We start from the raw sequence: 48849 nt of genomic DNA on the forward strand, positions 1-48849 counted from the left end.
CGGCATGGGCGAGGACGGCCACACCGCGTCGATCTTCGCGGACGCGCCAGAATGGGATCACGCGATCACCACCGCCGAGCGCTTCGTCGCCGTGCATCCGGGCAGCGCGCCGCATGCGCGCGTGAGCTGGTCGCTCTCCGCGCTCAAAGAAGTGAAGCATCTGTTTTTGCTGATCGCAGGACCGCGCAAGATGGACGTGCTCAATGCAGCCGCCGCTTCGCTACAAAAAAATGCCATCTCGCAGTTGGCAAACGACAAGGGAGTGAGACTCGATGTCTACTGGTGTGCAAACTAAGGCTGTACCCGGCGCGGGCCAGCACGCCGATGGACCGAGACTGTTGGCCGACATCGGCGGCACCAATGCGCGCTTCGCGCTGGAGACCGGTCCGGGCGAAATCGGCTCGGTGCAGGTCTATCCGTGCGCGGACTATCCGGGCGTCGCCGACGTCATCAAGAAGTATCTGAAGGACACCAGGATCGGCCGCGTGAATCATGCGGCGATCGCGATTGCGAACCCGGTCGACGGCGATCAGGTGAGCATGACGAATCACGACTGGAGCTTCTCGATCGAAGCGACGCGCCGCGCGCTCGGCTTCGACACCCTGCTGGTAGTGAACGACTTCACCGCGCTGGCGATGGCGCTGCCGGGCCTCACCGACGCACAGCGCGTGCAGGTGGGCGGCGGCGCGCGCCGGCCGAACAGCGTGATCGGCCTGCTCGGTCCCGGCACCGGCATGGGCGTGTCCGGCCTGATCCCCGCCGACGACCGCTGGATCGCGCTCGGCAGCGAAGGCGGCCACGCCACTTTCGCGCCGGCCGACGAACGTGAAGACATCGTGCTGCAATACGCGCGCAAGAAGTGGTCGCACGTGTCGTTCGAACGCGTGGCCGCGGGCCCCGGCATCGAAGTGATTTACCGCGCGCTCGCGGGCCGCGACAAGAAGCGCGTGGCTGCCAACGTCGACACGATCGAGATCGTCAAGCGCGCGCTGGAAGGCGAGCCGCTCGCGGCCGAGTCCGTCGACGTGTTCTGCGGCATTCTCGGCACCTTCGCGGGCAACATCGCGGTGACGTTGGGCGCGCTCGGGGGTATCTACATCGGCGGCGGCGTCGTGCCGCGTCTCGGCGAGTTCTTCGCGCGCTCGTCGTTTCGCAAGCGCTTCGAGGCGAAGGGCCGCTTCGAGGCCTATCTGCAAAGCGTGCCGACATATGTGATTACCGCTGAGTATCCCGCCTTCCTCGGCGTCTCCGCAATTCTCGCCGAGCAGTTGTCGAATCGCGCGGGCGGCAGTTCGTCGGCGGTGTTCGAACGGATTCGCCAGATGCGCGATGCGTTGACGCCGGCCGAGCGCCGCGTCGCCGACCTCGCGCTGAACCATCCGCGCTCGATCATCAACGATCCGATCGTCGACATCGCGCGCAAGGCCGACGTGAGCCAGCCGACGGTGATCCGCTTCTGCCGTTCGCTCGGCTGCCAGGGTCTGTCGGATTTCAAGCTGAAGCTCGCGACCGGTTTGACCGGCACGATTCCGGTGAGCCACAGCCAGGTGCATCTCGGCGACACGGCCACGGACTTCGGCGCGAAGGTGCTGGACAACACCGTGTCGGCGATTTTGCAGTTGCGCGAGCATCTGAACTTCGATCAGGTCGAGCGCGCGATCGATCTGCTGAACGGCGCGCGCCGCATCGAGTTCTACGGGCTCGGCAATTCGAATATCGTCGCGCAGGACGCGCACTACAAGTTCTTCCGCTTCGGCATTCCGACCATTGCGTACGGTGATCTGTACATGCAGGCGGCCTCCGCTGCGCTGCTCGGCAAGGGCGATGTGATCGTGGCCGTCTCGAAGTCGGGCCGCGCGCCCGAGCTGCTGCGCGTGCTGGATGTCGCGATGCAGGCCGGCGCGAAGGTGATTGCGATCACGTCGAGCAATACGCCGCTCGCCAAGCGTGCCACGGTCGCGCTGGAAACCGATCACATCGAGATTCGGGAGTCGCAATTGTCGATGATTTCGCGGATCCTGCATCTGGTGATGATCGACATACTCGCGGTCGGCGTGGCGATTCGCCGCGCGGTGCCTGCCGCGGATGTCGCGGAGACGGTCGCCAAAGCGCGCGAAGGCGCCGATGACGACGCCACCGCCGTGCTCGACTGGCTGAGTCACGGCGCGGCTTCGTCGCCGCGCGAATAAGCGGGTGAACGGGCCTGCGCCGCGCGTATCGAATGCGATGCGCGCGGCGTGGGCCTTATCCGGCTTTGCAAGCTGGTGGCGTATCGAACCACGCATCATGCGCCGCGCACCGCGTGATACGCAGCCATGAATCAGCGCTGCGCGCGCGCACTTCCAGGGCGCCGCCGCCCGGGCAACAGGCGATAATAGCCGCTCCATCGCTCGACGCCTGTGTCCCACTCCAATGATCATCCGCCCGCATCTCCATTGGTTCCGCATGCTGCTCGCGTGGCGGGGCTCCGTTCTGCCGCAGTTGCTGCCGCGGCTCTCGCTGATCTTCTGCATCTCGATCGTCGCGCTGGCCGCGCACGACCACCTGCTGCCGATCTCGCTGAACCTCAACACCACCGCGCCCTTCTCGCTGATCGGCATCGCGCTCGCGGTGTTCCTCGGCTTTCGCAATAACGCCAGCTATGACCGTTGGTGGGAAGCGCGCAAGCTGTGGGGTCAACTGCTGAACGAGTCGCGCTCGCTCACGCGCCAAGCCCTCACGTTGCCTGCGCGGCCATTGCCGAAAGAAGAAGTCGAAGCATTTCTCGCCGCGCTCGGCGCACTGCCTCACGCGCTGCGTCATCAGCTGCGCAGGAGCGATCCGCGTGACGACCTCGAAGCGCGTTTGCCCACCGCGCTGTTCGAGCGCGTGATGGCGTCGCGCTACCGGTCGGCCACCTTGCTGCTCTTCCTCGGCGAATGGGTGCGGCGTCACACGCAGACAGGTGCGTTCGATCCGATGGCGGTGCTCGCCTTCGACCGGAATCTGAATGGGCTGTCGGATGTGATCGGCGGATGCGAGCGCATCGTCTCGACGCCGCTGCCGTTCGCGTACTCGGTGATGATTCACCGCACGGTGTATTTCTTCTGCGCGTCGCTGCCGTTCGGACTGGTGGACAGCATCGGCATCTTCACGCCGGTGTTCTCGGTGTTCGTCGCGTACACGTTCATGGCGCACGAGGCGATCGCCTCGCAACTCGAAGAACCCTTCGGCACCGACGACAACGACCTCGCGCTCAACACGATGTCCGCGATGATCGAGGACGCGCTACGCGATCTGCGCGGCGAACCGGCGGTGACGCTACCCAGCCAGCAAGCGGAGAACTACCTGTTCGATTGAGCGGGGCGTCGCGCGCCTCAGGTGTCTCACGTGTCCCACTCGACGCGCGCGCTCAGCCCGCGCTCAGTCGTTACCGACCGTTTCCGACAAGCGCTTGAGCGTCGCCACCCGCGCACCGATGATGTCGATGCGCCCACGCTCGTCGACCACGGGTGTGGTGGCGGTCAGATACGCATTCCACGCTCTTTGCGCACGCACCAGCGTCGGACGCGAGTGCGCCGGCATCTTCGATTGCAAGCGACGGTAGTAGCGGTTCAGATCGAACATCGCATGTTCGCATTGCGCGTCCGCGCGGCAGGCCCGCGGGCGGCGCGGCGGCGGACTGCCGGCCTGAGCCATCGCGGCGCGCAGCGCCAGCGCGCGGTCGCGCACCGGCTGCAACTGCATGTCGGCTTCGGCCAGCACGTACATCGAGCCGCGCGTCGTCGCAAACACCGCCGCCAGCAACTGCTTCTCGGCCTCGCGCGAGGCCAGCCAGCTCGTCTGGCTCTTTTCCCACAGCTTGCGCCGCGCGGCCGGCAGCTTCGGTTGAAGCTGCTGCCACGCGCTGTCCAACGCGGCCTTCCAGGCAATCCGCGCGTTGTCCATGCACTGCACCTGCCCGACCGTCGTCGACATGTCGCTGCGCGCGAGACACGAGCGCATCGACGCGTCGATCGGATCGGCAGCCGCGACTTCCGCATGCGCGGGCGGCGACAGCACGCCGACGAGCGCCGCCGACGCCACCGCCAGCGCGCCGGCGACGCGCCGCCAGCTAGCGACGCCCGGCCAGGACTTCAGCCGACGCATCGTCAGATGCGAACGCAATCGACGAAATATTCGATGCGCCCGTTGATCATTTCGCCGACCAGCCCGTGGATGTCCGTGTGGAAACCCGGGAAGCGCTCGTTGAACTCGCGCGCGAAACGCAGATAGTTGACGATGGTCTTGTTGAAGCGCTCGCCCGGAATCAGCAACGGAATGCCCGGCGGATACGGCGTCAACAGGATCGACGTGACGCGGCCTTCGAGTTCGTCGATCGGTACCCGGTCGATCTCGCGGTGCGCGAGCTTGGCGAACGCGTCGGACGGCTTCATCGCCGGTTCCATGCTCGACAGGTACATCTCGGTCGTCAGACGCGCGATATCGTTCGCGCGGTAGACGCTATGGATCTGCTCGCACAGATCGCGCAGGCCGACGCGCTCGTACATCGGATGATGCGAGACGAACTCGGGCAGCACGCGCCACAGTGGCTGGTTGTTGTCGTAGTCGTCCTTGAACTGCTGGAGTTCGGTGACCATCGAGTTCCAGCGGCCCTTGGTGATGCCGATCGTGAACATGATGAAGAACGAATACAACCCGGTCTTCTCGACAATGATGCCGTGCTCGGCCAGATACTTCGTGACGATCGCGGCCGGAATGCCGGACTCGCCGAAGCCGCCATCCATGTCCAGACCCGGCGTGACGATGGTCGCCTTGATCGGGTCGAGCATGTTGAAGCCTTCGGCGAGCGGGCCGAAGCCGTGCCACGAATCGTTCGGGCGCAGCATCCAGTCTTCGCGCGACCCGATGCCTTCCTCGGCGAACTCGTCCGGGCCCCACACCTTGAAGAACCAGTCGTCGCCGTACTCGGCGTCGACCTTGCTCATCGCGCGGCGGAAGTCGAGCGCCTCGGCGATCGACTCCTCGACCAGTGCCGTGCCGCCCGGCGCTTCCATCATCGCCGCGGCCACGTCGCACGATGCGATGATCGCGTACTGCGGGCTCGTCGACGTGTGCATCAGATACGCTTCGTTGAAGCGATGCTTGTCGAAGCGGCTGTTCTTCGAATCCTGCACGACGATCTGCGACGCCTGCGAAATGCCGGCCAGCAGCTTGTGCGTGGAGTGCGTCGCGAACACCAGCGCGCCGATGCGCGGACGGCCCGCGCCGATCGCGTGCATGTCCTGATAGAACTCGTGGAATTCCGCGTGCGGCAGCCAGGCTTCGTCGAAGTGCAGCGTGTCGAGCCAGTCGCCGAGCATCTCCTTGATCATCTCGACGTTGTAGATCACACCGTCGTACGTGCTTTGCGTGATCGTCAGAATGCGCGGCTTGAGGTCCGGGTTCTTCGCGAGCGCTTCGCGCGCGAACGGATTCGCCTCGATCTTCTTGCGGATGTTTTCCGGCTCGAACTCGCTACGCGGAATCGGGCCGATGATGCCGAAGTTGTTGCGCGTCGGCGTGAGAAACACCGGAATCGCGCCGGTCATCGTGATCGCGTGCAGGATCGACTTGTGGCAGTTGCGGTCCACCAGCACGATGTCGCCAGGAGCGACCGTGCCGTGCCAGACGATCTTGTTCGACGTCGACGTGCCGTTGGTCACGAAGAACACGTGGTCGGCGCTGAAGATGCGCGCGGCGTTGCGTTCGGAGGCCGCGACCGGGCCCGTGTGGTCGAGCAGCTGGCCGAGTTCGTCGACCGCGTTGCAGACGTCGGCGCGCAGCATGTTCTCGCCGAAGAACTGGTGGAACATCTGGCCGAGCGGGCTCTTCAGGAACGCGACGCCGCCCGAGTGGCCGGGGCAGTGCCACGAGTACGAACCTTCTTCCGCGTACTGCACCAGCTCCTTGAAGAACGGCGGCGCGAGCGAATCCAGATACACCTTGGTCTCGCGGATGATGTGGCGCGCGACGAACTCCGGCGTGTCCTCGAACATGTGGATGAAGCCGTGCAGTTCGCGCAGGATGTCGTTCGGCAGGTGGCGCGACGTGCGCGTTTCGCCGTAGAGGAAAATCGGAATGTCCGCGTTGCGGCGGCGCACTTCCGTCACGAACGCGCGCAACGCGACGATCGCGGCGGCCAGCTCCGGCGTCTCGCCTTCGACGACCACGTTATCGACGTACGGCAGCAGTTCATCGTCGTCGATCGACAGGATGAAGCACGACGCGCGGCTCGACTGCTGAGCAAACGAGGTCAGGTCGCCATAGCTCGTCAACCCGAGCACTTCCGCGCCTTCTTTCTCGATAGCTTCGGCCAGAGCCCGGATGCCGGAACCCGAGATGTTCTCGGAGCGGAAATCTTCGTCGATGATGACGACGGGAAAACGAAACTTCATGGGCGATTCTCCAAAAAGAACGACCGCTGCATTCTGAAAATTGCAGCGGTCACCCGAATAGCTGGTGGGTCAGTGCGCTGCCGACGTCACGTCTTCGGCAACGTGACGCCGTGCTGACCTTGATATTTGCCGCCGCGATCCGCGTACGACGTTTCGCAAATTTCGTCGCTCTCGAAAAACAGCACTTGGGCGACGCCTTCGTTCGCGTAGATCTTCGCAGGCAACGGTGTCGTATTCGAGAATTCGAGCGTGACGTGCCCTTCCCATTCCGGCTCGAACGGCGTCACGTTGACGATGATCCCGCAACGCGCATACGTGGATTTTCCGAGGCACACGGTCAGCACGCTGCGCGGAATGCGGAAGTACTCGACCGTGCGCGCGAGCGCGAACGAATTCGGCGGAATGATGCAGACGTCGCCCTTGAAATCGACGAACGACTTCTCGTCGAAGTTTTTCGGATCGACGATGGTCGAGTTGATGTTCGTGAAGATCTTGAATTCGTCGGCGCAGCGGATGTCGTAGCCGTAGCTCGACGTGCCGTAGCTGACAATCTTCCGGCCGTCTTCCGAGACGCGAACCTGATCGGGCGCAAACGGCTCGATCATCTTGTGCGACTCGGCCATGCGCCGGATCCACTTGTCGGATTTGATAGTCATAGGTGAACGCTGCTCGACGTGAATGACAGGGGTGTGTCGGATAACAACCCGGCGGGGCCGGGCAACTTTCGGATCATGGGGCGCTGGCTTTGCGGGGGCTTCGAAGTCCGCGCGACGCATCGCTGAAACGGGCCGTGACGCGGCCTCGGGCCGGGCGTTCGAAGCGGCTTCCCGCCGGGCGCCCCCCAACGGAAGGCGCTCATTTTACGCGATCACGAGGATGGTGCCGTGAGCGATGTCCGCGGGGCTCGCCGGCCGTGCGGAACACGCATCGCAAAGCCGCGCGCCGCTCACTGGCGGATCACGCCGCAGGCAATGGCGGAACCCGCGCCATGCGGCGGATAGGCGTACGGATCGGCCGCGTCGTGATGCAGCAGCACCGCGCGCTGCAACACCGAGCGGATGCCGTCGAGCGAAACATCCGGCGCGACGATGAAGCCGGTGGCCACGCCGTTCGCATCCGCATGAATGTTGGCGAGATCGCCCTCGACGCGGGCGCCCGCTTTCAGACGCTCGGCCGCCGGCGAGAAGACCGGGCCCGCACTGGAGCCGTCGGCGGCATTGCAGTCGCCGCGTTCGTGGACTTGCAGCGCGTGGTCGCTATTGGGCGGCAAGCCCGCGAGATTGTAGGTGACCTGCACGCCGTCCGAGCGCTCGATAAACGTCACGAGGCCGCGCGCCTGATTGCCCACGGTGGGCAGCAACTGCGCGTCGGCGCGCTTTTCCTGTGGTCTCAGGAACGCGCTGCAGCCGCTCAACAGCACACAGCTGGCAGTCAGGACGATGAACATATGCACCGCCTGCCCGTCGATTCGTTTTCCCATGCGATCCTCTTGCCGGCCTGGCGCCCGCCCCTGCGGGCGCCAGGCCGAACCTGTGAAGTCGACATGATACCGCGAGACCAGGCGCAAATAGACGCCCTGGCCCCTTGTCCGAACGGCTGCTCAGGTGTTCTGCACGACGATGTTCGGAAACTTCGAGGTCATGTCGCGAGCCCGCTCGGCGATATGGATCGCGACCTTGCGCGCGATCGACCGGTAGATCTCCGCGATGCGCCCGTTCGGGTCCGCTACGACAGTGGGTTTGCCCGAGTCGGCCTGCTCGCGGATCGCAATGTCGAGGGGCAGGCTGCCGAGCACGTCGACGCCGTATTCCTTGCCCATCCGCTCGCCGCCGCCGGCGCCGAAGATGTGCTCTTCGTGCCCGCAGTTCGAGCAGATATGCATGCCCATGTTCTCGACGATGCCGAGGATCGGAATGCCGACCTTCTCGAACATCTTGAGGCCCTTCTTCGCGTCGAGCAACGCGATGTCCTGCGGCGTCGTGACGATCACCGCGCCCGTCACCGGCACGCGCTGCGACAGCGTCAACTGGATGTCGCCGGTGCCCGGCGGCATGTCGACGATCAGGTAGTCGAGGTCGTGCCAGTTGGTCTGGCGCAGCAGTTGTTCGAGCGCCGACGTGGCCATCGGGCCGCGCCACACCATCGGGTTGTCCTGCTCGATCAGGAAGCCGATCGAGTTCGCTTGCAGGCCGTGGCCGGTCATCGGGTTCATCGACTTGTCGTCGGGCGACTCGGGACGACCGACGATGCCGAGCATCATCGGCAGCGACGGGCCGTAGATGTCCGCGTCGAGCACGCCGACCGACGCGCCTTCGCTCGCCAGCGCCAGCGCGAGATTCACCGCAGTCGTGCTCTTGCCGACGCCGCCCTTGCCGGACGCCACCGCGACGATGTTCTTGACGTTCGGCAGGAGCTTCACGCCGCGTTGCACGGTATGCGCGGCGATTTGCTGGGACACCTCGACGCGCACATTGGCGACGCCCGGCACCGCGCGCAGCGCGTCGGCGAACTGGGCGCGAATCGCTTCGAACTGACGCATGGCCGGATAGCCGAGCACCACCTGAAGGCTGACGGCGTCACCCTCCACGGCCACGTTCTTGATGTTCCTGGCGGCCGCGTAAGGCGCGCCGGTGTTGGGGTCAGTGACGGCTGCGATAGCAGCGTCGACCAAAGCCCGATCGATACTCATTGACACTCCGTGGGGGATTACGCACGGCGCGGTGGGACGGAAGTTTCGGCCCCGCGCCGGAATTTGAAAGAAATTGTTAGGCAGGATTGCGAAATCCGGACGGCCCGGGCACCCTTCCGGGCAAGCGGGGAACGCCATAGGGTCGCATCACTGCGTGACTTCAGCCATTATTGTAGTGTCTGACGGTGTGCCCTGCCGGAAGACCCTTCTCCACTGTCGGACCGGCGTGCAGGAAGGGTAGGATTTCCATATTCGGAATGCTCTGCTGTATTGCCGTAACGTTGATTGATTACATTGAACGCTACCCGGTGGTTTGTTCGCTTCACTCAAGAGGAATCGAAAATGAATGCAAAAATCATGACTCGCCTGGCCGTTTTCGCCGTTGCCGGCTCCGTGTTGGCAGGCTGCGCCACCCAACAGGGCACTAACACGGCCGTCGGCACGGGCGTGGGCGCCGGTACCGGCGCGGCACTGGGCGCGATCTTCGGCGGCGGCAAGGGCGCGGCGATCGGCGCGGGCGTCGGCGCGGCGGTGGGCGGTGTCACCGGCTACAACTGGCAAAACATTCGCAACCGCATGACGGGCGCGACCAAGGGCACCGGCACCGAGATCACCGAGCAGCCGGACGGCTCGCTCAAGCTGAACATCCCGAGTTCGGTCACGTTCGACACCAGCAGCTACGCGATCAAGCCGTCGTTCGCACCGGTGCTCGACCAGCTCGCGCAAACCATGCAGCAGAATCCGGAGATCGTTGCCTCGGTCGTCGGTCATACCGACAGCACCGGCTCGGCGCAATACAACCAGACGCTGTCGGTCAATCGCGCGCAAAGCGTGACCGGCTACCTCGGCCAGCGCGGCGTCGCGCCGCAACGCCTGTCCGCAACCGGCATGGGCTCGAGCCAGCCGATCGCCGACAACAACACCGAAGCCGGCCGTGCCGCCAACCGTCGCGTGGAAATCTACCTGCGCGCCACGGCACAGCACGCACCGCAATAAGGACAAGGCTTCAGGGGAATGACGCGGCCGGGCGCCGGGGCTTCGCAAGCGGCGCCCGGCCCGGCGTAAAAAGCCGGGCAAAGAAAATCTCGCACGACGACGAAAAAAATTTCGAACTCTGCAGAAAATCCGCGGTCTGTCTTTACGGTACGTGGCTGGCGAAGCCGCCGCGTCACCATTCTCCTCTTGTCGTTGTTGCTCCGGGGTTTAATCACCCCGGTTTTTTTTGGGCGCCCGGTTTACACGCCTTGGCGCACTTTCAGGTCGCGCCCCACGCCGCCCCGTACCGCTGCGCCCGGCCGAGCGGCCCATCCCGCGCCGCTAGCCCGCCCTGCTAGAATCAACGTTTCGTCCCACCGCAGGCTCCCACCATCCTTATGTCAGCACCCGCCACCGAACTCTCCGTAGGCGCGCCGTCCGGCCGTCGCCAGATTCTCGTCACGTCGGCCCTTCCGTATGCGAACGGGCAAATCCATATCGGCCACCTGGTCGAATATATCCAGACGGACATCTGGGTCCGGACGCTGCGAATGCACGGGCACGAGGTCTACTACGTGGGCGCCGACGACACGCACGGCACGCCGGTCATGCTGCGCGCGGAGAAAGAAGGGCTCACGCCGAAGCAGCTGATCGAGCGCGTCTGGCAGGAACACAAACGCGACTTCGACAGCTTCGGCATCTCGTTCGACAACTACTACTCGACCGATTCCGAAGAGAACCGCGTTCTCAGCGAAAACGTCTATCTGGCGCTCAAGGAAGCGGGCCTGATCGACGCGCGCGACATCGAACAGGCGTACGACCCGGTCAAGGAAATGTTCCTGCCGGACCGTTTCATCAAGGGCGAATGCCCGAAATGCGGCGCGAAAGACCAGTACGGCGACAGCTGCGAAGTCTGCGGCTCGACTTACCAGCCCACCGAACTCGTCAATCCGTACTCGGTCGTCTCGGGCGCCACGCCGATCCGCAAGACGTCGACGCACTACTTCTTCCGCCTGTCCGACCCGCGCTGCGAGAATTTCCTGCGCGCATGGGTGGGCGGTCTGGCGCAGCCGGAAGCCACCAACAAGATGCGCGAGTGGCTCGGCGACGCCGGCGAAGCCAAGCTCGCCGACTGGGACATCTCGCGCGACGCGCCCTACTTCGGCTTCGAAATCCCGGGCGCGCCGGGCAAGTATTTCTACGTGTGGCTGGACGCGCCGGTTGGCTACTACGCGAGCTTCAAGAACCTCGCCGAAAAGCGCGGCCTCGACTTCGACGCGTGGGTGCGCAAAGGCTCGAAGGCCGAGCAGTACCACTTCATCGGCAAAGACATTCTGTATTTCCACACCCTGTTCTGGCCGGCCATGCTGGAGTTCTCGGGCCACCGTACGCCGACCAACGTGTTCGCGCACGGCTTCCTGACCGTCGACGGCGCGAAGATGTCGAAGTCGCGCGGCACCTTCATCACCGCGCAAAGCGTGATCGACACGGGCCTGAATCCGGAATGGCTGCGCTACTACTTCGCGGCCAAGCTGAACAGCACGATGGAAGACCTCGACCTGAACCTCGACGACTTCCAGGCGCGCGTGAACAGCGATCTGGTCGGCAAGTACGTGAACATCGCGAGCCGCGCGGCCGGCTTCCTGATCAAGCGCTTCGACGGTCGCGTGCAGGACAGCGCGATGCAGCACCCGCTGCTCGCCACGCTGCGCGCCGCCGTGCCGCAGATCGCCGCGAACTACGAAGCGCGCGAGTACAACCGCGCGCTGCGTCAGACCATGGAACTGGCCGACGCGGTCAACGCCTACGTCGACACCGCCAAGCCGTGGGATCAGGCGAAAGACCCGGCGAACGCGGTCGCGCTGCATGAAACCTGCAGCGTCAGCATCGAGGCGTTCCGCCTGTTGTCGCTCGCGCTGAAGCCGGTGCTGCCGAAGCTCGCCGAAGCGGTCGAAGCCTTCCTCGGCATCGAGCCGCTGGTGTGGGCCGACGCCAACGTGCCGCTGAGTTCCGCGCGCCCGATCAATGCGTACAAGCATCTGATGACGCGCGTCGATCCGAAGCAGATCGAAGCGTTGCTCGCGGCCAATCGCGACTCGCTGCAAGCGACGCCAGAAGCCGCGGCATCGGCCGACGCGAAGGGCAAGTCGAAGGCCAAAGCCGAAGCGAAAGCCGCCGCGAGTAGCGACGAAACGCCCGGCGTGATCTCGATCGACGACTTCGCGAAGATCGACCTCCGCATCGCGAAGATCGTCGACTGCAAGGCGGTGGAAGGCTCGGACAAGCTGCTGCAACTCACGCTCGACGTCGGCGAGGAGAAAACGCGCAACGTGTTCTCCGGCATCAAGTCGGCCTATCAGCCGGAGCAGCTGGTCGGCAAGCTGACCGTGATGGTCGCGAACCTCGCGCCGCGCAAGATGAAGTTCGGCCTGTCCGAAGGGATGGTGCTGGCGGCATCGGCAACGGACGAGAAAGCCGAACCGGGCCTGTATGTGCTCGAACCGGATAGCGGCGCGAAGCCGGGCATGCGCGTGAAGTAAGCGCGCGGGGTCGCTCGCGGCATTCCGCGCGGCGACGCTCCGGATGAAAAAACGGCACGCATGCCAGATGTGTGCCGTTTTTTTTTGCGCTTTACCGGATGGCGATGCGAGCGAGCGTATCCGGCGGTATCACCAAAGACATCACCACAGCGACTTGAACCGGTCGAAGCGCCGCGTGTACAGCACGTCGGCCCCGTAGAACGTGCCGCCGTACGCCACCACCGACCAGTAGCGCGTCAGGTTGATAGTCGCTTTGATCGCATTGCTCGCCGATTGCAGCCCTTGCTCGTAGCCGATCACGAGCCACTCGTTGATCGCCTTCGACACCATCACCACCTGCGGATCGGTCAGCCCGACATCGCTTCGGCCGATCGAAAACTCGTCTAGTCCGACCGTCTCCGCGATCCGCTTGCCGGTCGTGCTGCCGAGCAGCGCGAGCGCCGTCGTCATCGTGCTTTGCTGGCCGAGGTTGTTGCCCTGATCGGTGCCGTGGCCGAACAGCAGCCACGAGAGCTTTTCGTTATCCGGCACGCTCGGCTCCGAGACCAGCCGCGCCACGGGCAACTGCGCGGTGCCCGTCACCTGTACGCCCGCCTCGACCTGCTGATTGCGGCGCATTGCCAGAATGTTGATGCCGGGATTCGTCACCGGACCATTGAACGTGAAGAAGCCGTTCTCGATGGTCAGCTTGCGGCCAAAGGCGGTGTAGGTCGAACCCTGCGTGACGCGCACGTTGCCGACCGCGCGCAGCGGCATGTTCGGCGCGCTCATCGCGGTGATCGTGCCGGTCAGGCCGAGATCGGCGCCCTGTGCGCGGAAGCGGAAGTTATCGCCCAGACTGATGTCGATATTGGCGCGCGGCGCGAACGGGCCGATCGGCTCGGTGCCGCCCGCCACCGGCCGTGGCCGCCCGCCCGACGTGGTGCCATCCGGACGCACGATCACGACGTCGTCGCCGAGTCGCGGCGCGGCCTGCTCCGGCAGATCGAACAGCGCGTGATCGACGACGAACTTGCCGTTGATCGCCATGCCGCGTTGCGCGCCGCCGTTGGCGATGCTCGCGCTGCCCGACAGCGACAGATTGCGATCCGGCGACGCGAACAGTTCGAGCTTGTCCGCGACGATGCTCGCGGTCAGATCCGGCTCCGCACCGTCCAGACGCACGCGGCCGGTGGCGCGCAGCGTGCCGCTCGCGCCGCGGAACTCGACCTGCTGAAAGTCCACCAGATTCTGCGACAGCGCGATGCGCACCACGCCGTCCTTCAACTGCACGCCCTGGCTGACGACCGTCGCGGACAGGCCATCGCCGACCAGCGCGCCGGTCAGGTTCGGTTTGGCCACCGTGCCGCCGAGCGCGAGCTTCAGCGCGAGATGCCCGTCGAGCAGATAGCTCGGACCAAGCAGGCCGCCAGTCGTTTTGAGCGACGGCACGTTCGCGTTCACGTTGCCGGACAGCGTGCCTTCCGGGTTGAAGGTCAGCAGGCCGTTGCGCATCACCAGCGTGGTGTGCGCGTCGGCGTCGATCACGCCGAGCCGGCTCGCCTGCGCATGCAGCGTCGCGTTCAGGCGGTTGCCGCCGGTGAATTCGGCGCGCGCGCTGATATCGGTAATCCCCGTCGACGCGAGCCCACGGCCGATTTCGACCGTCACGTCGCCGCTGCGCCGCCGCAGCTGGATGTGGCCGCTCGCGGTGGCGCCGAGCGAGAAGTCCCAGTCGCCGTCGAACACCAGATCGGTCCGGACCGGCGGCGGCTCGCCGGTGATTTCGTGGCGCAGCTCCTGCAAACGCGTGAGCGAAATATCGGTCAGGCTGCCCGCTGACTGGATCTTGCCGTGATCGAACGCGAACGATTTCAGGCTCAGCACCGAGCCTTCGAGCGTCAGCCGCGTCGCGCCAAGCGTGAGGCGGCTCGGCGCCGCGCTCACCGCGAGCGGCGATTCGAGATTCAACGCAGGCGTGCCACGGTTCTGCAGACGCGTCACGGTGCCGTCCCAACGCGTGCCGTCGCGCGCTTCGGTCAGCTTGCCGTTGGCCGCGAGCGTCAGATCGAGTGGACGGTCCTGCAGCTTGCCGGTGGCCGCGGCTTCGAGCGTGTGATGCGCGCGCGTGCCGGACAGGCGCGCGGTGAGCGTGGCGAGATCGACGCCGCCCGCGCTCAGATTGCGCGCGTCGGTACTGAAGGCGAGCGCGCCGTTCGCGCCGTCGCGCAGTTCGGCGTGCCCTTCCGCATGGCCCACGCGATTGCTGCCGAACACGACGCTGTCGGCCTTGTAGTTCAGTACCACGTTCGGGTGCGCGAACGAACCGGTGACGTCGCCGTCGGCGGCGATCAGGCCGGCGAGGCCGAAACCCAGCCGCTCGAGCTGCGGCGCGTCGACACGGAACCGCAGCCGGTCGCCGCTCGCACCGAAGCTGCCTTGCAAGTCGACCTGATTGCCCGCCACCGAAAGATTCGCGCGGCTCGGCAGAATCCGCGAGCCGGCCAGCTGGATCGTGCCGCCGCCGGTCAGCGGCAGGTTGTCGTAGACGCTCGGGCCCAGCTTGAATTCGGCCTTGGTGGTGAACACCGGGCCCAGCATGCCGGCCGCGGTCAGCGTGCCGTTCACGCGCGCTTCGATCTTGCGCGCGGGAGGCGCGTTGCGGGGTGGCGCGGGCGTTCTGCGTTCGATCACCTCGGTTTGCACCGCGGCTTTGGCGGTGTTCTTCGCGATCGCGGCTGCCTGGTCGCCGGGCGCCGCGCTCTTTGCGCCGGCAGTGCTGCCGGCTTGCGCCACGGCCTGCGCAGCCGGCGCGGTGCGCGTGCGCGTGCGTTGGGCGCCGCTCGCGGCGTGCGCGGGCGCCGGCCCGGTGGCAGGCGTGCGCGACGGCATCTGCGACGCCAGCGTCAGCGGATCAAAATCGGTCAGTTGCGCTTTGAGGTTGTAGGTGGAGTTCGCGTCGTGCTTGAGTGCGCCGGACAGGTCGATGCGACCGCGCCCCGACGTGATGCGCACGTCGTTGAAGCTCATCCGGGCGGGATCGAACGTGACCTTGCCTTGCGCGCGCAGCGCCGCGCGCGGGTCGGCGAGATCGAGCGTCACGCTCTGGATGTCGTCGTTCAGACGGATGCCGATGGTGCCGGCCAGTTGCGTCGGCCGCACTGTCGCTTGCAGCGCGTTCAGGTCGAGTCCGGCGACGCGCAGATCGAACTGCCCGCGCCGCCCGGTCAACGCGCCGCCGCCGGTGATTGTCGCGTTCCGGACGATCCGCACGTTCAGGTTCGAAATGCGTTGCGCCTGGGCATCGAGCCGCACGTCGGCGTTGGCGTCGATCAGCGGCAGCAGGTTCTGGTCGATCGCGCCGGGTTTGGCATTCACGATCGACACATGTCCGCCGACCGTGAAGTTGGCTGCACTGGCTGGCGCCCCGTCGTGCTTGCCGTGGCCGGCGGCGTTGTTCGCAGTGGCACTGCCGTTGGGAGCGACAGCGCTGGCCGGATGACGTGTGCCCGCCTGTGCCGCTGCGCCGCTGGCTGCACCCGCCGCCGCACCGCTAGCGGCATCCGTCTTGCCATTCGCACGGCTCGCGACCGTCGCGCTCACGGCACTCGCCGCAACGACGCCGCTCTCGCCCGGCGCAACTTCGCCTGCCCCTTCCTGCCCCACCGGCTGCAACTCCGCGCGCACTGCGAGATCGGCCAGCGGCGCACCGGGCGCGAAGGCTTGCGGATTGATGTGGTCGAAGCTCAGCGTCGCGCGTTGCAAAGGCACGGCGGCGAACGGCGTGGCCTCGACCCGCGCATGGCCGGCGAGCTTCATCCCGGTCGCATCAAGTTCGGCGACGAGCTGTTCGAGCGTCCCGCTCAGATGGCCGCCCACGGCCACCGCCTCGTTATTGACCTTGCCCGAATAGCCGACGTCGCCGGCAAGCGGAAACGGCCGCACGCCGTCGAGCTTCGCCGACGCCGTCACCGCGCCGAACGGCGTATCGAGCCGCTCGACCGCGGCCTCGTGATGGCGTCCGTCGCTGCGGCCGTGAAAAGCGAAGTGCGACAGCTCGGTGGTCGACGCGCCTTGATGCAGCAGCAGCCTGTCGACCTGCACGTCGCGGATGTCGAGTTGCATCGGCAAACGCAAGTCCTGCGGCAGCTTCAACGGTTCGCTGCTGGTCGACGACGAGGAGCCGATGCGCGCGTCGATCGTGCCGACGTGCAGATAGTCGATCGTGAAGCGCCACGGTTCGCGCGCGAGCGCCCAGCGGCCCGCCGCGCGATCGATCTGGATATCGGTGCCGCTGCCGTCGAGACTGCGCCAACGCACCTCGCGCAGCTGCACGCCGTGCGCGAGCGTGCCGCCCTCCAGCGTGCCGCCGAGCTTGCCGCCCAACAGCCGGACCGCCGCCTGCCACGCATACGCGGTACCGCGCTCGGTGGTCAGCGCGCCGTACAACAGGCCGATCGCCAGCGCGAGCAGCAACACCAGCACGAGTACCGTCGAGACGAGCGTTTTCAGCAGCACGCGACCCAGCCGGTGCTTGCGCGGCGGCGGTTCCGGCGGCTGCTGTCCGGGCGGCGTGGCGCCGGGCGGCTGCGCGGAAGACGGGTCGGCGGCGTCGTTGGTCATGCGCGAATCATGTGAAGGCAGGTTGTCATCAGAAGGCGATGCCCAGCGTCAGATAAGGCCGCACGCGGCTGTCGCGGATGCCATAAGCGATATCGACGTTCACCGGACCGACCGGGCTGCGCCAGCGCGCCCCGATGCCGACGCCCGGATAAAAGACCTTTTCGCCCCAGGTGTCAGTGGCGGTGCCGATGTCGAAGAACGCGGCCGCGCCCCAATCGTGCGAGAACCAGTGCTGGTATTCGGCGGCGCCCGTTACGAGATATTTGGTCGGCAGCACCGACCCGGCGACGTTGTTGCCGATGCTCTGGAAGCTGTAGCCGCGCACCGAGTTCGAGCCGCCCGCGCGGAACAGCAACGACGCCGGAATGCCGCTCGATGGGCCGCTCGTGAACACGCCGCCGAGCTCGGCGCGGATCAGCACGATGTCGTCCCGGCCGATCGGCAGGTATTGCTGGCCGCGCGCGTAACCGCGGACGAAAGTCTGGTCGGTCAGTACGCCCTTGATCGCGAAGCCCGCCTCGACGTGGATCAGGTTGCCCTTGCGCGGGAACAGCGGGTCGTCGGTGTCGCGGCGGGTCCATGACCACGCGGGCACCAGCGCGCGGGCCGTGGTCGGCGGGGCCGAGTTCTGGTCGAGCCGGTCCTGGTAGTACAGCAGCGAGTAGTTGTAGTCGAGGAACTGCGAGGTGCGCGAACGCTGCACGCCGCCGCGAATACTGTAGATGCGTGTGTCGGAAACGTCGGTGGTCGTGTAGGACGCCAGCACGCTATTGGTCCACGCGCGCGGCCCCGGCGGCATCGACAGCATGATTTGTCCGTACTGCTGGGTCTTGTCCGCGCGTCCTTCGACGGTGAACGGCCATGCCTTGCCGAACGTGTTCAGATACGTGTAAGAGCCCTGCACCAGCGGGCCGTTGTCGGTCGAATAGCCGACCCCGCCGCGGAAGCCGTGGAACGGAAACTCCGAGACCTTCACGTGAACCGGCGTGTCGAGCGGCTTGGTCGGATCGTTGTCGAGATCGATCGCGACGCTCGCGAAGTACGGGGTGTTCTGCAACTGCCGCTGCAATTCGGCGACGCGCCGGGTGTCGTAGATGTCGCCGGGCGAAATCGGGTTGACGTTGTGGACGATCCGTTCCGGATAACGCCGCGTGCCCGATACATCGATCTCGCCCATCGTGAAGGTCGGCCCGCTGTCGTAGGTGACCGACAGTTTCGCCTCATGCGTGCGCGGATCGACGAGCGCCTCGGAGTGATAGATCTTCGCGGCCAGATAGCGGCGCGATTGCAGGACCCGCAGCGACGCGTTCTTCGCGTCGTCCCAGCCGTCCTGCGAGAACGGCTGGCCCTCCTGCAACGAAAACGCGAAGCGCGTGGCGTTTTCCTGGGCGGGGTCTTCGGTGAGCACCGCGCCTTGAAACGTCAGCGACACCGACTTGACGATGGTCTGCGGCCCCGGATCGACGCTCACCGTGACGCGCCGCGTGTTGTCGACGGTACGCACATCGGTGCGCACGACCGGTGTGAAATAGCCCTGCGTCGCGGCCAGATCGCGCACCTGCTGCGGCGTGGCGGTAATCAGGAAGGCGAACTGGTCGTCGCTGACGTCGGGGCGTTTGGCGAAGCGGGCAATATCCAGATGCTGTTCGAGCAGTTTGCGCAGCGAACGCGGCGTGGCCACGACGTCGACCTTGTAGCTCGCCGACGCGCGCGCGGCGTGTGCGTCGCCGGCCGCCAGCGTCAGCAGAACGATGCCGAAGGCCAGCCACGCGTGCAGCCAGCACAGCACGGGCGCCAGACGCCCGCGCTCCAGGCCGGCCTTGCCGCGCGGCAGACGCGGCGTGTCGATCGCACATCCCGCCAAACAGGACCTCCCAGCCATGATGAATGAATTCTTCTGCCCGGCCGCGCGGCGGCGGCCGAGGCATGCTATTTGACCACATCGGCGGGGGCCGCGAGATCCCAAAAAGCGCCTCTGTCGGCGTTTTTCGACCGCGCGCGGCGCATGCGGTAAAATTCGGGAACAACGGCGCAGCGCCCCATGCTTTCTGCCGGGCAGCCGCCAAATCACCCACCCACGGACGTCGAGCCATGTATCAATCGGACATCACCCAGTTCCTGAACCAGCTCAAGCAACAGAAGCCCAATCTGGAAGCCGAGCAGCGTCGCGGCCGCGCGCTGCTGTGGGACAAACAGCCGATCGATCTGGACGAACGCGCAGAGCAGAGAGCATCGCGCGTGGAACAGACGCCTTACTCGTACTATCAGAACTTCTAAGCGCCCCGTCGCCCCGATGACCCACGCCGACGAGGTACACGGCCCCGCGCCGGCCCCCGCCGACGCGGCGCTGTCCGCGCCCGCCACCGATTCGACGCCCGACACCGTCGACGGTATCGCGTTCGCCCGGCTGTACGGCGAGCCGCTCTTCAAGCTGCCGACCGACCTGTACATCCCGCCGGACGCGCTCGAAGTGTTTCTCGAAACGTTCGAGGGACCGCTGGATCTGTTGCTGTACCTGATCCGCAAGCAGAACTTCAACGTGCTCGACATCCCGATGGCGGACGTCACGGTGCAATACCTCGGGTACGTCGACCAGTTGCGCCAGACCAATCTCGAACTCGCGTCCGAATATCTGCTGATGGCCGCGATGCTGATCGAGATCAAGTCGCGCATGCTGCTGCCGGTCAGGAAGGCCGACAGCGGCGAGGAAGCCGAAGATCCCCGTGCGGAACTGGTGCGGCGCCTGCTCGAATACGAGCAGATGAAGCTCGCCGCGCAGCGCCTCGACCAGTTGCCGCAACTCGGGCGCGACTTCCTGCGCGCCGAGGTCTACATCGAGCAGAGCATCACGCCGCGCTTTCCGGACGTGAACAGCGAAGACCTGCGCGCCGCGTGGGCCGATGTGATCAAGCGCGCGAAGCTCGTCCAGCATCACAAGATTTCGCGCGAGGAACTGTCGGTGCGCGAGCATATGAGTTCGATCCTGCGGCAACTGCAGAACGCGCGCTTCGTCGAGTTCTCCGACCTGTTCGACACGACGAGAGGCGTGCCGGTCGTGGTGGTGAACTTCATCGCCGTGCTCGAACTGTGCCGCGAGTCGCTCGTCGAAATCACCCAGGCCGAGCCGTTCGCGCCGATCTATGTGCGGCTCGCCTATTTGCCGGCCTGAGGGCGTCGATGCCGCGCGCGCCGTGGACGCTTGCGCCGGCGCGGCAAGCAATGCTGCGTGGGAAGGCTTCGCGGGATTGCCTCGTTTCGGTGCGCCCGCCTCACAAATCCACTACAATCCCGCGCTTCAAACCCGTCATTGCTAATGAGACGGCGGCCCGCGCGATTCCCTGACGTCTTGCGCCAACCGAGTCGCGCGCCGCGCGAGGAACTCCCTGTCCGATCATGAAAGTCATCAGCTCGATCCATGAATTGCGCGACCAGTTGCGCGGCCAGAACCGCACGGCCTTTGTGCCGACCATGGGCAATCTGCATGAGGGGCATCTGTCGCTGATGCGCCTCGCGCGCCAGCACGGCGACCCGGTCGTGGCGAGCATTTTCGTCAACCGGCTGCAGTTCGGTCCGAACGAAGATTTCGACAAGTATCCGCGCACGATGGAAGCCGATATCGAAAAGCTGCAGAAGGAAGGCGTCTACGTGCTGTTCGCGCCGACCGAGCGGGATCTGTATCCGGAGCCGCAGGAGTACCGTGTGCATCCGCCGCACGATCTGGGCGACATCCTCGAAGGCGAATTCCGGCCGGGGTTCTTTCAGGGCGTGTGCACCGTGGTGATGAAGCTGATGTCGTGCGTGCAGCCGCGCGTCGCGGTGTTCGGCAAGAAGGATTACCAGCAGCTGATGATCGTGCGCCGCATGTGCCACCAGTTCGCGCTGCCGACCGACATCATCGCCGCCGAAACCGTGCGCGACGCCGACGGCCTCGCACTCAGCTCGCGCAACCGCTATCTGCAAGCCGCCGAGCGCGCCGAGGCGCCGGTGCTGGCCGCCGAATTGAATCGCGTGCGCGACGCGGTGCTGTCCGGCGAGCGCAACTTCGCGAAGCTCGAACAGGCGGCGATGGCCGCTCTCGCCGCGCGCGGCTGGCAGCCGGACTACATCGCGGTGCGCAAGCGCTCGGACCTGCTGCCGCCGGGCGCACAGGACGCGAACGCGGAACTGGTCGTGCTGGCCGCGGCCAAGCTCGGCGCGACCCGTCTCATCGACAACCTCGAAATCTGAAGCCGCAACCGAAGTCGCAACTGAAGTCGCCATTCAAGCCACACAGGATTTGGTCATGCAACGCAACATGCTGAAGTCGAAGATCCACCGCGTCGCAGTCACGCACTGCGAGCTGCACTACGAAGGCTCGTGCGCGATCGACGAGAATTTGCTGGAAGCGGCGAACATCGTCGAAAACGAACGGATCGACATCTGGAACATCAACAACGGCGAGCGTTTCTCGACCTACGCGATCAAGGGCGAACGCGGCAGCGGCATGATTTCGCTGAACGGCTCGGCCGCGCGGCGCGCGCAACTCGGCGATCTGGTGATCATCGCGGCATTCGCGGTGGTCGACGAAGCGGAGTTGAAGGCGGGCTGGAAGCCGGACCTCGTGTTCGTCGACGAGAACAACAGAATCAAGGGCAGCCGCGATCACGTGCCGACGCAAAGCTGGACCTGAGCGGGCGTCTGACTCGCGCGTAGTTGCTTCACCCCGCCGCGCGCGTCGCGTGCCGCTCCGACCACCGCCGCGCAAGGCACACGCGCCCGGCTAACGGGCGGCCCCGGCCGCCGGCCGGCGCCCCCTCAAGCCTTCCTGCCTGCCCCGTTCGTCCATTCGACGATCGGCTGCCACTGCTCCAGGTCCTTCTCCACGCGGCTTTTCGCGACGTCCCACAGGGTCAGCCCGTGGGCCGCCAGTTGCACGTAGTTCTGCGTGTCGCGCAGATAGCCGAGCACCGGCAGCTTCAATCCCTCGACAAAGCGGTGCAGTTGCTCCGCCGAGCGCGTGCGCGCATCGACGCGCATGCCGACCACGCCGATTTCGATCGCGCCTTTCCTGACCGCTTTTTCCTTGGCCAGCCGTTCGAGAAATTCCTGGGTGGCGAGAATATCGAACATCGACGGCTGCAGTGGCACGATCACCTTGTCGGCCAGCTCCAGCGCGAGGCTCAGCCGATTGCCATGGAGCCCGGCCGGCGTGTCGATGACCGCGTGCTCCAGACCCTTCGGCGGCTTGATGGGCGTGTCCGGGTTGACTTCCCAGGTTTCGATGGCCGGCAGCGTGTCCGGCCGCAACGCCAGCCACGCGTGCGCGGACTGCTGCTTGTCCAGGTCGGCCAGCGCGACCCATTCGCCGGCCGCCGCGAAATAGCCGGCCAGATTGGTCGACAGCGTGCTTTTACCCACGCCGCCCTTTGGATTCGCCACCACGATCACCGTCATGAATTCTCCCGGACAGAAGGCTGGGCGCCGCCAGCCGGTTTGCCGCGCTATTGCTGTGACTTGCGCCGGCGGGATCCGATCCGTACCGTTTTCGGGTTCGCCCGCCGATCCAGCCGTTGATAATATCGACAAATGCCCTGCGGCGAAGCCCCCCGATGGTCAAATCGGGCCAATCGACCGCGCCACCCTGCCGTTTTTTTTCATCCAAAGGACCCGAATCTCATGAGCAAACTCCGCCCGGAATACACCGTCGAACGCCTGCACGAGCGCCAGCAGGGCAGGCTGCCAGGCTTGCTGGGCGTGCGTGTGCAGTCGCTGGAAGAAGGCGTTCTGACTGCGGAATTGACCGTGCGCGCCGAATTGCTCGCGCCGAACGGCTTCCTGCACGCGGCCACAGTGATCGGCCTCGCCGACACCGCGTGCGGCTACGCATGCCTTGCGCACCTGCCGGAGACGGCGCGCAATTTCACGACCATCGAACTGAAGAGCAATTTCCTCGGGACGGCGACCGAGGGGACGATCCGCGCGGTCGCCAAAGCCGTGCATCTGGGGCGCAGCACGCAAGTGTGGGACGCGACCGTCACCGATTCGAACGGCAAGACGATGGCGCTGTTTCGCTGCACGCAGATCGTGTTGTACTGAGTGACGGGGCATGGCGCGGGCTCCTAGGAGCCTGGGCCCAGCGCCCACGCGGCGGACAAGGAAGCACGCGGCCTTGCTGAGAGCGCGTGCTTCACGTCTGATCCACCTCAACCCACCGCCGCAAACAACTTCGCCAGATCGAGATGCTCGGCGAGCGTATCGGCCAGCCGGTCCAGCGAGGCCTCGCGCAGCGCCGGGTAGTCGATTTTCTCCGCGTCGCTCAGACCCGCCCACGCGAGCAACGCGACGCACGCGGCCGGCGTGTCGAACAGGCCGTGAACATAGGTGGCGAGAATCTGGCCGTCGGCGGATAGCGCACCGTCGGGACGCGTCCCCTCGGCGGATTGCGTGTTTTGCAGGTGCAGCGCGGGCGTGTCCAGCGCCGGGCCGCGCGTCTCGCCCATATGAATTTCGTAGCCCCCCGCCTCGGGCGAGCCGGGCAGCGCGAGCCGCCCGGTCACGTTCTGCAACGTCTTATCGCGCGTGAGAATCGTCGAGTAATCGAGCCAGCCGAGCCCCGCCGATGTTCCCGGCGCGCCCTCCACGCCGTGCGGGTCGGCGACTTCGCGTCCCAGCATCTGCATGCCGCCGCAAATGCCGATCACGCGTCCGCCGTAACGCAGATGCCGTTGCAGCACCGCGTCCCAGCCTTGCGCGCGCAGAAATGCCAGGTCGCCGCGCACATTTTTCGACCCCGGCAGGATGATCAGATCGGCCGGCGGCGGCGGCGTGCCGCTGCGCACGTAATGAAAGTCGACTTGGGGGTGCGCGCGCAACGCGTCGAAGTCGGTGTGATTGCTGATGTGCGGCAGCACCGGCACGACCACTCGCAGCATTCGTCCCGCGTCGCCGCTGTGCGCCGCGCGCAACTCGGGCGGCAGCATGTCCTCGGCGTCGAGCGTCAGGCCGTGCAGATACGGGACGACGCCGAGCACCGGCTTGCCGGTCTGCGCTTCGAGCCAGTCGAGTCCCGGCTGCAGCAGACCGATATCGCCGCGAAACCGGTTGATGATGAAGCCGCGCACCCGCGCCTGCTCGCTCGCGGACAGACACGCGAGCGTGCCGGTCAGATGCGCGAACACGCCGCCGCGATCGATATCGGCGACCAGCACCACCGGACAATCGACGGCTTCCGCGAAACCCATGTTGGCGATGTCGCGCTCGCGCAAATTGATCTCGGCGGGACTGCCCGCGCCTTCGACAAAGATCGTGTCGTACGCGGCCTGCAAACGCGCATACGATTCCAGCACCGCTTCGAACGCGACCGGCTTGTAGTCGTGATACGCGCGCGCGTCGAGATTCATGCGCGCCTTGCCGTGGATGATCACCTGCGCGCCGCGATCGCTGGTCGGTTTGAGCAGCACGGGGTTGAGGTCGGTGTGCGCGGCAATCCCGGCGGCCACCGCCTGCAACGCCTGGGCGCGGCCGATCTCGCCGCCGTCGACCGTCACCGCGCTGTTGAGCGCCATGTTCTGCGGCTTGAACGGCGCGACCCGCACGCCCGCGCGACGCGCGAGGCGGCAGAGGCCGGCGACCAGCGTGCTCTTGCCGGCGTCGGACGTAGTGCCCTGAATCATCAGCGTGCCGCGCGGCACGGGGACGGCGTCAGGCGAGGTGGGAAGCGAAGTCGGGGTCGTGGTCACGGGAGCTTGGGGTCGGCGGTGAGAAGGCGGTGTAGCGGGCCGCCGCATTATCCCATCGCGCCGGCCCGCACTGCACGCCGGTACAATCACGCGATGACTCCCCGCGACCTCACCTTCGTTCTCGGCGGCGCGCGTTCGGGCAAGAGCCTGCACGCCGAACAACTCGCCGGCGACAGCGCCCTCCCCGTCACCTACATCGCCACCGCCCGCGTGTCTGACGACGCCGAATTCAGCGCGCGCATCGCGCACCATCGCGCGCGGCGTCCCGCGCATTGGCGGCTTCTCGAAGCGGGCGTCGATCTCGCCGGCGCGGTGACGCAAAGCGACGCGCCCGGCCACTGCCTGCTGATCGACTGCCTGACGCTGTGGCTCGCCAACCTGCTCTGTCCGGCCGAAGGCGAAGCGCTGCCGCTCGACCGGTATCACGCGCGCGTCGCCGCGCTGGAAGCGGCGCTCGTGAACGCCCAAGGCAAGATCATCGTGGTCAGCAACGAAATCGGCCTGGGCGTGGTGCCGCTCGGCGCGGCCACGCGGCTTTACGTCGACGAACTCGGCCACCTCAATCAGCGCATCGCCGCCGTGAGCACCACGGCCACGATGATGGTCGCGGGCTTGCCGCTCGCGCTGAAAACAGCGGGCCGCGCGTGATGCTGACGCTGCCTCTCATCGCGACCCTGGCGAGCGCGGGCGTGGTCATCGACCGCTGGTTCGGCGAGCCGCGCGCCGCGCATCCGCTGGTCGGGTTCGGTAACTGGGCGAAGCGTCTCGAGAAGCGCTACAACACGGGCCGGCGCTTGCGGCTCAAGGGACTGCTCGCGTGGGCGCTGGCGGTATTGCCGCCGGTGCTGATCGCGTGGTGGCTGGTCGCCGTGCTGCCGTTCTTCGCGGCCTGCGCGGTGCACGTCGCGCTGCTCTGGTTCGCGCTCGGCGCGCGCAGCCTGCACGATCACATCGCGCCAATCGCGCAGGCTCTGCTGAAACGCGATCTCGCGCAAGCGCGTCTGCTGACCGCGCGCATCGTGTCGCGCGAAACCGCGCACGCCGATGAAGCCGCGTTGTCGCGCGCGGCGGTCGAATCGGCGCTCGAAAACGGCAACGACGCGATCTTCGGCGCGCTGTTCTGGTTCGCGATCGCGGGCGGTCCGGGCGCGCTCGGGTTTCGTCTCGCCAACACGCTCGACGCGATGTGGGGCTATCGCACGCCGCGCTATCTGCGTTTCGGCTGGGCGGCGGCGCGCCTCGACGACGTGCTCAACTGGATTCCCGCGCGCCTGACCGCCGCCAGCTATGCGCTGCTCGGCGACACGCACACCGCGTGGCGCTGCTGGCGCGAGCAGGCGCCGCGCTGGGATAGCCCGAACGCGGGACCGGTGATGGCCTCGGGCGCGGGCAGTCTGAACGTGCTGATCGGCGGGCCGGCGGTCTATAACGGCGCGCTCGAACATCGGCCGACGCTCGGCTTCGGGCATCCCGCGAAGGCCAGCCACGTGACGGCGGCGCTGCGGCTGGTCGAGCGGACGCTCATTCTCTGGCTGGCGGTGCTGATCGTGCTGGCGTTGCTGAGCGTGCCGTTTCATGGTTGAGCGCATGGATGAACGCACGCCCGGCCATCTGAGCGGCGCGCCAAACGACGTCGTAGTTCACGGCGGCAATCTGCACGAAGCAGCCGACCGCTACGGCATTCCGTACGCGCAGTGGCTCGACCTGTCGACGGGCATCAATCCGCACGGCTATCCGGTGCCGCCCGTTCCGGCCGACGCCTGGCGCCGCCTGCCCGACGATGGCGACGACTTCGCCGCCTGCGCCGCGCGCTACTACCACGCACCCGATGCGGCGCACGTGCTGCCGGTAGCCGGCAGCCAGGCGGCGATTCGCACGTTGCCCACGCTGCTGCCGCGCGCGACGGTCGGCATTGCGTCGCTCACGTACAGCGAATATGCGCCCGCGTTCGCCCGCGCCGGGCATCGGGTCGCGCCGCTCGACGTGCGTTGGGACGAGTTGCCGGACACGCTCACGCATGCGGTCGTCGTGAATCCTAACAATCCCACGGCCACGCATCTGAGCGTCGACAAGCTGCTGCACTGGCACGTCCAGTTGCGCGCGCGCGGCGGCACGTTGCTGGTCGACGAAGCCTTCGCCGATACCCTGCCCGCGGGGTCGCTCGCGGCGAGCGCGCATCTCGACGGCCTGATCGTGTTGCGTTCGCCGGGCAAGTTCTTCGGACTTGCCGGCGTGCGCGCGGGCTTCGTGCTCGCGGCGCCCGCGTTGCTCGACGCGTTGCGGCACACGCTCGGCGCGTGGACGGTCGGCGGTCCGGCGCGTCACGCGGTCAAGGCCGCGTTCGCCGACGAAGCATGGCAACGACAGATGCGCACCCGCCTCGCCGACGAAAGTGCGCGGCTGGTCGCGCTGTTGCGCGTCCACGGTTTCACCACGCACAGCACGCCGCTCTTCGCATGGACCGACGATGCACGCGCCGCCGCTTTGCATGAAGCGCTCGCGCAACGCGGGGTGTGGACGCGGCTTTTCACGGCATCGGGCAGCGTGCGTTTCGGGCTGCCCGCGACCGACGCGGAATGGACGCGCTTCGGCGAAAGTTTGCGCGAAGCGATGCAAGCGCTCGATACACGCGAGAGCCGGTTGAAATAGAAAAACACCCACGACCTCGCCGCTCCCCCATGCCCATCACGCGCATCGCGCACCTCATGCACTGCTCGCACTCAACGCATCCTCAACCTCGCCGCCCGATGCTTCGACTCGCCCGCTTCATCCCGCTCTTCATCGCCGCGTCGCTTGGCGCCGCTTCGCTGCACGCGCACGCCGCGATCACCGTCACCGACGACACCGGCGCCACCGTCACGCTGCCGGCTCCCGCGCGACGCGTGATCAGCCTCGCGCCGCACGTCACCGAACTGCTGTACGCGGCGGGCGGCGGCGCGAAAATGGTCGGCGCCGTGTCGTACAGCGACTATCCGCCGCAAGCGCAGCAGTTGCCGCGCGTCGGCGACAACAAGGCGCTCGATCTCGAACGGATCGTCGCGTTGAAGCCCGATCTGATCGTCGTGTGGCGGCATGGCAATGCGCAGCGTCAACTCGAACGCTTGCGCGAGCTGCACGTGCCGCTGTTCTTCAGCGAGCCGCATCATCTCGACGACGTGGCCGTGTCGTTGACGAAGCTCGGGCAATTGCTCGGCACGTCGCCGGCTGCGGATGCGGCGGCCGCCGCGTATCGACAGGACATCGCGCGATTGCGCGCGCAGTATGCGAACCGCCCGCCGGTAAGCGTGTTCTATCAGGTATGGGAGCGGCCGTTGATGACGCTCAACGGCGAGCACATGGTCAGCGACGTCATCACGCTATGCGGTGGCCGCAACGTGTTTGCCGGACTTCAGCCGCTGGTGCCGACCGTCCCGACCGAAGCGGTGCTCGCCGCGAACCCGGAAGCGATCGTCACGTCGGCGCCCGGCGCGACGCAACCGGACACCCGCTTGCCGCAACTCGACACATGGCGCGCGTGGCCCGCGCTCACGGCGGTCGCGAATCGCAACCTCTTCGCGATCGACGGCGATCTGCTCAACCGGCCGGCGCCGCGTATCGCGCAGGGCGCGCAGCGGCTGTGTGAAGATCTGGAGACGGCGCGCGCACGCAGAAAGCAAATTGCGCAGTAATGCGAAGGAATGCCGACGCGGCGCGCGGCGTAATGGCGATCGATCAACGGCATGACGAACGCGACACGTCGAGCGGCTCCAGCAAACCGCTGTGTGCATCACGAACGCGTGGCAATCGACAAGTCAACCTCAACCGGTCCAGCCGCTCAACGCACCTTCACGCATTCCACCGCACCAACGACCACCGCTGCGCCTCCGCGTCTCTGCGCAACCAGACGATTCCCGCCATATCGAGCGACCATTTCAGACAGCGCTCCAGCGGCACATCCAGCACCAGCGACGCGATCACCCGCATCACGCCCGCATGCGTGACCACGTAAGCCGGCGACAACTCGCGCGTCTGCCCGAATACGTTGAGCCACGCGCGCACCCGTTCGACGAATTGCGCGACGCTCTCGCCGCCATGCGAACGCGCGTGCTCGAAATTGGCGGCCCAGTCGTCGAGCAATGCACGATCGATCTCGTCCCAGCGCTGCGTCTCCCAATCGCCGAAATTCATTTCCTTCAGACACTCGTCGTGGCTGACCACGCAACCGAAATCATTCGCGATCTCGGCGGCGAGCGCCGAGCAACGCTTGAGCGGACTCGAGATCAACACGCGCGGCGCCGGCACCTGCAACTTCGCGAGCTTCAATGCGAGCGCGCTCGACGACACCTCGGCGTCGTCGGCGAGCGCGACGTCGCTGTGCCCGTAGCACACGCCGGCATCGAGCGCGACGGCGGGATGACGAATCAGGACGATATCCATGCAAGCCCCACCAGGTAAATGCTCAATTCGAAAATCTGCTGCGCAAAGCCGAGACAGTCGCCGGTGTAGCCGCCGATGCGTCTAACGAAATAGCGGCCCAAGGCAAACTGAAGCACGCTCAGCATGACCAGTGTCAGGACCGCGAAGCGCCAGTCGGGCGCGGCGGGTCCGTTCGGCCACAGCAGCCACGGCAAACCGAATAGCGCGGCGCACAGCAACGCCGGGCCGCTCAAGCGCTGCGCGACCGGCTTGGCCTTGCCTTCGGCACGCACGTAGTCGAGCGTGGCCAGATAGCTGATCGCGCACGCGCGGCTCGCCGCATGCGCCGCAATCATCAGACTTGCTGCGCGCAGCGGCGCCAAAGCCGCGAGCGTTTGCCACTTCAACGCGAGCGCGATCATGAGCGCGATGGCGCCGAATGCGCCGATGCGTGAGTCATGCATGATGCGCAACGCATCGCTGCGGTTATATGCGCCACCGAACGCATCGACGCAATCGGCGAGACCATCCTCATGAAAGGCGCCCGTCGCCAGTAGCGATGCAGCCATCGACAGCAAGACCGCCACGCCCGCCGGAAAAACGCGCAGCGCCGCCAGATAGACCAGCGCACTGAACGCGCCGACCAATGCGCCGACCAAAGGGAAGTAACGCGCCGCCGCATTCAGATAATGCGGCTCGTAGCCGACCCAGCGCGGCACGGGCACGCGCGTGAAATAACCGAGCGCCGTGAAGAAATAGCGCAGTTCCGCAAGCGGGTTCATGAGTAGGCCGGATGTCTGTGGGTGTCTACGAGTGCCTGGCGAGTGACTGGTGAGTCACCGTGAAACGGTTCACGCATCGCGATTCGCAACGCCCGCCGAATCGAAGCTTGCCATTTCGTTGACGAACGCTGCGGCCGCGCGCAAGAGCGGCACCGCGAGCGCCGCGCCGGTGCCTTCGCCAAGACGCAGATCGAGCGACAGCAAGGGCAGCGCGCCGAAATGATCGAGCATGCGCCGGTGCCCCGCCTCGTTCGACGCATGCGCGAACACGCAATATTCGCGCACGTTCGGTGCGAGCGCATCGGCGACCAGCAACGCGGAGGTCGCGATGAAGCCGTCGACGAGGATCGTCATGCGCGCTTCGGCGGCCGCGAGATACGCGCCGGCCATCATCGCGATCTCGAAGCCGCCGAAGGTCGCGAGCACGTCGAGCGGTGCGACGGCCCCGGCATGATGCGCGAGCGCCGTCGCCAGCACGTTGCGCTTTTTCGCGAGCCCCGCGTTGTCGAGGCCGGTGCCGCGACCGACGCATTCGTCGATCGGCAAGTTGCACAAGCGGCTCATCAGACACGCGGCCGACGACGTGTTCGCAATCCCCATCTCGCCAAAGCCGATCACGTTGGTGCCCAGCGCCGCGTGATGGCGCACGCGCGCCGCGCCCGCCCGCATCGCGGTGAGCGCTTGCGCGTGCGTCATCGCGGGTTCGTGCGCGAAGTTGCGGGTGCCGCTCGCCACCGGAATGTCGACGAGTCCGGCCGTCGACGGCAGCGGCGTCGCGATGCCCGCGTTGACCACTTCGAGTTCGAGGCCGGCAACCCGGCTCAACGCATTGATCGCCGCGCCGCCCGCGAGAAAATTGGCGACCATCTGTGCGGTCACCGTTTGCGGATACGGGCTCACGCCTTCGGCGGCGATGCCGTGGTCGCCGGCGAACACGATCATCGCGGGGCGCTGCACCGTCGGCTGCGTGTTGCGCTGGATCAGGCCCATCTGACGCGCGAGCGTTTCGAGCCGTCCCAGACTGCCGGGCGGCTTGGTCTTCGTATCGATGATGTGTTGCAGCTCGGCGCGCAGCGTCTGATCGAGCGGTGCGACTTCGGGTAAACCGGCCGGGCGTGGCGAGGAAGTCATAAGCGTAGTTTCAGGTGAGAGTGTTTGGGTCGAATGATCATCCTGCCGGCGCGTCATTGCCGGCAGGCAATTCGTGACGCGCACGCGGCGCGGGAATCAGCGCCTCGTGTTCGCCGTCGCGAATCAGAATCAACGGATAGCCGAACGCACGGCTCGTCAATGTCGGCGTGAGCACGTCATGCACCGGACCGGCGTATGCGCCGCCCGCGCCGTCGAGCAGCAGCGCGTGCGTTGCGAAGCGGCGCGCGAGGTTCAGGTCATGGCACGAGAACATCACGGTACGGCGCGGCTCGTGCGTCCATCCCGCCAGCGTTTCGAGACAGTCGATCTGATGATGCAGATCGAGATGCGACAACGGTTCGTCGAGCAGCAGCAGCGGCGCGTCCTGACACAACACCGCCGCCAGCGCGACGCGTTGACGCTCGCCGCCCGACAACGACAGCACGTCGCGCGCGGCGAACGTGGCGAGGCCCAGCAGGTCGAGCGCGTCGTGCGCCGCGGCGCGATCGGCGTCGCGCTCCCAACCCCAGCCGCTCAGATGCGGAAAGCGGTTCAGCGTGACGATGTCGAGCACGCTCGCGCTGAACGCGTCGGGTGCGCTTTGCGGCATCAGCGCGCGGCGCTGCGCGAGTGCCAGCGGCGGCCAGTCGGATAAGCGCACGCCATCCAGTTCGATGTGACCCGCCGCCGGCCGCAACAGACCCGCGAGCGTGGACAGCAACGTCGTCTTGCCCGCCCCGTTCGGGCCCGCGACGCACCATATCTCGCCCGCGTAGAACGTGTGCGTGAATGCGTCGAGCAAGGTGCGCGAGCCGGCGCGCAAGGTCAGACGTTGCGCGCTGAGCGCCGCATGAGCGAGGTGGGAAGGGGCGTGCTTCATCGGCGTGTGCGCAGCAGCATCCAGAGGAACACCGGTACACCGACGATCGACGTGATTACGCCGACCGGCAATTGCGCGGGCGCAATCACGGTGCGCGCAATCAGGTCCGCGCCCATCACCGCGACGCCGCCGCCGAGCGCGGCGGCCGGCAGCAGCATGCGCTGATCGTTGCCGAACGCGAGCCGCAACATATGCGGCACCACGAGGCCGACAAAGCCGATGGTACCCGCCGTCGTCACCGCGGCGGCCGCCGCGAGCGACGCCACCAGATACACGCGCAACCGCAGCGGCTGCACCGCGACGCCCAACGCCTGGGCCGCCGCGTCGCCACGCAGCAGCACGTTCAGGCGCGGCGCGACCGGTACGATCGCCAGCAACGCGATGACCAGTGCGACGAGCGCGGTCCACGGCAGCGTGCCGCCGTTCAGGTCGCCGGTCAGCCAAAACAGCATGCCGCGCAAACGGCTATCGGGTGCGAGGTTGAGCAGCAGCGTGATCAGCGCGCCCCACCCCGCCGCGATCACCGCGCCGGTCAGCAGCAAACGCGGCGACGTGTCCTGCGGTTCGCCGCGCCACAACTCGCGGCGCGCGAGGCCGAGCACCAACAGGATCGACACGAAGGCGCCGGCAAACGCGCTGGCGTCGACGATCCACCACGCGCTGCCGGCGATCATCGCCACCAGCGCGAAGCTCGCCGCGCCGCCCGACACGCCCAATATGTAGGGCTCGGCGAGCGGGTTGCGCAACAGCACCTGCAACAGCGCGCCGGCCAATGCGAGCAACGCGCCGCACGCGAAGCCGGCGAGCGCACGCGGCAAGCGCAGCGTGCGCACGATCTCGCTCGCAAGGTCCGTTGCGCCGTCGGGCGACGCGTGCAATACGTGCGCCGGCAGTAACGCCGTCAGCACGCGCGACGGCGCGAGCGACACGCTGCCCAATGCGAGCGACGCCATCAGTACCGCCAGCGCGATCACCGCAAGCGCGAGCCAGATCGCGGCCGCACGCTTCGCGCTCATCACACGCGCGGCGACGGGAAGCGAATGCGCGTGGCGGTTCATTCGCGCGATCTCAACGCGGCGCAGCCATTACTGCTGCTGCCAACCGATCGTGACATACGCACCGCGCCCCGGCGAGTTATACGAGTAGGCCGTTTCATAGTCCTTGTCGAACAGGTTCTGGATTTGCGCGGTCATGTACCACGCTTTCGTGATGTTGTAGCGCGCCGACAGATTGACGACGCCGTAGCCGCCGAGCTTGCCGCTGCTGTCCTCACGCGGACCGCTCACAATCCACTCGCCGCCGACGCGCCAGTCCGCGATGCTGCGATTCACCGTGAGCGAACCGAAACGCCGCGCGCGTCGCACGAGGTCGACATCGTTGTCGAGGTCGACGGGATTTTGCAGCGTCAGCGACGCGCGCACGTCCGTCTTGCCGACATGTCCGCTCCACGATCCTTCGAGCCCCTGCACCTTCGCGCGGCCGACGTTCTCGGCCAGATAGATGCCGGGCGTCACCTGCGCGTAGTCGATCAGATTCGAATAGCGCGTCTGGAATGCGCTCAGACGCATCACGCCGAGCGCGTTCGACGCGTACTGCAACGCTGCTTCGATCGAGTGGCTGCGCTCCGGCTGGATCGACGGATTGCCGCTGATCGGATAGTACAGATCGTCGAAGCTCGGCGCGCGGAACGAATCCGAATAGCTTGCGGTTGCCTTCCAGTGTTCGGTGATGTCGAAACCGTAGCCGAGATAGTAACTGTTCGCTCCGCCGAAATCGGAGTACTGGTCGCGCCGCACGTTGGCCTGAATCTGGTTGCGCCCGAAGCGTCCCGTATAGCCGACGAAGCCCGAATCGACATGACGGTCGGGCGCGGCGAACGTGTCGGAGTCGAGGCTCTGATCGAGATGCTCGTAGCCGACCTGCAATTTCTGCTGTGCGGCGAACGCGAAATCGTTCTGCCAGGTGTACTGGCGATTGTCGGTATCGAAGCGGCCGTTGTAGATGCCGTTGGTCTTCGACACGCTGCGGTCGTCGCCCTCGGAGACGATGAAGTGCGTGGTCCACCAGTCGGTCAGCTTGCCGTTCGCGAACACCGACGCCTGGCGCACCTTGCTGTACAGGTTGTTCAGATCGGTCGGCACGCCGTACGCGTTGTCGTAACTGTTGTTGCCGTTCGACTGGAAATAGCTGGCGCCCGCGTCCCATTTGTCATTGAACTTGTGACGCAACGACGCCGAGACGCTCTCGTTCAGATAGCCGTTGGCATTCGGGTTGGCGCCGGGTGCCTGCTGTGGATCGAGCGACGAGAAGCCGTCGTCCTTCGACCGCGCGAGCGAAATGCTGAAGGTCGTGCGGCCGTCTTTATCGAGCGCGCCGTTCACGCCCGCCTGCTGCGTCTGCGTGTGATAGCTGCCGTAGCCCACCGAAAAATTGAAACGCGGCGGATGATTACCACCGTCCTTCGTGAACACCTGCACCACGCCGCCGATCGCACCCGATCCGTACAACGCGGACACGTTGCCGTTCACCACTTCGACACGATCGATCTGGTCGAGCGGAATCTGCGCGAGTTGCGGCGCGCCGAGACTCACCGAATCGACGCGCACGCCGTCGATCAGCAACAGCGATTGCGTCGTCGACGCGCCGCGCAAATAGAGGCTCGCCGTCGAACCGGGACCACCCGTACGCGAGATTTGCGCACCGGGCGCGAGTTGCAGCAGGCCGGGCAAGTCGGTCGCGGTGGTGTCGGCGAGATCCTGCTGATCGAACAGCGAGGTCTGCGGGATCGCGTCGGCGAGCGCTTGCGGTCCGCGTTCGGCGGTCACGACGACCGGCGACAAGGTGGTGGATGCCGATGAAGCCGACGACGAATCCGTAGTTTGCGCGTGCACGACGAGCGGCAAACCCGCAAAAACGAACAGCGTCGCGCGGGCGATGGGGGACAACATGAGATGACGATTCCTGTGGATAGCTCGCGCGGCCCGCTTCCCCGCAGGCCGATGCATAACGAAGCGCCCACGCTTTTAACGTTTTCGCGGGGGATGTGCCTCTCCCTCTGGCCGGTATCCGGGCTGACGACGGATCGATCCCGCCTTCCCACGCGTGACGCGCAGTGGCACACTCGCATGTTGAACTTCAGGCACGCGATCAGGATCGACCTGCATGACGAATGCGGTCGCTTACCGTTGCGGGGGCAGCGCAGGTTCGCGCGTTCATCGGATGAACAGCGCGTCCTGCTTCCCGTTTAACTGCGCGCACTGTGGACAAGCGCGCGCGGGCACCAGAGTGCCGGCAGTTTAGGAGCGGCCTCGAAGGGCGTCAAGGAAGGTCAAACCGTGTGCAATCTGTTCTGTTAAGTGCAGGTTATTGTCCGATGGGCGAGTACTTTTTCGTCATACGGTCGAGAAAAGCCTGCACATTGCGCGGTTGTTACGTCTCGAAACGAGACAATTGTCGGAACCTGCAATATTCCGCGCTAAAATGCGATGTCTTTAGAGGACGCAGCACATGCTCACCGAACTCGAATCACTCTCACAGAACATCGGCAAGCTGATTGCGATCAGCCAGCGCCACAATGAAGCGCGGCTCGCGCTCGAAGAGCAGCTCGCCCAATCGCGGGCCGAGGCAGAAGCCACGCGCACGGAACTTGCGATACTGCGCGAAGAGCGCGATACGCTGCAAGCGGAACGCGACGCGCTGTCCGCCAAGATCGACGACGCTCAGGTGCGCCTGAATGCCATTCTCGAGAAACTGCCGCGGGCTCGCACGAGCAGCGAACCGGACAACCAGCTCGATCTGCTCGAGCCCGTTCAGGACGCCGCCGAGGCGGAGAGCGACGTTACCCGCCACGGAGAAAACGCATGACCACCAAGCAGATCGAAGTATCGATTCTCGACGTGCCCTATCGCCTCGCGTGCTCGCCGGAAACGGAAGGCGCGCTGCTCGAAGCGGTCGCACGCGTGGACGCCGAAATGTCGAAGATCCGCAATAACAGCAACGTGCGCGGCACGGATCGCATTGCTGTCATGGCTGCGCTGTCGCTGGCATCGGAACTGCTTAAGCTGCAATCGAGCGTAAGACACGGAGAAGCATTTCCCGCAGAGGAAATCCGGCGTACAATGCATCAAATGAACGAACAACTGGGTACTGTGATTCAGCAGTACAGCATGCAGTAAGTCAGCATCTGTCGGCCGGTCCAGAGATCGGCTGCCGATTCAAACGAAGCGAAGTTAAAAGCATGTGCACGAGCAAGTCTCGGCAAACGTTTGAGTTCTATCGTTTAAGCTTCATCGGTTTAGCTTCCCTGCCTGGTTCGCCAAGGTCATATATTCCTTGAACCAATGCCATGTGCACGGTTGCGGAAATTTGTAGCACGGGTGTGCGCGTCACTCTGTCTGATGTACCCGAAGTGTTGCTAACTGCGACCAATTCTGAACCCCCGGTTCAGGATGCCGGCCTAGCGGCTAAGGCGGGGACCTTATCTAGAACGGCATCGGACTTCGGTTCGATGCCGTTTTTCTTTGTGCGTCCGCTGAATGTCTCGCAGGCTGCGATTTTTTCACATCGTCCAACCTCTAACGTTCAATTCGATTCATGCGCTACTGGCTAATGAAGTCCGAACCGGACGAGGCGAGCATCGACCATCTCGCCCACGCGCCGCATCGCACCCTGCCGTGGACCGGCGTGCGCAATTACCAGGCGCGCAACTTCATGCGCGACATGATGCAGGTCGGCGACGGCGTGCTGTTCTATCACTCGAGCTGTCCCGAGCCCGGCATCGCGGGGCTGGCGGAAGTGTCGTCTACCGTGTACCCCGATCCGACCCAGTTCGACAAAAAGAGCCCGTACTACGACGCGAAATCGTCGCAGGAGACGCCGCGCTGGCTGCTGGTCGATGTGGTGTTCAAGAAGAAGCTCCCGTTGATTCCGCTGGCCACGTTGCGCGAGCATCCGGAGTTGCAGGACATGCGCGTGCTCGCCAAAGGCAATCGCCTGTCGATCACGCCCGTGACCGAAGCCGAGTGGCGCTTCATCACCACACGACTGGTTTGACGAATCAGCGGCGGCTGCGTGAAACGCATCGCGTGGGACGAGACTTCGTGTCTAATGGGCAACGTCAAATTAGGGAACCAAGCTCTGGTTACAAGCGCCTAACAGCCGCACCAATAAGCGCCTCAGCAGCACCAGCAGAATGCACAAGTGAATGGCAAACGCCATGCCATTGGCCAACCACTGCACGGCGTTCGCGCCATTCGTGCACAACCCTGTTCAAGCAAGGAGTCCAGCAATGCCGAATAGAACCGCACGGGCACTCGCACTCGCTCTCGTCTGCACCGCGCCTGTCGTACTCGCACTCACCCCGGCGATGGCTCGCGCACAAGGCGTCATGCAGGCTCAACCGTCGGGCGTCCTGTCGTTGAACGCCCAGGCGAGCGCGGAAGTCCCGCAAGACGTTGTCGATATCACGTTGTTTTACGAGCAGGAAGCGAGCGATCCGTCCGCGCTCACGGCCACGTTGAATCAGCGCGCCGACGCGGCGCTGCAAAAAGCCAAGGGCGTCAGCGGCGTGACGGCCCGCACGGGTTCGTTCGCCATCTTCCCGTCCACCGATCGTGACGGGCGCATTTCCGCGTGGCGCGGCCGCACGGAAGTCGTACTCGAATCGCACGACTTCGCCGCGGCGTCGAAGCTTGCGGGACAAATGGGATCGGTCATGCAGGTCGGCAACGTGCAGTTCTCGCTGTCGCCGGAAGCGCAACGCGCCGCCGAACAGAAGCTGACCGGCGAAGCGATCCGCTCGTTCCGCGAACAGGCGGCGTCGTCGGCGCAGGCGTTCGGCTTCAGCGGCTATTCGATCCGCGAGGTCAACGTGAATCATGGCGGCGTGATGCCGCGTCCGATGATGATGATGAGCGCACGCGCAATGAGCGCCGACGCGAAGACGATGGCGCCGATGCCGCTCGAAGGCGGCACGTCGACGGTGACGGTCAACGTGTCGGGTTCGGTGCAGATGAAGTAACGCGCACCGCTTGTGCGTTAAACACCTCCGCTGCAAAAGAAAACGCCACGGCATGCCGTGGCGTTTTTCATGAGGCGCTCGCTACGATAACCGTAGCGCTCAGCTCGCGCGGACCGCCTGCGCCGGTTCACGGCGCGCACGGCGATACGACCACACCAGCATGCCGATCCCGACGAGGATCATCGGCAGCGACAGCCATTGACCCATCGACAGGCCCATCGCAAGCAGCCCGAGGAAATCGTCCGGCTCACGCGCGAACTCGACCGTGAAGCGCGCGAGACCGTAGCCGATCAGGAACACCGCCGAAATCGCGCCGAGCGGCTTCGGTTTGCGCGCGAAGAAGAACAGCACGAAGAACAGCGCGACGCCTTCGAGCGCGATCTCATACAGCTCCGACGGATGGCGCGGCAGCATGTGATATTGCGCGAACACGTCGTTCAGATGCCATTGCGCGGCCAGTTGCGGATGCGCGGCGAGCCATGCGGCGTCGTCGGGGGCGGCGCCGGGAAACAGCATCGCCCACGGCGCGGACGGATCGGTCACGCGGCCCCACAACTCGCCGTTGATGAAATTGCCGAGCCGCCCCGCCGCGAGCCCGGTAGGCACCATCGGCGCGACGAAGTCGGTGACCTGCAACCACGAGCGTTTGCGCTGATACGCGAACAGCACCATCGCCAGCGTCACGCCGAGGAAGCCGCCGTGAAACGACATACCGCCCTCCCACACCTTGAAGATGTCGAGCGGATGCGCGAAATAAAAGCTCGCCTTGTAGAACAGCACGTAGCCGAGCCGGCCGCCGACGATCGTCCCTAGCACGCCGTAGAACAGCATGTCGTCGATATCCTTGACGGTCCAGCCTTGCGCGGCAACGAACGGCAAACGCAGCCGCAGCCGGCCGACGACGATCGCCGCGACGAACGCGACGAGGTACATCAGTCCATACCAGCGCACTGCGAGCGGCCCCAGATGAATGGCTACGGGGTCGAAATTCGGATGAATGAGCATCGTGTTGTTATGGGCAGTTCAGGTTCAGAAGCGGGGTTGGTGTAATCGGTTTGCGGGGGCGGCCGGCGGTTTGCGCACCTTCGCGCACTACGCTCACACCGTCGGCGCATGCGTTGGACGGTACAAGCCGCGATGCGTTCGCGGCGCCGCCGCTAGACAGGCGACGCGCCGGACTGCGCGTCGACGCTGGCGGCGTGAGCCCGCACGATGTCGATGAAACCGGCCAGCACCGGACTCACCTCGTCCGTACGCCACACCAGTCCGGTCTCGATCGCGGGCACCGACTCGGACAGCGGCCGGTACACGACGCCCGTGCGGCGCAGATTACGCAACGATTGCGGCACCAGCGCGACGCCCATGCCGGCCGACACCAGGCTCACGATCGTCTGCATCTGGATCGCTTCCTGGCCGAGCCGCGGTGCGAAGCCCGCCACGCCGTAGCAATCCATAATGATGTCATAAAAGCCTGGCGCCAGACGTCTGGGGAAGATCACGAGTGGCGTGTCGGCGACCTCGCGCAGGCTGATCGGCGTGTCGAGCCACTCGGCGCGCGGGTCGGTGGCCGACCCGGCGGCGCTGCTCACCCGCCCGGCCATGTCCGTCGACATCGCGATCACCAGCGGCTCGCGCGCGATCGGCAGCCACGACAGCTGCGCGGCGTGGCGCGTCGGCAGCGGCGCGATCACGAGGCCGGCATCGATGCGCCCGGCCGCCAGTTCGTCCAGTTGCACGTCGCTCGTGGCCTCGGTCAATTCGAGCCGCACTCGCGGATAACGCGCGCCGAAATCGCGCAGCAGCGGCGGCAACAAGCCGTAGTCGGCGGTCGAAACGAACGCCAGCGACAACACCCCCGTCTCGCCGCGCGCGAGGCTCTGCGCGAGCGGCCGCAAGCCCTCGGCGCTCGCCAGCAGGCGCCGCACCTCGGGCAGCAGATCGGCGCCCACGGACGTGAGCTCGACCGACCGCTTGGTGCGCGCGAACAGCTCGACGCCGAGCGTCTCTTCGAGCGCGCGGATCGCTTGCGACAAAGGCGGCTGCGTCATCGACAGGCGCGCGGCCGCGCGCCCGAAGTGCTTCTCTTCGGCGACGGTGACGAAATAGCGCAACTGGCGGAGATCGGGAACGGCAGACTGCATCATTGATACATTTTACGACCTAATCAAGCGCAAATAATATATTGGACACGCAGTTTGCAAAACCGCATCCTTGCTCGACGCCGCGAACTACACTGAACTGACGCACCGGCAGGATGCCGCCCAACGCCTCGGCGTTGCCGCCGCAGCCGCTGAAGACGGCGCCAGCGCAGTGAGCACCACCCACCCGGCTATTCCCGGCAACCCCGCGCGGCGCGGCTCAAAACAAAACAGATTGGAGATTCCCCATGGCATACAACCGTCGTTCGAAGAACATCACGCAAGGCGTGGCGCGCTCGCCGAACCGCTCGATGTACTACGCGCTCGGCTACGAGAAAGACGATTTCGACAAGCCGATGATCGGCATCGCCAACGGCCACTCGACCATCACGCCATGCAACGCCGGCCTGCAGCGTCTGGCCGACGCGGCGGTCGTCGCGGTCAAGCGCGCCGACGCGAATCCGCAGATCTTCGGCACGCCGACGATCTCGGACGGCATGTCGATGGGCACCGAAGGCATGAAGTACTCGCTCGTGTCGCGCGAAGTCATCGCCGACTGCATCGAGACCTGCGTGCAGGGCCAATGGATGGACGGCGTGGTCGTGATCGGCGGCTGCGACAAGAACATGCCGGGCGGCATGATCGGCCTCGCGCGGATGAACGTGCCGGGCATCTACGTGTACGGCGGCACGATCCGCCCGGGCAACTGGAAGGGCACGGACCTGACCATCGTGTCGTCGTTCGAAGCGGTCGGCGAATTCACGGCGGGCCGGATGTCGCAGGAAGATTTCGAAGGGATCGAAAAGAATGCGTGCCCGTCCACGGGTTCGTGCGGCGGCATGTACACCGCCAACACGATGAGCTCGTCGTTCGAGGCGCTCGGCATGTCGCTGCTGTATTCATCGACGATGGCCAATCCGGACCAGGAAAAGGTCGACTCGGCGGCCGAGTCCGCGCGCGTGCTGGTCGAAGCGGTCAAGAAGGACCTGAAGCCGCGCGACATCATCACGAAGAAGTCGATCGAAAACGCCGTCGCGCTGATCATGGCAACCGGCGGCTCGACCAATGCCGTGCTGCACTATCTGGCGATCGCGCACGCGGCCGAAGTGGAATGGTCGATCGAGGACTTCGAGCGCATGCGCAAGAAAGTGCCGGTGATCTGCAATCTGAAGCCGTCGGGCCAGTACGTGGCCACCGATCTGCACAAGGCCGGCGGCATCCCGCAAGTGATGAAGATCCTGCTCGACGCCGGTCTGCTGCACGGCGACTGCATCACGATCACCGGCAGGACGCTGGCCGAGGAACTGAAGGACGTACCGTCCAAACCGCGCGCCGATCAGCAGGTGATCTTTCCGATCGAGAAGGCGCTGTACAAGGAAGGCCACCTCGCGATCCTGAAGGGCAACCTGGCCGTCGACGGTGCGGTCGCCAAGATCACCGGCCTGAAGAACCCGGTCATCACCGGCCCCGCGCGCGTGTTCGACGACGAACAAAGCGCGCTGGAAGCGATTCTGGCCGACAGGATTGTCGCCGGCGACGTGGTCGTGTTGCGCTACCTTGGCCCGAAGGGCGGCCCCGGGATGCCGGAGATGCTTGCGCCGACTTCGGCGATCATCGGCAAGGGTCTCGGCGAAAGCGTCGGCCTCATCACCGATGGCCGCTTCTCGGGCGGCACGTGGGGCATGGTGGTCGGCCACGTCGCGCCGGAAGCGTTCGTGGGCGGCACGATCGGGCTCGTGCAGGAAGGCGACTCGATCACGATCGACGCGCACAAGCTGCTGCTGCAACTGAACGTCGACGACGCCGAATTGCAGCGCCGCCGCGACGCATGGCAACAACCGAAGCCGCGTTATACGCGCGGCGTGCTGGCGAAGTATTTTGCGCTGGCGCTGCCGGCGAACAAGGGTGCGGTGACCGGCTGACGCGCGGCGCAGTGCATGGGCGCACGCACATAAATCCGTTTTCAGGGGACGGCCGGGATCGCACTCGCCAGCGGCAAATTGCCTGACAGCGCTACGTCAAAGCGTCAAGGGGCGCACGGGAAACCGTGCGCCCCTTTCCTTTTATAATGCTCGCACCACGAGTCGGGCACCTGCACCGACGGAGACCACAATGAAATCAATGTCGTATGCAGCGGTCGCAGCAGCCGTCATGCTTGGCGCCATATCGAGCGCCAGCAGTCCGGCTGCGCACGCCGAGGCCGCCGCCGGTCTCGCGTTGGCCCAGCAGCAGAACTGCATGAGTTGCCATTCGGTCACGCGTTCCTTCATGGGACCCGCGCTGCACGAAGTCGCGGCGAAATATGCCGGACGCGAAGACGCCGCCATTTATCTGAAGCACAAGATTCTGGATGGCAGCACGGGCGTGTGGGGGCCGGTGCCGATGCCCGCGAATACCCAGCTCACACCCGATCAGGCGGCCACGCTGGCGGCCTGGGTGCTGACGCTCAAATGAAAACGGGCGCCTCGCTGAAGGCGCCCGCCACGAGCGTCCATCTGGACGCCGCCTTACACGTTTAACCGACGACGATCAGGCGCGTGCCCTCAGCCGTGGCCCGCGCGCCGCGCGATCTCTTCTTCCACCGCTTCGCGCACCCAGCCGGTCATTTCGGTTTCGAGCGTCAACGCCACTTCGCGCGTGATCTGGCTCACGAGCAACGTGCTGTGCTCCTGCAACGCATCGCGGCAACGCGCTTCGATGATGCCGCGTCCGTCGCCCGTCAGGAAACCCGCGAAGCGTCCGCGCAGACGTTCGGCGATGGCATCGGCGTCGAGAGCCGGCTGCGACGGCACGGCGGTCGCCGTTTCATGAGCGACGGGAGCGACGTCAGGCGGCACGATCGTGCCCGCTTCGAGCGGCGCGGCCGGTTCGGTGCGATCGAACACGCCCGGCGATACGTGCGCGTGCTCGTCTTGCGCATGGCGCGCTTCGCCGCCATGATGCAGCCGCGAGCGCTTCTTCAGAGGGGCGTGCTCTACCGCATGCAGCAGCGCAGGCTCTGCCGGATGCGCAGCTTGAGAGGCGGAAGTCAAAGGTTCAGGCGCAACAGCGGGTTCGTGCGCAGTTGCGGGCTCCGTGGCATGCGCTGGCTCAGGGACAAGAACCGGCTCCGGCGAGCGCATCTGCTCGGGCGCCAACACCGGCTGCGGCGCCAGTACAGGCTCCTGCGCCAAGCGGGGTTCGTCCACCTGCGCCGGTTGTTGCGGCGCGAGCAGGGGCTCCGCCTTGAAACTGGGCTCCCTCGGCAGCTCGGGTTCGAGCGACGCCGGCTGGGCCCCCGCCCCTTCGCGTGTCTGGGCGGCGCGGCCCGGCACGAGAACCTCGTGCAGAACCGGAATCGAATTATCGTTGGGATCGGACACGTGCACTCTCCGTGTTTGAGTCGAAGCCGAAGCAGGCCGCCCGCTCGCCGCATCCGTCGGTTGTGCGCCGCGGACACGACGAATACAACACGACACGACGCGGGCGGAATAAAGCCTAGCTGCCTTGCTTGTAGTTGTTCAAAGCATAGCCGCGATCGCGATAGAAGCGATAACGCTCGCGGCCCGCAATGAGCTCGTCCTGTGCGTTACCGACCACTTCCAGCAATCTTTCGAAGCGCGCGAATTGCGCCGGCACCGTCGCGCCGAGATTGAGCAGCACCTGATGATGCGGCACGTCGTCGAGCGTCGTGGCCAGCACGATCGGCGTTTGGGCGGCGAGCGGCGTGCCCGCCATGCAGTGCGGCACGAAGTCGAGCGGTGAGAAGGTCCACAGCTGCTCGTCGAAGGCCCGCAGGCGCGCGGGCTCGGCCAGCACGATGGTCGGCTGGCCCGCCTGATACGCCTTGCGGATCAGGCGGCACGCATACAGCAGCGAGTCGCCGACGTTCGAGTGAAAATCGATTCTCGTCATCGGCGGCTCTTCCCTTCTTCTGCCATTGCGTTCGTTACTGCGCCCGCAGGCTTACTGCAATGCGTCATTGTGCGGCGCGACCGTCCGCGGCCCGGTCGATCAAAAACTGCGCGAGCAACGGCACCGGACGGCCGGTGGCGCCCTTCGCCGCGCCGCTCTTCCACGCGGTGCCGGCAATGTCCAGATGCGCCCAGGGATAAGCGTCGGTGAAGCGCGACAGGAAGCACGCCGCCGTGACGCTGCCCGCCGGCCGGCCGCCGATGTTCGCGATATCCGCGAAATTTGACTTCAGCTGGTCCTGATACTCGTCGTCGAGCGGCAGACGCCAGGCCGGGTCGGATGCTTCGCGCGATGCGTCCAGCAATTCGCCCGCGAGCGCGTCGTCTTTCGAGAACAGGCCGCTGTTGTGATGGCCCAAAGCGATGATGCACGCGCCCGTGAGCGTGGCGATGTCGATCACCGCGGCCGGCTTGAAGCGCTCCGCATAAGTGAGTGCGTCGCACAGGATCAGGCGACCTTCGGCGTCCGTGTTCAGCACTTCGATCGTCAGCCCCTTCATGCTGGTGACGATGTCGCCCGGCTTGGTCGCGGTGGCCGACGGCATGTTCTCGACCGCCGGAATGATGCCGACCACGTTGATCTTCAGGCCCATTTCGGCGACCGTGCGCAACGTGCCCAGCACCGAGCCGGCGCCGCACATGTCGTACTTCATCTCGTCCATGCCTTCGCCCGGCTTCAGCGAAATGCCGCCAGTGTCGAACGTGACGCCCTTGCCAACCAGCACCACCGGCGCGGCCTTCGCGGCGCCGCCCTGGTACTGCAGCACGATGAACTGCGCCGGTTCGACCGAGCCCGCCGTGACCGACAGGAACGAGCCCATCTTCAGCGCCTCGCACTGCTTTTCGCCGAGCACTTCGACCTTCAGCTTCCAGTCTTTCGCGAGCTTCTTCGCGGTGTTCGCGAGGTAGGTCGGCGTGCAGACGTTGCTCGGCAGGTTGCCGAGGTCGCGCGTGAGGTCCATGCCGTTGGCGAGCGCGGCGCCCTGCTTGGCGGCCAGCTTGGCGGCCTTCTCGTCGCCGGTGTTCACGCTGAAGACGATGCGCTTCAATGCGCGCGCCGAGTTGTCCGGCTTACTCTTCATCTGCGTGAACTTGTAGGTCAGCTCGCGCAGCGCGAGGATCGCGGCGCGCACGCCCCAATCGGTGGTGCGTTCGAGCACCGGCAACTGGGCGAGCGTGAAGGTGACCTGGACGATCTTGGTGGGCAGCAACGCGCGCCACGCGGCCCGCACGGCGTCGCCGTAGGCTTTCTGGCTGAAGGCATCCTGCTTGCCGAGGCCGACCAGCAGCACGCGCGACGCGCCGATGCCCGATACTTCGTGCAGGAACAGCGTGGTGCCGGCCTTGCCGTCCATGTCGCCCGCCTTGATGATGCGGGTCAACAGGCCGCGAGTGGCCTCGTCGATCTCAAGCGCCGCGCCCGAGAGCGTTTGCGACTCGAACACACCGATTACGATGCAATCGGATTTCCCGGTCAGGAAACCGTTTGACGAGCCTTTGGTCCAATCACAGGCTTTTATGCTAAAGTCCATCGCGCTTGTCCTCGGATAAAATCTGGGCTTAGGATGAAAGCCGCAATTATCCGCTATTTTTCCCGCGGCGGCTGCACCGGAGGCGTGACGGGAAGCAACCCGCGCGTCACTGAGAGCGCCCCCTCTCGTCATCAATAATGATCTTCGAACGCTCCCTCCAGCGCGAACTCGCGTATACGGCTGGTGCCGTGTTCATGGTTCTCCTCACGCTCGTGCTGACGACGATGATGATCCGCATCGTCGGCTTCGCGGCCCAGGGCGAGATCGACCCGCGCGACGTGCTGGTCCTGATCGGCCTCACCGTGATCGGCTATCTGGCGATCATGCTCGTCGCGACCCTGTTCGTGTCGATCCTGTTCGTCCTTACCCGTTGGTACAAAGACTCCGAGATGGTCGTGTGGCTGTCCTCGGGAGTCAGCCTGACGCAATTCATCAAGCCAATCGGTATTTTTGCCACGCCGATCATCATCCTCATCATGTTCTTCGTGTTCGTCGGCTGGCCGTGGTCGAACCAGCAGAGCAAGCTGATCCGCGCGCGCTTCCAGCAACGCGACGAGGTCTCGCTGCTCGCGCCGGGGCAGTTCCGCGAATCGGCTGCGAGCTACCGCGTGTTCTTCATCGAAAAGATGTCGCCCGACCAGGGGCAGGTGGAGAACGTGTTCGTGACCAGCACGGAAGGCGGCAAGGTCAACGTGGTGGTGTCGAAGTTCGGCCATACCGAAACGCACAAGAACGGCGACCGCTTCGTCGTGCTGGAGAACGGCCGCCGCTATGATGGCGAGCCGGGCCACCCCGACTTCCGCATCATGGAGTTCGAGCGTTACGGGGTGAAGATCCAGAGCCAGCCGGTCGTCAATACGCCGACCACCACCGGCACGCCCACGCTCACGCTGCTGCGCAACCCGACCAACGACAACCTCGCCGAATTCGCGTGGCGCGCGGGCCTGCCGCTGATCGCGATCAACCTGATGCTGCTAGCGATTCCGCTTGCGCATCAGAACCCGCGCCGCAGCCGCACGATCAATCTGGTCATGGCCGTGCTGATCTACCTCACGTATTCGAATCTGCTGAACGTGGTGCAGTCGTGGATCGAGCAAGGGAAGATGTCGTTCCCGGTCGGGCTCGTGATCCTGCACGTCATCGTGGCGGCGATCGTCGCGTTCATTTTCTGGCTGCGCGTGCGCAACCGTCCGCTCTTCACGCGGGCGATGTTCAGCCGTTCGCAGGGAGCCTGACCGATGCGCATCTATGAAAGATATTTCGCGCGTCAGATTTATCTCACGTTCATCTTTATTCTGTTTGCGTTCTCGGGTCTGTTCTTCTTCTTCGACCTGATCAACGAACTGAATTCGGTCGGCCACGGCAACTACAAGTTCCAGTACGCGGTGATGCGCGTCGCGCTGCAAACGCCGTCGCGCTTCTACGAAATCATTCCGGTCGCCGCGTTGATCAGCGCGATCTACGTGTTCGCGCAGATGGCGGCGAATTCCGAGTACACGATTTTCCGTGTATCGGGCCTCGCGACCAATCAGGCGTTGCGCTCGCTGATGAAGATCGGCATTCCGCTCGTGTTCCTCACGTATCTGATCGGCGAAGTGGTCGGCCCGTACACGGATCAGCTGTCGGAGCGGGTGCGGCTCGAGGCGCTGGGTTCGTCGGTGTCGAGCAACTTTCAGTCAGGCGTGTGGGTGAAGGACACGCTGACCGCGCGCGCGGACGGCGAGCAGGTGACCCGCTTCGTGAACGTCGGCGAGTTGAAGCCCGACGCGACGATCGCCAACGTGCGGATTTACGAGTTCGATTCGAAGTTCCGGCTGTCGAATGTGCGTACCGCGCAGAGCGGTCGTTATCAGCCGCCGGGGCATTGGCAACTGACGGGCGTGACCGACACGCAACTGATCGACGTGCCCCCTCCCCCGGGCACGCCGGCCGATGCGCTGAATCCGGTGTATCGCGCGAAGCAGGTGTCGTTGCCGGAGTATTCGCTGCGCTCGGAATTGACGCCGCAGATTCTGTCGGTGCTGCTGGTGTCGCCGGATCGGATGTCGATGTTCAATCTGTTCCGCTATATCCAGCATTTGACCGAGAATCATCAGGACACGCAGCGGTATGAAATCGCGTTGTGGCGTAAGCTGCTTTATCCGTTTGCGGTGTTCGTGATGCTGGTGTTGTCGCTGCCGTTTGCGTATTTGCATACGCGGGCTGGGGTCGTCGGGGTGAAGGTGTTTGGCGGGATCATGCTCGGGATGAGCTTTCAGCTGTTCAATACGCTGTTCTCGCATATCGGCACCTTGAATACCTGGCCTGCGCCGTTGACTGCGGCTACGCCTGGCCTGGTTTATCTGGTGCTTGGGTTGGTCGGGTTGAAGTGGGTTGACCGGCATTAGGGGCTATCGTCATGGCTACGCATGGGTTGGTTTTGTTTGGGCATGGCGCAAGGGATGTGCGGTGGCGGGAGCCGTTTGAAAGGCTCGCCGATAAGTTGCGCGGGGCGCCGGTTTCTGGTGATGTGGCGCGGCCTGTGGTGTTGGCGTTTCTTGAGTTGATGGAGCCGGACTTGCCTACGGCTGTTGGGGAGCTTGCTGCCCAGGGGTGTGATCTGATTACTGTCGTGCCTGTTTTTTTTGGGCAAGGTGGGCATGTCAGGAAGGATCTGCCTGAGATCATCGAGCGGTGTCGGGCGTTGTACCCTGCTCTTGGGATTAAATGCGCTGTCGCTGTTGGTGAGGATGAGTCTGTTCTCGACGCCGTCGCGCAGTATTGCTTGCGGCAGGTTTGATCCTTGGTTTGTCTTTTGCAGCGCTTTGTCTGTGTTCCCAGGGTGTTGGCTTTTCCTTGTTTTCACGGTGGTCTATTGGCGTTGCCCCTGTGCGGGGCGGCACCTACTTTCTTTGCATGCCGCAAAGAAAGTAGGCAAAGAAAGCGGCCTTACACCGCTAACTCTTAAGCGGGTCCCCTGGCTTGGAGGGGGTAGCGGTTCATCTGGAATCCGTGCTCTCGCACATTCCACCCCCGTGACAAAGCAGTCATTCTTCCGGCGACGCTGCGCGCGCCGTCACGGTCGTTCATCAAACATCCA

General features: G+C 65.3%; 43 protein-coding genes, 1 other RNA gene and 1 riboswitch (1 of these 45 running past the window's edge). Of the genes, 24 read left to right on the forward strand and 20 right to left on the reverse strand.

Annotation, left to right across the window (positions count from 1 at the left end; translation table 11 throughout):
• The 3 genes from pgl to BGI01S_RS19870 form a co-directional block, all read left to right on the forward strand.
• Positions 1 to 295, forward strand: the end of a protein-coding gene (gene pgl, locus BGI01S_RS19860) for a 6-phosphogluconolactonase (RefSeq protein ID WP_042327696.1). The gene continues 422 nt to the left of window position 1, outside the view; only the last 295 of its 717 coding nucleotides appear in the window; its start codon lies beyond the left edge, outside the window; it ends in the stop codon at positions 293 to 295.
• Entirely contained in the window at positions 273 to 2189 is a 1917-nt protein-coding gene (locus BGI01S_RS19865; RefSeq protein WP_042327697.1) for a bifunctional transcriptional regulator/glucokinase, read from the forward strand. The genes pgl and BGI01S_RS19865 overlap by 23 nt, the downstream gene beginning before the upstream one ends.
• Before the next feature lie 223 nt (positions 2190 to 2412).
• Entirely contained in the window at positions 2413 to 3339 is a 927-nt protein-coding gene (locus BGI01S_RS19870; RefSeq protein ID WP_042327698.1) for a bestrophin family protein, read from the forward strand.
• A 63-nt stretch (positions 3340 to 3402) separates the two neighbouring features.
• On the opposite strand, the gene BGI01S_RS19875 is transcribed toward BGI01S_RS19870, so the two are convergent.
• The 5 genes from BGI01S_RS19875 to apbC all read right to left on the reverse strand — a co-directional run bounded on the left by BGI01S_RS19875 (position 3403) and on the right by apbC (position 9105).
• Complete coding sequence (locus tag BGI01S_RS19875) at positions 3403 to 4128, reverse strand: lysozyme inhibitor LprI family protein (protein WP_042327757.1); 726 nt, start codon at positions 4126 to 4128, stop codon at positions 3403 to 3405.
• A gap of 2 nt (positions 4129 to 4130) precedes the next feature.
• Positions 4131 to 6416, reverse strand: a complete 2286-nt coding sequence (locus BGI01S_RS19880) for an arginine/lysine/ornithine decarboxylase (RefSeq protein ID WP_042327699.1) — start codon at positions 6414 to 6416, stop codon at positions 4131 to 4133.
• A gap of 86 nt (positions 6417 to 6502) precedes the next feature.
• Positions 6503 to 7072 (reverse strand): dCTP deaminase, encoded by a 570-nt coding sequence (dcd, locus tag BGI01S_RS19885; protein ID WP_008924193.1) that lies wholly within the window; start codon positions 7070 to 7072, stop codon positions 6503 to 6505.
• Between the two features lie 290 nt (positions 7073 to 7362).
• Entirely contained in the window at positions 7363 to 7896 is a 534-nt protein-coding gene (locus BGI01S_RS19890; RefSeq protein ID WP_042327700.1) for a superoxide dismutase family protein, read from the reverse strand.
• Positions 7897 to 8016: 120 nt separating this feature from the next.
• Entirely contained in the window at positions 8017 to 9105 is a 1089-nt protein-coding gene (gene apbC, locus BGI01S_RS19895; protein ID WP_042327701.1) for an iron-sulfur cluster carrier protein ApbC, read from the reverse strand.
• A 342-nt stretch (positions 9106 to 9447) separates the two neighbouring features.
• Between apbC and BGI01S_RS19900 the strand changes: the two genes are divergently transcribed.
• Entirely contained in the window at positions 9448 to 10101 is a 654-nt protein-coding gene (locus BGI01S_RS19900) for an OmpA family protein (protein ID WP_042327702.1), read from the forward strand.
• 377 nt (positions 10102 to 10478) lie between these two features.
• The gene (metG, locus tag BGI01S_RS19905; protein ID WP_042327703.1) at positions 10479 to 12620 is read left to right on the forward strand and encodes a methionine--tRNA ligase; all 2142 of its coding nucleotides are present in this window, start codon (positions 10479 to 10481) and stop codon (positions 12618 to 12620) included.
• A gap of 141 nt (positions 12621 to 12761) precedes the next feature.
• Here the strand turns inward: metG and BGI01S_RS19910 are convergent, their stop codons facing one another.
• Both BGI01S_RS19910 and BGI01S_RS19915 read right to left on the reverse strand, forming a co-directional pair.
• A complete protein-coding gene (locus tag BGI01S_RS19910) occupies positions 12762 to 17222 on the reverse strand; it encodes a translocation/assembly module TamB domain-containing protein (RefSeq protein ID WP_042327704.1) in 4461 nt (1486 codons plus the stop codon).
• Between the two features lie 28 nt (positions 17223 to 17250).
• Positions 17251 to 19086 carry an autotransporter assembly complex protein TamA gene (locus tag BGI01S_RS19915; RefSeq protein WP_042327705.1) on the reverse strand — a complete coding sequence of 612 codons (1836 nt, stop codon included), beginning with the start codon at positions 19084 to 19086 and terminating at the stop codon, positions 17251 to 17253.
• A gap of 227 nt (positions 19087 to 19313) precedes the next feature.
• On the opposite strand from BGI01S_RS19915, the gene BGI01S_RS19920 reads away from it, so the two are divergent.
• The 4 genes from BGI01S_RS19920 (at position 19314) to panD (ending at position 21891) form a co-directional block, all read left to right on the forward strand.
• Positions 19314 to 19499 (forward strand): DUF3460 family protein, encoded by a 186-nt coding sequence (locus BGI01S_RS19920; RefSeq protein ID WP_042327706.1) that lies wholly within the window; start codon positions 19314 to 19316, stop codon positions 19497 to 19499.
• A gap of 16 nt (positions 19500 to 19515) precedes the next feature.
• Complete coding sequence (locus BGI01S_RS19925) at positions 19516 to 20391, forward strand: segregation and condensation protein A (RefSeq protein WP_042327707.1); 876 nt, start codon at positions 19516 to 19518, stop codon at positions 20389 to 20391.
• Between the two features lie 224 nt (positions 20392 to 20615).
• Positions 20616 to 21449 carry a pantoate--beta-alanine ligase gene (panC, locus tag BGI01S_RS19930; protein ID WP_042327708.1) on the forward strand — a complete coding sequence of 278 codons (834 nt, stop codon included), beginning with the start codon at positions 20616 to 20618 and terminating at the stop codon, positions 21447 to 21449.
• A 55-nt stretch (positions 21450 to 21504) separates the two neighbouring features.
• Positions 21505 to 21891, forward strand: a complete 387-nt coding sequence (gene panD / locus BGI01S_RS19935) for an aspartate 1-decarboxylase (RefSeq protein WP_042327709.1) — start codon at positions 21505 to 21507, stop codon at positions 21889 to 21891.
• Between the two features lie 125 nt (positions 21892 to 22016).
• On the opposite strand, the gene BGI01S_RS19940 is transcribed toward panD, so the two are convergent.
• Complete coding sequence (locus tag BGI01S_RS19940) at positions 22017 to 22655, reverse strand: ParA family protein (protein WP_042327710.1); 639 nt, start codon at positions 22653 to 22655, stop codon at positions 22017 to 22019.
• 222 nt (positions 22656 to 22877) lie between these two features.
• Between BGI01S_RS19940 and BGI01S_RS19945 the strand changes: the two genes are divergently transcribed.
• Entirely contained in the window at positions 22878 to 23297 is a 420-nt protein-coding gene (locus BGI01S_RS19945) for a PaaI family thioesterase (RefSeq protein ID WP_042327711.1), read from the forward strand.
• A 107-nt stretch (positions 23298 to 23404) separates the two neighbouring features.
• Here the strand turns inward: BGI01S_RS19945 and BGI01S_RS19950 are convergent, their stop codons facing one another.
• Positions 23405 to 25030 carry a cobyric acid synthase gene (locus tag BGI01S_RS19950; protein ID WP_408638608.1) on the reverse strand — a complete coding sequence of 542 codons (1626 nt, stop codon included), beginning with the start codon at positions 25028 to 25030 and terminating at the stop codon, positions 23405 to 23407.
• Between the two features lie 3 nt (positions 25031 to 25033).
• Here BGI01S_RS19950 and cobU point away from each other — a divergent pair, with 3 nt between their 5' ends.
• From cobU to BGI01S_RS19970, 4 genes are all read left to right on the forward strand, one after another.
• Positions 25034 to 25588 carry a bifunctional adenosylcobinamide kinase/adenosylcobinamide-phosphate guanylyltransferase gene (gene cobU / locus BGI01S_RS19955; protein ID WP_042327713.1) on the forward strand — a complete coding sequence of 185 codons (555 nt, stop codon included), beginning with the start codon at positions 25034 to 25036 and terminating at the stop codon, positions 25586 to 25588.
• The gene (cbiB, locus tag BGI01S_RS19960; RefSeq protein ID WP_042327714.1) at positions 25588 to 26523 is read left to right on the forward strand and encodes an adenosylcobinamide-phosphate synthase CbiB; all 936 of its coding nucleotides are present in this window, start codon (positions 25588 to 25590) and stop codon (positions 26521 to 26523) included. Before cobU ends, cbiB begins: the two co-directional genes overlap by 1 nt.
• Before the next feature lie 4 nt (positions 26524 to 26527).
• Complete coding sequence (gene cobD / locus BGI01S_RS19965) at positions 26528 to 27589, forward strand: threonine-phosphate decarboxylase CobD (protein ID WP_232624364.1); 1062 nt, start codon at positions 26528 to 26530, stop codon at positions 27587 to 27589.
• A 98-nt stretch (positions 27590 to 27687) separates the two neighbouring features.
• Positions 27688 to 28608, forward strand: a complete 921-nt coding sequence (locus BGI01S_RS19970) for a cobalamin-binding protein (protein ID WP_042327716.1) — start codon at positions 27688 to 27690, stop codon at positions 28606 to 28608.
• A gap of 157 nt (positions 28609 to 28765) precedes the next feature.
• Here BGI01S_RS19970 and cobC read toward each other — a convergent pair whose 3' ends face one another.
• The 6 genes from cobC to BGI01S_RS20000 form a co-directional block, all read right to left on the reverse strand.
• On the reverse strand, positions 28766 to 29356 hold the full coding sequence (cobC, locus tag BGI01S_RS19975) for an alpha-ribazole phosphatase (protein ID WP_042327717.1): 591 nt from the start codon (positions 29354 to 29356) through the stop codon (positions 28766 to 28768).
• Positions 29341 to 30117, reverse strand: coding sequence for an adenosylcobinamide-GDP ribazoletransferase (locus BGI01S_RS19980; RefSeq protein ID WP_042327718.1), 777 nt, complete (start codon positions 30115 to 30117; stop codon positions 29341 to 29343). The genes cobC and BGI01S_RS19980 overlap by 16 nt, the downstream gene beginning before the upstream one ends.
• 69 nt (positions 30118 to 30186) lie before the next feature.
• On the reverse strand, positions 30187 to 31248 hold the full coding sequence (gene cobT, locus BGI01S_RS19985) for a nicotinate-nucleotide--dimethylbenzimidazole phosphoribosyltransferase (protein WP_042327719.1): 1062 nt from the start codon (positions 31246 to 31248) through the stop codon (positions 30187 to 30189).
• 37 nt (positions 31249 to 31285) lie between these two features.
• Complete coding sequence (locus tag BGI01S_RS19990; protein ID WP_042327720.1) at positions 31286 to 32128, reverse strand: ABC transporter ATP-binding protein; 843 nt, start codon at positions 32126 to 32128, stop codon at positions 31286 to 31288.
• On the reverse strand, positions 32125 to 33186 hold the full coding sequence (locus BGI01S_RS19995; protein WP_042327721.1) for a FecCD family ABC transporter permease: 1062 nt from the start codon (positions 33184 to 33186) through the stop codon (positions 32125 to 32127). Before BGI01S_RS19995 ends, BGI01S_RS19990 begins: the two co-directional genes overlap by 4 nt.
• Positions 33187 to 33213: 27 nt before the next feature.
• Complete coding sequence (locus BGI01S_RS20000) at positions 33214 to 35076, reverse strand: TonB-dependent receptor domain-containing protein (protein WP_042327722.1); 1863 nt, start codon at positions 35074 to 35076, stop codon at positions 33214 to 33216.
• Positions 35077 to 35168: 92 nt separating this feature from the next.
• Positions 35169 to 35428: riboswitch (cobalamin riboswitch) on the reverse strand.
• A 207-nt stretch (positions 35429 to 35635) separates the two neighbouring features.
• Between BGI01S_RS20000 and BGI01S_RS20010 the strand changes: the two genes are divergently transcribed.
• The 5 genes from BGI01S_RS20010 (at position 35636) to BGI01S_RS20025 (ending at position 38147) form a co-directional block, all read left to right on the forward strand.
• Complete coding sequence (locus BGI01S_RS20010; protein WP_042327724.1) at positions 35636 to 35992, forward strand: ATPase; 357 nt, start codon at positions 35636 to 35638, stop codon at positions 35990 to 35992.
• On the forward strand, positions 35989 to 36303 hold the full coding sequence (locus BGI01S_RS20015) for a cell division protein ZapA (protein ID WP_042327725.1): 315 nt from the start codon (positions 35989 to 35991) through the stop codon (positions 36301 to 36303). The genes BGI01S_RS20010 and BGI01S_RS20015 overlap by 4 nt, the downstream gene beginning before the upstream one ends.
• A 122-nt stretch (positions 36304 to 36425) precedes the next feature.
• Positions 36426 to 36607, forward strand: a non-coding RNA gene (gene ssrS / locus BGI01S_RS29120) — 6S RNA.
• A gap of 114 nt (positions 36608 to 36721) precedes the next feature.
• Positions 36722 to 37180: an EVE domain-containing protein gene (locus BGI01S_RS20020; protein WP_042327726.1), complete on the forward strand. Its 459-nt coding sequence runs from the start codon at positions 36722 to 36724 to the stop codon at positions 37178 to 37180.
• Between the two features lie 235 nt (positions 37181 to 37415).
• A complete protein-coding gene (locus BGI01S_RS20025; RefSeq protein ID WP_042327727.1) occupies positions 37416 to 38147 on the forward strand; it encodes an SIMPL domain-containing protein in 732 nt (243 codons plus the stop codon).
• Between the two features lie 99 nt (positions 38148 to 38246).
• On the opposite strand, the gene lgt is transcribed toward BGI01S_RS20025, so the two are convergent.
• Positions 38247 to 39152: a prolipoprotein diacylglyceryl transferase gene (gene lgt, locus BGI01S_RS20030; protein ID WP_042327728.1), complete on the reverse strand. Its 906-nt coding sequence runs from the start codon at positions 39150 to 39152 to the stop codon at positions 38247 to 38249.
• A gap of 152 nt (positions 39153 to 39304) precedes the next feature.
• Positions 39305 to 40288 carry a LysR family transcriptional regulator gene (locus BGI01S_RS20035; protein WP_042327758.1) on the reverse strand — a complete coding sequence of 328 codons (984 nt, stop codon included), beginning with the start codon at positions 40286 to 40288 and terminating at the stop codon, positions 39305 to 39307.
• A gap of 245 nt (positions 40289 to 40533) precedes the next feature.
• Between BGI01S_RS20035 and ilvD the strand changes: the two genes are divergently transcribed.
• Both ilvD and BGI01S_RS20045 read left to right on the forward strand, forming a co-directional pair.
• Positions 40534 to 42207: a dihydroxy-acid dehydratase gene (gene ilvD / locus BGI01S_RS20040; RefSeq protein WP_042327729.1), complete on the forward strand. Its 1674-nt coding sequence runs from the start codon at positions 40534 to 40536 to the stop codon at positions 42205 to 42207.
• A 190-nt stretch (positions 42208 to 42397) separates the two neighbouring features.
• Positions 42398 to 42739 carry a c-type cytochrome gene (locus tag BGI01S_RS20045; protein WP_042327730.1) on the forward strand — a complete coding sequence of 114 codons (342 nt, stop codon included), beginning with the start codon at positions 42398 to 42400 and terminating at the stop codon, positions 42737 to 42739.
• Between the two features lie 89 nt (positions 42740 to 42828).
• On the opposite strand, the gene BGI01S_RS20050 is transcribed toward BGI01S_RS20045, so the two are convergent.
• The 3 genes from BGI01S_RS20050 to BGI01S_RS20060 all read right to left on the reverse strand — a co-directional run bounded on the left by BGI01S_RS20050 (position 42829) and on the right by BGI01S_RS20060 (position 45770).
• Positions 42829 to 43647, reverse strand: a complete 819-nt coding sequence (locus BGI01S_RS20050) for a DUF2486 family protein (protein ID WP_042327731.1) — start codon at positions 43645 to 43647, stop codon at positions 42829 to 42831.
• Between the two features lie 115 nt (positions 43648 to 43762).
• Entirely contained in the window at positions 43763 to 44179 is a 417-nt protein-coding gene (locus tag BGI01S_RS20055; RefSeq protein ID WP_042327732.1) for a DNA polymerase III subunit chi, read from the reverse strand.
• A gap of 64 nt (positions 44180 to 44243) precedes the next feature.
• Positions 44244 to 45770: a leucyl aminopeptidase gene (locus BGI01S_RS20060; protein WP_042327733.1), complete on the reverse strand. Its 1527-nt coding sequence runs from the start codon at positions 45768 to 45770 to the stop codon at positions 44244 to 44246.
• 137 nt (positions 45771 to 45907) lie between these two features.
• Between BGI01S_RS20060 and lptF the strand changes: the two genes are divergently transcribed.
• Genes lptF through BGI01S_RS20075 form a run of 3 tightly spaced genes read left to right on the forward strand, consistent with a single transcriptional unit; the run spans position 45908 to position 48549 of the window.
• Positions 45908 to 47005 carry an LPS export ABC transporter permease LptF gene (gene lptF / locus BGI01S_RS20065; RefSeq protein WP_042327734.1) on the forward strand — a complete coding sequence of 366 codons (1098 nt, stop codon included), beginning with the start codon at positions 45908 to 45910 and terminating at the stop codon, positions 47003 to 47005.
• A gap of 3 nt (positions 47006 to 47008) precedes the next feature.
• A complete protein-coding gene (gene lptG, locus BGI01S_RS20070) occupies positions 47009 to 48157 on the forward strand; it encodes an LPS export ABC transporter permease LptG (RefSeq protein WP_042327735.1) in 1149 nt (382 codons plus the stop codon).
• 11 nt (positions 48158 to 48168) lie between these two features.
• Entirely contained in the window at positions 48169 to 48549 is a 381-nt protein-coding gene (locus BGI01S_RS20075) for a sirohydrochlorin chelatase (RefSeq protein WP_042327737.1), read from the forward strand.
• Positions 48550 to 48849 lie beyond the last annotated feature (300 nt).

Source organism: Paraburkholderia ginsengisoli NBRC 100965, from assembly GCF_000739735.1.
In the GTDB taxonomy this organism is placed as follows: domain Bacteria; phylum Pseudomonadota; class Gammaproteobacteria; order Burkholderiales; family Burkholderiaceae; genus Paraburkholderia; species Paraburkholderia ginsengisoli.

Bases quoted from the DNA above. Each gene is read 5' to 3' on its own strand.
- BGI01S_RS19865 (WP_042327697.1), top strand. From the start codon at position 273: ATGTCTACTGGTGTGCAAACTAAGGCTGTACCCGGCGCGGGCCAGCAC.
- BGI01S_RS19870 (WP_042327698.1), top strand. From the start codon at position 2,413: ATGATCATCCGCCCGCATCTCCATTGGTTCCGCATGCTGCTCGCGTGG.
- BGI01S_RS19875 (WP_042327757.1), bottom strand. From the start codon at position 4,128: ATGCGTCGGCTGAAGTCCTGGCCGGGCGTCGCTAGCTGGCGGCGCGTC.
- BGI01S_RS19880 (WP_042327699.1), bottom strand. From the start codon at position 6,416: ATGAAGTTTCGTTTTCCCGTCGTCATCATCGACGAAGATTTCCGCTCC.
- dcd (WP_008924193.1), bottom strand. From the start codon at position 7,072: ATGACTATCAAATCCGACAAGTGGATCCGGCGCATGGCCGAGTCGCAC.
- BGI01S_RS19890 (WP_042327700.1), bottom strand. From the start codon at position 7,896: ATGGGAAAACGAATCGACGGGCAGGCGGTGCATATGTTCATCGTCCTG.
- apbC (WP_042327701.1), bottom strand. From the start codon at position 9,105: ATGAGTATCGATCGGGCTTTGGTCGACGCTGCTATCGCAGCCGTCACT.
- BGI01S_RS19900 (WP_042327702.1), top strand. From the start codon at position 9,448: ATGAATGCAAAAATCATGACTCGCCTGGCCGTTTTCGCCGTTGCCGGC.
- metG (WP_042327703.1), top strand. From the start codon at position 10,479: ATGTCAGCACCCGCCACCGAACTCTCCGTAGGCGCGCCGTCCGGCCGT.
- BGI01S_RS19910 (WP_042327704.1), bottom strand. From the start codon at position 17,222: ATGACCAACGACGCCGCCGACCCGTCTTCCGCGCAGCCGCCCGGCGCC.
- BGI01S_RS19920 (WP_042327706.1), top strand. From the start codon at position 19,314: ATGTATCAATCGGACATCACCCAGTTCCTGAACCAGCTCAAGCAACAG.
- BGI01S_RS19925 (WP_042327707.1), top strand. From the start codon at position 19,516: ATGACCCACGCCGACGAGGTACACGGCCCCGCGCCGGCCCCCGCCGAC.
- panC (WP_042327708.1), top strand. From the start codon at position 20,616: ATGAAAGTCATCAGCTCGATCCATGAATTGCGCGACCAGTTGCGCGGC.
- panD (WP_042327709.1), top strand. From the start codon at position 21,505: ATGCAACGCAACATGCTGAAGTCGAAGATCCACCGCGTCGCAGTCACG.
- BGI01S_RS19940 (WP_042327710.1), bottom strand. From the start codon at position 22,655: ATGACGGTGATCGTGGTGGCGAATCCAAAGGGCGGCGTGGGTAAAAGC.
- BGI01S_RS19945 (WP_042327711.1), top strand. From the start codon at position 22,878: ATGAGCAAACTCCGCCCGGAATACACCGTCGAACGCCTGCACGAGCGC.
- cobU (WP_042327713.1), top strand. From the start codon at position 25,034: ATGACTCCCCGCGACCTCACCTTCGTTCTCGGCGGCGCGCGTTCGGGC.
- cbiB (WP_042327714.1), top strand. From the start codon at position 25,588: ATGCTGACGCTGCCTCTCATCGCGACCCTGGCGAGCGCGGGCGTGGTC.
- cobD (WP_232624364.1), top strand. From the start codon at position 26,528: ATGGATGAACGCACGCCCGGCCATCTGAGCGGCGCGCCAAACGACGTC.
- BGI01S_RS19970 (WP_042327716.1), top strand. From the start codon at position 27,688: ATGCTTCGACTCGCCCGCTTCATCCCGCTCTTCATCGCCGCGTCGCTT.
- cobC (WP_042327717.1), bottom strand. From the start codon at position 29,356: ATGGATATCGTCCTGATTCGTCATCCCGCCGTCGCGCTCGATGCCGGC.
- BGI01S_RS19980 (WP_042327718.1), bottom strand. From the start codon at position 30,117: ATGAACCCGCTTGCGGAACTGCGCTATTTCTTCACGGCGCTCGGTTAT.
- cobT (WP_042327719.1), bottom strand. From the start codon at position 31,248: ATGACTTCCTCGCCACGCCCGGCCGGTTTACCCGAAGTCGCACCGCTC.
- BGI01S_RS19990 (WP_042327720.1), bottom strand. From the start codon at position 32,128: ATGAAGCACGCCCCTTCCCACCTCGCTCATGCGGCGCTCAGCGCGCAA.
- BGI01S_RS19995 (WP_042327721.1), bottom strand. From the start codon at position 33,186: ATGAACCGCCACGCGCATTCGCTTCCCGTCGCCGCGCGTGTGATGAGC.
- BGI01S_RS20000 (WP_042327722.1), bottom strand. From the start codon at position 35,076: ATGTTGTCCCCCATCGCCCGCGCGACGCTGTTCGTTTTTGCGGGTTTG.
- BGI01S_RS20010 (WP_042327724.1), top strand. From the start codon at position 35,636: ATGCTCACCGAACTCGAATCACTCTCACAGAACATCGGCAAGCTGATT.
- BGI01S_RS20015 (WP_042327725.1), top strand. From the start codon at position 35,989: ATGACCACCAAGCAGATCGAAGTATCGATTCTCGACGTGCCCTATCGC.
- BGI01S_RS20020 (WP_042327726.1), top strand. From the start codon at position 36,722: ATGCGCTACTGGCTAATGAAGTCCGAACCGGACGAGGCGAGCATCGAC.
- BGI01S_RS20025 (WP_042327727.1), top strand. From the start codon at position 37,416: ATGCCGAATAGAACCGCACGGGCACTCGCACTCGCTCTCGTCTGCACC.
- lgt (WP_042327728.1), bottom strand. From the start codon at position 39,152: ATGCTCATTCATCCGAATTTCGACCCCGTAGCCATTCATCTGGGGCCG.
- BGI01S_RS20035 (WP_042327758.1), bottom strand. From the start codon at position 40,288: ATGCAGTCTGCCGTTCCCGATCTCCGCCAGTTGCGCTATTTCGTCACC.
- ilvD (WP_042327729.1), top strand. From the start codon at position 40,534: ATGGCATACAACCGTCGTTCGAAGAACATCACGCAAGGCGTGGCGCGC.
- BGI01S_RS20045 (WP_042327730.1), top strand. From the start codon at position 42,398: ATGAAATCAATGTCGTATGCAGCGGTCGCAGCAGCCGTCATGCTTGGC.
- BGI01S_RS20055 (WP_042327732.1), bottom strand. From the start codon at position 44,179: ATGACGAGAATCGATTTTCACTCGAACGTCGGCGACTCGCTGCTGTAT.
- BGI01S_RS20060 (WP_042327733.1), bottom strand. From the start codon at position 45,770: ATGGACTTTAGCATAAAAGCCTGTGATTGGACCAAAGGCTCGTCAAAC.
- lptF (WP_042327734.1), top strand. From the start codon at position 45,908: ATGATCTTCGAACGCTCCCTCCAGCGCGAACTCGCGTATACGGCTGGT.
- lptG (WP_042327735.1), top strand. From the start codon at position 47,009: ATGCGCATCTATGAAAGATATTTCGCGCGTCAGATTTATCTCACGTTC.
- BGI01S_RS20075 (WP_042327737.1), top strand. From the start codon at position 48,169: ATGGCTACGCATGGGTTGGTTTTGTTTGGGCATGGCGCAAGGGATGTG.